Below are 55,129 nucleotides of genomic sequence, written 5' to 3'. Positions count from 1 at the left end.
GCGTCCACCGAGGGCGCCGGGATGACGTTCATCGACAGCGAGCAGTGGCTCGCGCGACCCGGCTCGGTGGGCCGCGCGGTGGTCGGCGTCGCGCACATCTGCGACGACGCGGGCAAGCTGCTGCCGGCCGGGGACATCGGCACCGTCTACTTCGAACGCGACGAGGTCCCGTTCACCTACCACGGTGATCCGGACAAGACCCGCGAGGCGCAGCACCCCGAGCACGAGACCTGGACGACCACCGGCGACGTCGGCTACCTCGACGAGGACGGATTCCTCTACCTGACCGACCGCAAGGCGTTCATGATCATCTCCGGCGGGGTGAACATCTACCCGCAGGAGGTCGAGGACGCGCTCGCGCTGCACCCCGCGGTGTTCGACGTCGGGGTGATCGGCGTGCCGGACGAGGAGATGGGCGAGGCGGTCAAGGCGTTCGTCCAGCCCGCGCCCGGTGTCACGCCCGGCCCGGAGCTGGAGGCCGAGCTGCTGGCCTACGTCCGCGAGCGGATCGCCCACTACAAGGCGCCACGCAGCGTGGATTTCGTCGACGAACTGCCCCGCACGCCGACCGGGAAGCTGGTCAAGCGGCGGCTCAAGGAGAAGTACGTGGCTGCGGCCACGGCGAACCAGAAGGAGGAGCCGTGCGAGACGCGGTGATCGTGGAAGCGGTGCGCACCCCCGTGGGCAAGCGTGAGGGCGGCCTGTCCGGCGTGCACCCGGTGGACCTGTCGGCGCACGTGCTGCGCGGCCTGGCCGAGCGGGCCGGGATCGACCCGGCCGAGATCGACGACGTCGTGTGGGGGTGCGTGAGCCAGGCCGGTGAGCAGACCGGCGACATCGGCCGCAACGCCGTGCTCGCCGCGGGCTGGCCGGAGAGCGTGACCGGCGTGACCGTCGACCGGCAGTGCGGCTCGTCGCAGCAGAGCGTGCACTTCGCCGCCGCTGGGCTGATCGCCGGGCACTACGACGTGGTGGTGGCCGGCGGGGTCGAGTCGATGAGCCGGGTGCCGATGGGCTTTCCCGCCCAGGGCAGGAACCCGCTGGGCGAGCAGGTGCTGGCCCGCTACGGCGGCGTGCGGCCCAACCAGGGCATCGGCGCGGAGATGATCGTCGACCGGTGGGGTTTCAGCCGAACCCAGGTCGACGAGTTCTCCCTGGCCTCGCACGAGAAGGCGGCCGCCGCACAGGACGCGGGCGCGTTCGACGACCAGCTGCTGCCCATCGCCGGGGTTACCGCCGACGAGGGCGTGCGCCGCGGCGGGTCGCTGGAGAAGCTGGCCGGGCTCAAGCCCGCGTTCCGCGAGGACGGCGTCATCACCGCCGGCAACAGCTCGCAGATCAGCGACGGCGCGGCCGCCCTGTTGATGACGACCAGCGAGAAGGCCGCCCAGCTGGGCCTGCGGCCGATCGCGCGGGTGCACACCGCGGTGCTCGCGGGCGACGATCCGGTGATCATGCTGACCGCGCCCATCCCGGCCACGCGGAAAGCGTTGCAGCGCAGCGGCCTGTCGATTTCCGACATCGGCGTGTTCGAGGTCAACGAGGCGTTCGCGCCGGTGCCGATGGCGTGGCTGGCCGAGACCGGCGCCGACGCCAAGTCCCTCAACCCGCACGGCGGTGCGATCGCGCTCGGCCACCCGCTCGGCGCGAGCGGCGCCCGGATCATGACCACGCTCGTGCACCACATGCGCGCCGCCGGGATCCGCTACGGCCTGCAGACCATGTGCGAGGGCGGCGGCCAGGCCAACGCGACCATCCTGGAGCTCGTCGCATGAGCGAGTTCCGCGAGAAGGTCCGGGCGTGGCTCGCCGAGCACGTCCCGGGTGACGAGGAGCTGGAGACCGCCAAGCGGTTCCAGGCCGCGTTGTACGACGCCGGGCTGGCCGGCATCACCTGGCCGAAGGAGTTCGGCGGCCAGGGCCTCACCGCGGCCGAGCAGCAGATCTTCGACCAGGAGTCGGCCAACTACGACCTGCCCAACTCGGTGTTCCGGATCGGGATGGGCATGTGCGGGCCGACGATCCTCGACCTGGGCACACCGGAGCAGAAGGCCCGCTACATCCCGCCGCTGCTGCGTGGCGAGGAGATCTGGTGCCAGCTGTTCTCCGAGCCGGGCGCGGGATCGGACGTGGCGAGCCTGCAGACGCGCGCCGTCCGGGACGGCGACGGATGGGTGGTCAACGGGCAGAAGGTGTGGACGACCGTCGCGCACCTGGCCGATTTCGGCGCGCTGCTCGCCCGCACGGACCCGGACGTGCCCAAGCACCAGGGCCTGACGATGTTCCTCATCGACATGCACGACCCGGCGGTGACCGTGCGGCCGCTGAAGGACATGACCGGGCGGGCGCCGTTCAACGAGGTGTACTTCGAGAACCTGCGCCTGCCCGCGGACGCCGTGCTCGGGCAGGTCGGGCAGGGCTGGCTCGCCGCGGTCACCATGCTCGGCCACGAGCGCGTGTCGATCGGCGGGTTCGTGCGCAAGCGGCACGACCCGCTGGCCCACGCGAACCTCGCCGAGACCGCGCGCCGGTACGGGCGCGACTCCGACCCGGTCGTGCGTGCCGAGCTGGCGAAGCTGTACGCGGCGGAGCGGGCGCTGGCTCTGTTCAACACGCGGCTCCGCCAGGAGGCCGAAGCCGGGTCGCCGCCGGGCGCGCGCGGGTCGGTGGCGAAGCTCGCCGGTGCGCAGCTGCAGCAGCAGGCCGTCGCGGTCGCCGGGCTGATCGCCGGGCCGCGGGCCACGGCGTGGGAACCGGGCGACGCGGCCGGGGACGAGCTGGCGCTGGCGATCAACCAGACGCCGTCGTCGAGCATCGCCGGTGGCACCGACCAGATCCAGCGCACCATCATCGGCGACCGGATCCTCGGCCTGCCCCGCGAACCCGTCGTCGACCGCGACGTGCCCTTCCGCGAGCTGCGGGTGGGCACGCAGCGGCCCGCCTGAGAGGAGAGGGATCGTGCAGCTGGTGCTCGACACCGAACAGCAGCAACTGCGGTCGACGGTGCGCAAACTGCTCGCCGACCACAACAACGTCCGGTCCGTGGTGGACGGTGACGACACCTACGACGCCGCGCTGTGGCGGCACCTGGCCGAACTCGGCCTGACCGGTCTGGTCGTGCCCGAGGAGCAGGGCGGCGCGGGCGCGGGTCACGTCGAACGGTGCATCGTGCTCGAGGAACTGGGCCGTGCGCTGGCGCCGGTGCCGTTCTTCGCCTCCGCGGTGCTGGCGGTCGACGCGCTGGCGGCGCTGGGGGACACCGAGGTGCTGCCCGCGCTGGCGGCGGGGGAGAAGATCGGCGCGCTGGCGGTTTCGCCGGAGTGGGGCCCGGCGCCGGTGAGCGCGACCGAGCGGGACGGCGGCTGGGTGCTCGACGGGCACGTGCCCTTTGTGATCTCCGGTGACGTCGCCGACGTCTTCGTGGTGTGCACGGAGTCCGGGTGGTTCGTGGCCGAGGACGCGCGGCGCACCGCGTTGACCACTTTGGACCCCACGCGCGGGCAGGCGAGGCTTGACTTCGCGGGCACCCCGGCGCGGCGGCTGGACACCGCCGATCCGGCCGCGGTGCTGGAGAAGGTGCGGGACCTCGCATCGGTGGCGCTGGCCGCGGAGCAGGTCGGCGGGATCGCGAAAGTGCTGGAGACCACCGTGGAGTACGCGAAGGTGCGGGTGCAGTTCGGCCGCGCCATCGGCTCCTACCAGGCGGTCAAACACGCCTGCGCGGACCTCTACAGCACCAGCGAGCGCGCGGAATCCCTGCTGCGGCACGCCGCGTGGGCCGCCGACCACGACCCGGACGCGCTGCCGCTGGCCGCGGCCACCACGCAGGTGTTCACCGGGCCCGCCTACTTCGCGGCGGCGGCGTCCGGTCTGCAGTTGCACGGCGGCATCGGCTACACGTGGGAGCACGACGCGCACCTGTACTACAAGCGCGCCAAGAGCAGCGAGCTGCTGTTCGGCGGCCACGACGAGCAACTGGCCCGGCTCGCCGGGCGACTGGACGGTGCTTCGTGACGGACCAGCCGGTGCTGCTCGACCGGGCGGGCGCGGTGCTGACCGTGACCCTGAACCGGCCGCACCGCAAGAACGCGATCGACCTGCCCATGTGGGACGGGCTGTACCAGGCCTTCCACGACGCCGAGCGGGACGACGACGTGCGGGTCGTGGTGGTCACCGGTGCCGGCGGCGACTTCTGCGGGGGCGCCGACCTCTCCACCGACGTCGAGGACCACCCGCTGACGCGGATGCACCGGGTGAACGACGTCGCGCTCGCCCTGAACGAGATCTCGAAACCGACGATCGCGAAGGTCGACGGCGTGGCGGTCGGGGCGGGCTGGAACCTCGCGCTCGGCTGCGACCTCGTGGTGGCCACCGAGCGGGCGCGGTTCAGCCAGATCTTCGCCCGCCGCGGGCTGTCGCTCGACTTCGGCGGCTCGTGGCTGCTGCCCCGGCTCGTCGGGCTGCAGCAGGCGAAACGGCTCGCGTTGCGGGCCGAAATGATCGGCGCGGCCGAGGCGCACGACCTCGGCCTGGTCACCTGGACCACACCGGCGGACGAGCTGGACTCCTTTGTGGACTCGCTGGCCGCGGAACTGGCCGAGGCGCCGCCGATCGCCCTGGCGCTGAGCAAGAGGCTGCTCGAAGAAGGCGCCAGCCGGACGCTGCGCGAAGCCCTGGAGGGCGAGGCGCGGGCACAGACGATCAACTTCGCGACCGAGGACGCGCCGGCCGCGTTCGAGGCGTTCCTCGACAAGACCGAAGCGAAATACACGGGACGATGGGCGGTGCGGTGAGTTACGACGAGATCATCTACGAGGTCTCCGACGGGATCGCCACGATCACGCTGAACCGGCCGGCGCGGCTCAACGCGTTCACGCTGGAGATGGCGCACGAGCTGGTCGCGGCGTTCGACGAGGCCGACGCGGACGACTCGGTGCGCGTGGTGGTGGTGACCGGCGCGGGGCGCGGGTTCTGCGCGGGCGCGGACCTGGAGCGGGGCGCGGGCACGTTCAACAAGGACGTGATCGGCGAGGTCGAGGGGTTCGGCGAGATCGACGGTGTGCCACGCGACGCCGGTGGCGCGGTGGCGCTGCGGATCGCGGCGTGCAAGAAGGTGGTCATCGGCGCGTTCAACGGGCCCGCGGTGGGGATCGGCGTGACGATGTCGCTGCCGATGGACATCCGGATCGCCAGCGAGAACGCCAAGTTCGGGTTCGTGTTCGCGCGGCGCGGGATCCTGCTGGAGGCCGCGTCGTCGTGGTTCCTGCCGCGGGTCGTCGGCATCTCGCAGGCCATGGAGTGGGTCGCGACCGGCCGGGTGTTCGACGCCGCCGAGGCTCGCGCCGGAGGACTGGTGTCGCGCGTGGTCGCGCCGGACGAGCTGATCCCGACCGCGTTGTCGATCGCCCGGGAGGTCGCCGACAACACGTCGGCGGTGTCGGTCGCGGTGTCCCGGCAGCTGCTGTGGGGCATGCTGGGTTCGCCGACGCCGTGGGACGCCCACCGCGCGGACTCCCGCGCGCTCCTGCAGCTCGGTGCGGGCAAGGACGCGATGGAGGGCGTGATGGCCTTCCTGGAGAAGCGATCACCGAACTTCCCGGGCCGGGTCAGCGCCGACTACCCCGACGGGGTCCCGCCCTTCCCCGGGACCCCGTGAACCGGTGGCCCGGTCAGAAGCTGAGGTAGCCGCCGTCCACGGTGATCGTGTCGGCGGTGTGGAAGGCGCTGGCCGGGCTCGCCAGGTACACGGCGAGCGCGCCGAAGTCGTCCGGCCTGCCCCAGCGGCCGACCGGCATCCGCGGCAGCACCCGGCGCTGGAACCCCTCGGAGTCCAGCGCCGGGGCCGCCAGCGGCGTGTGCACCCAGCCGGGCAGGACCGCGTTGGCGCGGATGCCGTGCCGGGCCAGCTCGACCGCGATCGACTTGATCATCGCGGTCAGCCCGGCCTTGCTCGCCGCGTACGCCTGCCCGCGCGGCTGACCCTGCACGGCCGCCACGCTCGACGTGCCGACCAGGCTGCCGCCGGTGCCCTGCGCCAGCATCACCCGCGCCGCCGCGCGCAGGGTCAGGAACGCGCCGTCCAGGTCCACCCGGGTGACGCGGCGGAACTCCTCCAGCGACGTCTCGGTGAAGCGGCTGCCCGCGCCGCCGACCCCGGCGTTGACGAAGCAGGAATCCAGGCGCCCCAACGCTTCCACGCTGCGGGCCATCGCGGACTCGACTTCGTCCTCGTCGCCCACATCGCAGCGGACGGCGAGGACCTTGGTGCCGTGCCGGGACAGCTCGGCGACGGCCGCGTCGTTGCGTTCGGTGTTGGTGCCCCAGATGGCGACGTCCGCGCCGGCGGCGGCGAGCGCGCCGGCCATCGCGAGGCCGATCCCGGAATTGCCGCCGGTGACGACGGACGCGTGCCCGGTGAGGTCGAACGGGTTGGTCATCCGCGGATAGTGCCCCACGTTTCTCCCGCCACGCAAGGAGTCGCCTGATGGACTTCGAGTTGCCCGCGGCGCTGCGGCAGCTGCTCACCGACCTCGACCAGTTCCTCGAAGACGAGATCTGGCCCCTGCAACGCCAGGACGACAACGAACGCTTCTTCGACCACCGCCGCGAGTACGCGCGCACCGACTTCGAGGCCGGCGGCACCCCTCGGCGCGAGTGGGAGGAGCTGCTGAAGGAGATGTTCCGGCGCGCCGACCGCGCGGGCTGGCTGCGCTACGGCCTGCCGAAGTCGGTCGGCGGTGGCGGCGGCAGCAACCTCGACATGGCCGTGATCCGCGAGCACCTCGCCGCGAAGGGCCTGGGCCTGCACAACGACCTCCAGAACGAGTCGTCGGTGGTGGGCAACTTCCCGTTCGTGCACATGTTCCTCGCCGCCGGCACGCCCGAGCAGCAGAGCGAGTTCGTCGAGGACATGATCACCGGCCGCAAACGGGTCGCGTTCGGACTGACCGAACCGGACCACGGCAGCGACGCGACCTGGCTGGAGACCACCGCGGTGCGCGACGGCGACGACTGGATCCTCAACGGCGCCAAGCGGTTCAACTCCGGCCTGCACTCGGCGACCCACGACGTCATCTTCGCGCGCACCTCGGGCGAGGGCGGCGATCCCCGCGGCATCACCGCGTTCATCGTGCCCACTGACACGCCCGGGTTCTCGGTCGACTTCCACTGGTGGACGTTCAACATGCCCACCGACCACGCCGAGGTCACGCTCACCGACGTCCGCGTGCCCGGGGCGGCGGTGTTCGGCGAGGTCGGCGGCGGGCTGGCGCTGGCGCAGCACTTCGTGCACGAGAACCGCATCCGGCAGGCCGCCTCCGGGGTCGGCGCGGCGCAGTACTGCATCGACCGCAGCGTGGACTACGCCCGGGCGCGCCGCACGTTCGGCCGCCCGCTGGCCGAGCGGCAGGCGATCCAGTGGCCGCTGGTCGAGCTGCAGACCGAGGCCGAGCTGGTGCGCACGCTGGTGCGCAAGACGGCGTGGGAGCTCGACCACACCGACCACATGCTGATCAGCGACAAGGTGTCGATGTGCAACTACCGCGCCAACCGGCTGGTGTGCGACGCCGCCGACCGCGCGATGCAGGTGCACGGCGGGCTCGGCTACACCCGGCACACGCCGTTCGAGCACATCTACCGGCACCACCGCCGCTACCGGATCACCGAGGGCGCCGAGGAGATCCAGATGCGCAAGATCGCCGGGTACCTGTTCGGGTTCGCGGGGCCGGACAAGCGATGACCGGGCTGGCGGAGGCGCTGGGGCGGCGGCTGGGCGCGAAGATCACCGGGCTGCGGCGGCTCAGCGGTGGCGCGAGCCGGGAGACCTGGGCGTTCACCGCCGAGCCGGGCGGGCGGCTGGTGCTGCGGCGGGATCCGCCGGGGGAGTGCCGACCGGAGGAGATGGCGCGGGAGGCCGCGTTGATCCGGGCCGCGCACGAGGCCGGTGTGCCCGTGCCGCGGCTGGTGGACCACGGCGCGGACCTGCTGGGTTCGCCGTACCTGATCACCGAGCACGTCGACGGCGAGACGATTCCCCGTCGCTTGCTGCGGGAACCGGAGTTCGCGGACGTGCGGCCGAAACTCGCCGCCGAGTTGGGGCGGGTGGCGGCGCGCATCCACGCGATGACCGCCGTGCCTGGACTGTCCTCTGTGGATCCGCTGCATTCGCTGGTGGAGCTGTACGACTCGCTCGGCCAGCCGTTGCCGTCGCTGGAGATCGGGTTGCGGTGGCTGCGGGCGCACCGGCCGGAGCCGGCGGGTGACACGGTCGTGCACGGGGACTTCCGCAACGGCAACCTGATCGTCGGCCCGGACGGGCTCGCCGCCGTCCTGGACTGGGAGCTGGCGCACCGCGGCGACCCGCTGGAGGACCTGGGCTGGTTGTGCGTCAAGGCGTGGCGGTTCGGCTCGCCGCTGCCGGTGGGCGGGTTCGGGAGCCGGGAGGAGCTGCTGGACGGCTACGCCGAGGTGGCCGGGTTCCGGCCCGATCCGGCCGCGGTGCACTGGTGGGAGGTGTTCGGGACGGTCCGGTGGGCCGTGCTGTGCCTGCGGCAGGCGGACCGGCACCTGAGCGGGCGGATCCGGTCGGTCGAGCTGGCGGCGGTCGGGCGGCGGGTGTGCGAGCAGGAGCACGACCTGCTGACCGCGCTCGGCGTGCCCGCTGTCCCGGTCGATGCGGCGGCGGATCCGGTGCCCGACCTGCACGGCCGGCCGAGCGCGGCCGAGCTGGTCGAGGCGGTGGGGGAGTTCCTGCGCGCCGAGGTCGTGCCGGGCACCGAGGGGCGGTTGTCGTTCCAGGCGCGGGTGGCGGCGAACGTGCTGGCGATGGTCTCGCGGGAGTTGCGTTACGGTGCCTCCCAGGAGGCGCGGCACGGGGAACGGCTGGCGGCGCTGGGGTTCTCGTCGCACGCGGAGCTGGCGCGGGCGGTGCGGTCCCGGGCCGTGGTGGTGGCGGACGTGGTCGGGGTGGTGCGGGCCGACGTGACCGACCGGTTGCTGGTGGCGAACCCGAAGTACCTGGAGTCGGTATGAGGGAGATCGCGAGCGGGCTGCGGTTCCCGGAGGGGCCGGTCGCGCTGGACGACGGTTCGGTGCTGGTCGTGGAGGTCGAGCGCGGCACGTTGTCGCGGGTGTGGCCGGACGGGTCCGTCACGGTGGTCGCGGACTGCGGCGGCGGGCCGAACGGCGCGGCGATCGGGCCGGGCGGGGCGATCTACGTGTGCAACAGCGGCGGGTTCACCTGGCACCGGCGCGGCGGGGTGACGATGCCCGGCGAGCAGCCGCCGGACTACCGCGGCGGGTGCATCCAGCGGGTGTCGTGGGACGGCGTGGTGACGCAGCTGTACACGTCGGTGGACGGGCGGCCGTTGCGCGGGCCGAACGACCTGGTGTTCGACGCGCACGGCGGGTTCTACTTCACGGACCTGGGCAAGGACCGGCCGCGGGACAGCGATCGCGGCGGTTTGTACTACGCGCGGGCGGACGGTTCGGGGATCGAGGAGATCGCCTACGGGTTCACCGGGCTGAACGGGGTGGGCCTGTCCCCGGACGGTTCGCGGGTGTACGCGGCGGAGACGGTGACCGGGCGGGTGTGGTTCTGGAACGTCGACGGGCCGGGCCGGATTTCGCGTCCGGCCGGCGCGGTGGGCCCGGCGGGGGCGAAGCTGCTGCACGGTTTCGGCGGCTACCAGCTGCTCGACTCACTCGCGGTGGATTCGGCGGGCAACATCTGCGTGGCGACGATCATCACCGGCGGGATCAGCGTGCTCAGCCCCGCGGGGGAGCTGCTGGAGGTCGTGCGGCCGCCGTCGCCGGACCGCTTCGTGACGAACATCTGCTTCGGCGGCCCCGACCTGCGGACGGCGTACATCACGTCGTCAGGGGTGGGCAAACTCTGGGCGGCGGAGTGGCCGCGACCGGGGCTGCGACTGAACCACGCGGACGCGGCTCCGGCGGACCGCTGACGGGCAAGAATTCACCCGGACGAGCCACCCGCGGACGGCCTCAGCTGCCCTTCGTCAGCTTGTCCAGCTGCGTCTGCAGTTCATCCAGCCGGGCGTGCAGCAGAGCGACCTCCGCGGACAGCAGCGGCACCAGCTCCGGCCCGGCGGCCGTCGCGCCGGTGGTGAACGCCACCGCGCGGTCGTCGCGGTGCACGGGCACCCCGGCCAGGCGGCTGAAGTGCTCCAGCGTCAGCGGCGGCCGGTTGCCCGCGCACGTCGAGCACACCGGCAGCAGCTTGCGCCACCCCACGACCCCGGTGCCGGTCGCCACGAACACCTGCGCCGGCCACCCGCACGCGCACAACCCGGCGTGCACGGCCGTCACCGTCTGCTTCGAGTACCGCACGCCCCGCTCGTACAGGAAGTACCGCCCCGCGGCGTCCACCTCCAGCAGCACGCTCTGCTGGTACTGCGGATCGCACGCCAGGGCGCGGGCGTCGGCGAGTTCGTGGAAGCAGTAGAACCCGCAGTCGCACAGGCGGGACGGGCTCTGGTGGCGGCTGCTCTGCGCGCACTTCGCCTCGGCGATCACCCGGTAGGCGTGCGTGCGTCCGAGCGACACCCCGGTGAACCCGGCTTCGGTGCCGTCCGCGGAGAGCATCGGGTACGCCAGCTTGTAACCGCGGAACGGGACGTCGCGCCGTTCCTGCGGGGTGCGGCGCAACATGGCTCAGCGGTCGGCGGTGACGGGGGCGGGACGCTCCGGTTGGGGGGTTTCGACGGTCTCGCGGGGTTCCTCGACCGGGGTGACCTCTTCGGCCTTGGATTCTTCGACGACGCCCACGGCAAGTTTCCGGCCCAGTCTCATCGCAGCCTCCTCGCGGATCACGGTGCGTTTTTCCAGCGTGACCCGTGAGCGCGGCGATGTCCAGAGCTATTCGAAACGCGCGGTGTCCCCGGCACCCTTTCGGACGATCTCCGGCTCCCCGCCGGAGAAGTCGATCACCGTCGTGGGCTCGGTGCCGCAGTCACCGGAGTCGACCACCGCGTCGACCACGTGGTCCAGCTCGTCCTTGATCTCCCAGCCCTGGGTGAGCGGCTCCTCGTGGTTGGGCAGCAGCAGCGTGCTCGACACCAGCGGCTCGCCCAGCTCGTCGAGCAGCGCCTGCGCGACGACGTGGTCCGGGATCCGCACGCCGACGGTCTTCTTCTTCGGGTGCAGCAGCCGCCGCGGCACCTCTTTGGTGGCCGGCAGGATGAACGTGTAGCTGCCCGGGGTGGCGGCCTTGATCGCGCGGAAGATGGTGTTGTCGACGTGCACGAACTGGCCGAGCTGGGCGAAGTCGCGGCAGACCAGGGTGAAGTGGTGCCGGTCGTCGAGGTGCCGGATCGTGCGGATGCGGTCCAGGCCGTCCCGGTTGCCGAGCTGGCAGCCCAGGGCGTAGGCGGAGTCGGTGGGGTAGACGATGAGGCCGTCGCGCCGCAGCAGGTCGACGATCTGACCGATCGACCGGCGCTGGGGGTTGTCCGGGTGCACGTCGAAGTACTTCGCCATGGGTAGAGCTTAGGATCTTGCGGCCGCCGTGGCCGCCTGGGTGCGTCGCACCCCGGAACGCCGCGGCCTGGTCGCCCGCCGGTCACCCGCTGAAACTCAGGGTGACGGAAGGGAGAACACCATGTCGGTTGTGGTCATCACCGGGGCCAGCAGCGGGATCGGCTGGGCGACCGCGGAAGTGCTCGCCGACGCCGGGCACCGGGTCGTGCTGGGGGCGCGCCGGGTCGAGCGGCTGGCGGAGTTGTCGGAGAAGATCGGTGGTGCGTCGTACCGACGGCTGGACGTCACGGATTCCGCGGACGTCCAGTCCTTCGTGGACTGGGCGGTGGCCGAGCACGGCCGGGTCGACGTGATCGTGAACAACGCCGGGGTGATGCCGTTGTCCGCGCTGGAGCGGCTGAAGCTCGACGAGTGGAACCGGATGATCGACGTGAACATCCGCGGCGTGCTGCACGGGATCGCGGCCGGCCTGCCGGTGATGCGGCGTCAGGGTGGCGGGCATTTCGTGAACGTGGCCTCGATCGGGGCGCACGAGGTGGTGCCGACGGCGGCGGTCTACTGCGCGACGAAGTACGCGGTGTGGGCGCTGTCCGAGGGATTGCGCCAGGAGACCGGCCCGGACATCCGCGTCACGACGATCTCGCCGGGCGTGACGGAGTCGGAGCTGGCGGACACCATCACCGACGCCGACGCCGCGGCGGGAATGCGAACCTACCGCGCGACGACGATCCCGGCCACGGCGATCGCCCGCGCCATCGCCTACGCGATCGAGCAACCGGCGGAGGTCGACGTGAACGAGATCATCGTCCGCCCGGCGGCCTAGGTCACTCGGTGTCAGCGATGCCGGGCCGCTGACGTGTGAACTCTTCATCCGCACGTCACCCACGTATTTCGATGTGTATCGTAAGATACGACAGACATTGAACTTGGGGGTCGCGGATGCAAGTGTCGGAACACGTCCGGCTGCCACAACCGGATCTGGCCCGCATCGACATCGGGACCGTGCTGCACGCTCTGGCCGACCCGGTGCGCCTGCGGATCGTGCGGATGCTGACCGAGGCCGGCGAAGCCGCCTGCGGCGCGCTCGACCTTCCGGTCAAGCCGTCCACGGTCACGCACCACATGCGCACACTGCGGGAAAGCGGCCTGGTCGAGATGGAGCTGCGCGGCAATTCCCGGGTCAGCAAGGTGCGCCGGGAGGAGCTCGACCAGCGCTTCCCGGGGCTGCTCGCCGCCATCCTCGGCGCGCCGCCCGCGGTCACGGACGAAACGGCGGGCACCGAGGGACGGGACGGTAGATGAGCCGCTACGCACACCTGGCCTACACCGAGAGCGTGCGCCGGGAACAGGAGCAGAACGGCAGCGCCTCGGCGGCCGGCCGCGCGCTCGACGGGAGCGAGGCGCCGGATCCGCTGGGCCCCGGCGAGGCGGCGTTCATCGCGGCCCGGGACGGGTTCTACCTCGCGAGCGTCAGCGAGACCGGGTGGCCGTACGTGCAGTACCGCGGCGGCCCGGCGGGCTTCGTGCACGTGCTGGACGAGTACACCCTCGGCTTTGCCGAAGTCCGGGGCAACCGGCAGTACATCACCACCGGCAACGTCCGCGCCGGCGGCCGGGTGGCCCTGTTCTTCATGGACTACCCGCGCCAGGCGCGCCTGAAGCTCTTCGGCCATGCCCGCGTTGTTCCCCTCGACGAGGACCCCGGACTGACGCGGAAGCTGACCGAGACTCGCACGGACGGGCGGGTGGAACGGCTGATGCTCATCCGCGTCGAGGGCGTCAACTGGAACTGCCACCAGCACATCACCCCGCGCTACTCCGAGGCCGAGCTCGCCGAGGCACTCGCGCCCGTCCGGGCCCGCATCGCCGAACTGGAGGAGCAGAACAAGGCACTGCGCGCGTTGCTCGCGGAGAGGTGACCCGCCGCCCACCCTGAACCCACCCCCTGGTCAAGAACGGAACCGATCAGTACCATACCTCAAATGGAACCGATCGGTACCGAAATGGACGCGACCAGCACGCCCGGCGGTGGCGCCGCCACATCGGGGAAGACGTCACACTGGCGGAGCGTCCTGATGCTCGGCTTCGGCACGTTCGCGATCGGGACCGACGAGTTCGTCCTCGCCGGCGTGCTGCCCGAGTTCAGCCGCTCGCTCGACGTCTCCGTCGCCACCGCGGGGCAGGTGGTCACCGTCTTCGCGCTGACCTGCGCGGTGATGTCGCCGATCCTGGCGACCCTGACCGCCGCCTGGCCGCGCCACCGGGTGCTGAAACTGTCCGTCCTGCTCTACCTGCTGGGCGTCGTCGGCACGGGTCTCGCCCCGAACTTTCCCGGGGTCCTCATCGCGCAGGTCGTCGCCGCGGCCGGCGCCGGACTGTACATTCCGGCGGCCAGCGTCACCGCATCCGCGCTGGTTGGTCCCGAGCGCCGCGGCCGGGCCATCGCCGCCGTCACCACCGGGCTGACCGCCGCGACCGCGCTCGGTGCGCCGATCGGCACGGTCGTGGGCAGCGCGCTCGGATGGCGCGCGACGATGTGGTTCATCACCCTGCTCACCGCCCTGAGCCTGGTCGGCGTCCTCGCGCTCGTCCCGCGGGTGTCGGTGGCGGCCCCGGGCGGGCTGCGCCAGCGTCTCGCGCCGCTGGGTGACCGCCGGGTCGTCGTCGTCCTGGCCACCACGCTGGTCGCGTTCACGGCGGCCTACGTGGTCTACACCTACATGGCCGAGGTCTTCGCCCCCGCGACCGGCGGCGACGGCACGCGGCTGGCCGTGCTCATGTTCGCGTTCGGCCTGACCGGCACGGCGGGCAACTTCTACGCGGGGACGCTGGCCGACCGGTTCGGCGCACGCCTGGTGGTCGCCGGTGCGGTCACGCTGCTCGCGGCGAGCCTCGTCGTCCTGCCGTTCGCGACCGGCTCGTTCGCGGCCGCCCTCGTCATCACGGTGGTCTACGGCATCGCCGCGTGGGGCATCACCACACCCCAGCAGTCCCGGCTGATCGCCCTCAATCCCACGTCGGCGCCGCTGCTCATCTCGCTCAACGCGGCGTTCCTGTACCTCGCGATCGCCTTCTCCGGCGTGATCGGGGCGGTGGGGATCGGTGCCGTCGGGGCCCGGTGGATCAGCCTGATCGGTGCCGTGGTGGCGGTGCTGGCCCTGGCACTGTCCGAGCTGGGACACCGCCTGGCCAAGCACGGGTCGACCTCGGCGTCCACCCCGGCCATCTGACCCCACGGACGGGTCGGGGTGCCTCCGCGCCACAACCCAGTGACGTAGTCACCGCAGCAACGAACCCAGTCGCTGGGCCGCGTCCACCACCGTGCGGCCCAGCGATTCCTCGTCCGGCGCCGAAAAGAGCGACAGGCCGATGCTGACCTCCCGCCCGGGCACCACCGCCGAAATCCCGATCACCGACGGCGCGATTTCCCCGTAGGAGACCGCGAATCCGCGCTTGCGGGCCAGCGACACCTCCTCTCGCTCGCCCGGCGCCGGCGGCGCGGCGGCCAGCAGCGCCAGCCCCGCCGAGCCGCGGTCGATCGGGTCCACCTGCCCGGGCTGGAAGCTCACGTGCATCCGCGCCTGCCGCGGCTCCACGATCATCAGCATCCGCACCTCGTCGGCGTTTTCGCGCACCACCAGGTGCGCCGTGGCCTGCGTGAGGTCGGTCAGCTCCTCCAGCACGGGCCGCGCGAGCGTCCGCAAGTCTTGCTCCACCGGCTCGGCCAGCCGCACCAGGCCCGTGCCGAGCGAAATCCGCTTGAACCGGTCCCGCCGGCACAACCGGTGCGCCTCCAGCGTCCGCACCAGCCGGTGCGCCACCGTCCGGTGCACCCCGACCCCCTCGGCGATCTCCGTCAGCGTCATCCCCTGCGGGTGCGCGACGAGCAGCTCCAGGATCTGCAACCCGTTGTGCAGCGTTTTCGACATCCCCGAGTCGACTTCGGACACGCGGGCACCCCCTTGACGACGAACCGGACCGCGACCTACTGTTTCCGTAGTTCGCACGCTGCGTGCGATAATAGCACACTCACCGCAGCGCGCAAGCCCTGGAGGAGGTCATCGTGGACGTGGAGACGCTCGTGCTCGTGCACCAGCTGTACGGCGGGCAGAGCCACCACATCGACGAGGGCCGGGCCCGCGAGTGGGCGGACACGTTCACCCCGGACGGGGAGTTCTGCTCGCCCAGCTACCCGGCGCCCGTCACCGGCACGGCGGCGCTCACGAGGTTCGCCGAGGATTTCGCCGCTCAACCAGGCATCACGCGCCACGTCCTCACCAACCTGCACGTCACCCCCGCGGACGACGGCCTCACGGTGCGGGCCTACCTGCAGATCGTGCGCACGATGCCGGACAGCCCGCCCGAACTCCTCCGCCAGACCACGATCACCGACCACCTCGTCCGCCACGCGGGCGGCTGGCGCATCCGCCGCCGCACCGTGCGCCGCGACGACCTGAAGGAGAACCGATGAGCGACACACGCGCCCAGCACGAGCCGATGACGGCCGTCTACCCGGAATTCGCGGGCAAGGTCGCGGTCGTCACCGGCGCCGCCCGCGGGATGGGCGCGCGCTTCACCGCCGCACTCGCCGCGCGCGGTGTCCACGTCGTCGCCGCCGACATCAACGAAGAGCAGATGCTGGCGACCGCGAAGGAACTCACCGCGGACCTCGCCGGTAGTGACAAGCCGGGCCAGATCGTCGGCGCCCGCATCGACGTCACCCGGCCCGAGGACCACGAAACCGTGGCACAGCTGGCGCTGGAGCGGTTCGGGCGCCTGGATTTCTGGGTCAACAACGCCGGCATCTTCCCGTTCGCGCTCGCCGACGAGATCACGCCGGAGCAGATCAACGCGACCCTGTCGGTCAACGTCGAGGGCGTCCTCTACGGCGCGCAGGCCGCCGCGCGGCACATGGAACCGGGCAGCGCGATCGTGAACATGTCGTCGGTGTCGGCCGTGCGCGTCCGCCGTGGCCGGGCCGCCTACTGCACGTCGAAGGCCGCCGTCGCGCACCTCACCGAATCGCTCGCCGTCGAGTTCGGCGACCGCGGCATCCGGGTCAACGCGATCGCCCCCGGCTACATCGACACCGAGATGACCCGGTGGGTCAAGGAGGACCCGGCCGCGCTTCAGCACGCGCTGGACGTCGTGCCGCTGCACCGCCTCGGCTCGCCGGAGGAGGTCGTCGGACCGCTGCTGTTCCTGCTCTCCGACAGCGCCCGGTACGTGACCGGGCACAGCATCGCCGTCGACGGCGGGTCGCGGCATGTCTGAGTACCCGGACACCGTGCTGGTCACCGGCGCCGCCGCCGGCATGGGCGCCGGTCACGCCCGCGCGCTCGCGGCACACGGCACGCACGTCTGCCTGGCCGACATCGCCGACGCCACGCCGGTGCTCGAGGAGATCGAGGCGGCAGGCGGTTCGGCTTCGGTGCACGAACTGGACGTCACCGACCCGCAGGCGTGGGCCCGGGTCGTCGAGGAGATCCGCGCGACCCGCGGCCGCCTCACCGGTCTGGTCAACAACGCGGGCATCTCCCGTCGCCGGGAATTCCTCGACACCACCGACGAGATCTGGGACCAGGTTCTGCGCATCAACCTGTTCGGCCCGTTCTACGGCATGAAGGCCGTCGCGGAGCTGATGCGCGACTCGGGCGGCGGGTCGATCGTCAACATCTCCTCGATCTCCGGCCAGATCGGCTACTTCTCGCCCGCGTACTCCTCCAGCAAGTGGGGCCTGACCGGACTGTCCAAATCGGCCGCCGGAAACTTCGCGAAGTGGGGGATCCGCGTCAACTCCGTCCACCCCGGACTCGTCGAGACCGCGTTGCTGGCCGGCGCCGACTCGTTCGTCACCTCGGCGGTGGCGAGCATTCCGGCCGGGCGCATGGCGCAGCCCGCGGAGATCACCGAGGCCGTGCTGTTCCTGTTGTCGAGCAGGTCCAGCTACATGACCGGCAGCGAGGTCACGGTGGACGGCGGCCTGGTGTCCAACGGCCTGTACCACCGCATCATCGCCGAAACCGGAGGAGAGCTGGCATGACCGACGAATGGGACGTCGTGGTCGTCGGCGGCGGTGGTGCCGGGCTCGCCGCCGCCATCTCCGCCGCCGAGCGGGGCGCTTCGGTGCTGCTGTTCGAGTCCGAAACCGAACTGGGCGGCTCGACCCAGCTGTCCGCCGGCATGTTCACCGCCGCCGGCACCAGCGTGCAGGCCGCGCTGGGCATCGAGGACTCCGCGGAGCGGTTCTTCCAGCACTACATGGACCTCAACTCCTGGCAGCTCAAACCCGGGCTGATCGAGGCGTTCTGCCGTCAGTCGGGCCCGACGCTGGAGTGGCTGATCGGCCTCGGCGTGGAGATCCCGGCGAAGGTGTCCGGCAACGCGCACACCCCGGGCCTGTGCCAGGCCGGGGTCGAGGACGTGTGGCGCGGGCACGTGCCCAAGGACCAGGGCTACGGCGTGGTGCAGGTGCTCGCCAAGGCCGCCCGCGCGCGCGGCGTCGAGGTCGTGCTCAACACCCGCGTCGAGCGGCTGATCGAGACCGGCGGCCGGGTGGCGGGCGTCGTCGCGGACGGCATCGAGGTGCGCGCGAACGCCGTGGTGGTCGCCAGCGGCGGGTTCGCCCAGGACCCGGACCTGCTGGCCCGCTACTACCCGGCCGCGCTGCGGGCGGGGGAGGACCTGTTCGTCGTCGCCGCCGACGGCAGCCGCGGTGACCACCTGCGCTTCGGCGAGCAGGTCGGCGCGGGCGTCACCGGCCAGGGCTGGGGCCTGCTGCTGCCCACCGCGTACTTCCAGCGGCTGCACCACTGGCAGTCCGGGTTCCCGCCCAAGTCGCGGATCTACGTCAACGCGCAGGGCCGCCGGTTCATGGACGAGGACGCCTCCTACGCGGTGTCCAGCGGCATCATCGAGCGACAGGGTGGCACCGCCTGGGCGATCTTCGACGAGCGCGCCCGCCGGAGCCTGCCGCCCGGGTACGCGCACTGGGACGCCGAACACGTGCTGGCCGAGGCCGAAGCTGGGCGCACACTGCGCGCGGGTAGCCTCGAGGAACTGGCCGGCAAGGCCGGGCTCCCCGCCGACGCGCTGGTCGCGACCGTGCGCCGGTGGAACGAGCAGCTGCCCTCCGGCCACGACCCGGAGTTCCTGCGGCACCGCACGCTCGCCAACAAGGGCGCGACGGGCCACCCGGACCCGATCGGCGAACCCCCGTTCTACGCGGCGCGCCTGCTGCCCGCGGAGCTGGTGTGCACGCACGCCGGACTGGAGATCGACGCGCGCGCCGCGGTGCGCGACGAACGCGGCGAGGTCATCGCGGGCCTGTTCGCCGCGGGCGAGGCCGGGGCCGGTGTGCTCGGGCAGCGCTACGTCGGTGGCGGCAACGCCGTCGCCAACGCCCTGACCATGGGCCGCCTGGCCGGCCTCCACGCCGCGGCCTGACTTCGCCAACTCAACGAGGAGAGACATGAGCGAAACCACCGCTGCCGGGGACCTCGGCAGCCGAACGATCCGCAAGGTCAGCAAGAGAGTCCTGCCGCTGGTCGCGCTGCTGTACGTGTTCAACTACATGGACCGGTCCAACATCAGCTACGCCCAGCTGGGCATGCAGCACGAGCTGCTGATCACCACGGCGGTGTTCGGCACCGCGTCGGCGATCTTCTTCCTCGCCTACGTGGTGTTCGAGATCCCCAGCAACATGATCATGAAGAAGATCGGCGCGCGGATCTGGCTCGCCCGCATCGCGATCAGCTGGGGCATCGTCACCGTTGTCACCGGGTTCGTGCAGAACATCCCGCAGCTCTACATCGCGCGGATCGTGCTCGGCGTCGCCGAGGCCGGACTGTACCCGGGCCTGCTGCTGTACCTGACGCTGTGGTTCCGGCCCAAGGAACGCGGGCGCGCGATCGCGACCCTGGCGATCGCGCAGCCGGTCGCGATGATCCTCGGCAGCCTCACCGGCGGCCTGATCCTCGACCACGTCAACTGGTTCGGGATGTCCGGCTGGCGCTGGGTGTTCATCCTGCAGGGCCTGCCCGCGGTGCTGGTCGGCCTGGTCGTGCTGGCGTACCTGCCGAACAAGCCCGCTCAAGCGAGCTTCCTCTCCCGTGAGGAGAGCGAGTGGCTGGAGACCGAGATCAACAAGGATTACGCGCCGGAGCAGAAGGAGACCTTCTTCGGCCAGCTGCGGGTCATGAAGGACCGCAAGGTGCTCTACATGGCCTTCGCGAACCTGTTCGCCGCGTGCGGCCTGTACGGGTTCACCTTCTTCCTGCCGCAGATCGTCAAGCAGATGGACCCGTCGTACTCGGCGACCAACATCGGGTTCCTCGGTGTGATCCCGTGGATCGTCGGCGCGATCGGCATGCTGCTGGTGGCGCGCAACTCCGACCGCACCGGCGAGCGGCGCGGGCACGTGGTGGCGATGATGCTGCTGGCCGCGATCGGCCTGTTCGGCACGATCCAGTTCCGGCACACCCCGGTCGCGGCGCTGATCTGCCTGTCGCTGGTCGCGATCGGCGTGCTCGGCTACCTCGCGCCGTACTGGGCGCTGGCCTCGCGCGTGCTGTCCAAGGAGCACACCGCGGTCGGGCTGGCCGCGATCAACTCGATCGCCGCGCTGGGCGGGTTCTTCGGGCCGTACGTGATCGGCAAGAACGCCACGGCCGACGACGTGTCGGTGGGCCTGTACTTCCCGATCGCCTGCCTGGTCCTGTGCGCGGTGATGCTGTCCTTCCTCAAGGTGACCAAGGAACGGCGTGCCGCGCCGGCCGCTCATGAGGTAGTTTAGGTATTAACTACTTCTTCCCGGCGATAGGGTTGCGGTCATGGCTGAGGGCGAGCTCGACTTCTGGTCCTTCGTCGAGCTCGCCAACCGCCGGCTCGCCGAGGAGTTCGGCTTCCGGCACCAGCTCGCCACCGAGGTGCTGCTGACCCTGAACCGGGCCTCCAACATCGTCACCTACGACCTGGAGGCCAGCGTCCACCGGCCGCGCGGCCACTCCTGGTCCGGGTTCCGGCTGCTGTTCGTCACCTGGCTGGCCGGACCGCTGGAGGCCAAGAAGGCCGCCGAGCTGACCGGCATGAGCCGCGCGGCGGTGTCCAACCTGGCGAAGACGCTGGTCGCGGACGGGCTGCTGGAGCGCACGCCCGGCGAGCACGACGGCCGCTCGGTGCTGCTGTCGCTGTCCGAGCGCGGCCGGGCCGAGATGGTCGAGGTGTTCCGCGAGCACAACGAGCGCGAGCACGAGTGGACCAGCGTGCTCACCGAGGCCGAGCAGCGGATCCTGGTGATGCTGCTGGACAAGCTGATCACCAACCGCGACCAGTTCGACGTGCGCGGCCGCAACTGACCCTTGCGCGCCGGAGAAGTAGTACATACATTTACTACATCGGACCGGCAAGGAGGCGAGGTCATGGCGTACTACCGGCAGGTCGGTGCGGTTCCCCCCAAGCGGCACACCCAGCACCGCACGCCCGAGGGCGGCCTGTACTACGAGGAGCTGATGGGGGAGGAGGGCTTCTCCAGCGACTCCTCGCTGCTCTACCACCGCAACATCCCGTCGGCGATCGTCGACTCGACGGTCTGGGAGCTCCCGGACCTGACCACCGAGGCCAACCACCCGCTCAAGCCGCGGCACCTCAAGCTGCACGAGCTGTTCCCGGGCGAGGAGTGGAAGTCCAACGACATCGTCACCGGGCGGCGGCTCGTGCTCGGCAACGGCGACGTGCGCATCTCCTACGTCGCCGCCGGTGAGGCCTCGCCGCTGTACCGCAACTCGATCGGCGACGAGTGCGTCTACATCGAGTCCGGCGAGGGCGTGGTCGAGACGGTGTTCGGCGTGCTGCCGTTCCGCCAGGGCGACTACGTGATCCTGCCGCGCGCCACCACGCACCGCTGGGTGCCGGACGGCCCGGTGCGCGCCTACGCGATCGAGGCGAACTCGCACATCACGCCGCCGAAGCGGTACCTGTCCAAGTACGGCCAGCTGCTGGAGCACTCGCCGTACTGCGAGCGCGACCTGCACGGGCCGGCCGAGCCGCTGCTGGTGGACGGCACCGACGTCGAGGTGCTGGTCAAGCACCGCGGCAGCCGGGGCATCGTCGGCACGCGGTTCGTCTACCCTCAGCACCCGTTCGACGTGGTCGGCTGGGACGGCTGCCTGTACCCGTACACGTTCAACGTCAGCGACTTCGAGCCGATCACCGGCCGCGTGCACCAGCCGCCGCCCGCGCACCAGGTGTTCGAGGGCCACAACTTCGTCATCTGCAACTTCGTGCCGCGCAAGGTGGACTACCACCCGCTGTCCATCCCGGTGCCGTACTACCACTCCAATGTGGACTCCGACGAGGTCATGTTCTACTGCGGCGGCGACTACGAGGCACGCAAGGGGTCGGGCATCGGGCAGGGCTCGATCTCGCTGCACCCGGGCGGCCACTCGCACGGCCCGCAGCCGGGCGCCTACGAGCGCAGCATCGGCGTCGAGTACTTCGACGAGCTGGCCGTCATGGTCGACACGTTCCGCCCGCTGGAGCTGGGCGAGGGCGGCCGCGCGGCCGAAGACCCGGACTACGCGTGGACCTGGGCCGGCCGGGGGCCGAAGTGAACGTCTTCCGCGGATTCCTCGACGACGCGGCGGTGTTCCCGCCCGGGTTGAAACCCCTGGAGCGGGCGGTGCCGGACCACGCCGTGCACCTGGCGTCCGGCTACGGCGAGCTGGTCGGCCCGCTGGTCCTCGCCGCGCCCGCGCTCGCGGAGCTGGGCGCGGTCGTCTCCGAACCGCTGGACCTGGCGGTGACCGCGCCGGGCGGCCCGGCCCAGCTGCCGGACGCTCTGGGCCGGGCCGCCGACCTGCCGGTGCGGCTGGCCGGGTTCGAGGTCGCGATGCCCGCCGAGTCGTCGGTGCCGGAGTTCTTCCGCGCGCTCGAGGTCGCCGGTGACGTGCCGGTGTTCGTCGAGGTGCCGCGGGACGCGCGGCGCGCCGAGGTGATCGCGACCTGCGCGAAGACCGGACACCAGGCGAAGTTCCGCACCGGTGGCGTGAAGGCCGAGCTGTACCCGGACGAGGCGGAGCTGGCCGCGGGGGTGCTCGCCGTGGTCCGCGCGGGTGTGCCGTTCAAGGCCACGGCCGGGTTGCACCACGCGCTGCGCAACACCGACCCGGCGACCGGGTTCGAGCAGCACGGGTTCCTGAACCTGTTGCTGGCGACCGCGGCGGCGCGGTCCGGTGCGTCCGAGGACGAGCTGATCGCGTTGCTGGCCGAGCGGGACGGTGCGCGGGTGGCGGAACTGGTGTCCGAAGTGGACCCGGGCGCGCGGGAGTCGTTCCGCTCGTTCGGGACCTGCAGCATCGACGAACCGGTGGCCGAGCTGGTGGACCTGGGACTGGTCCCGGCCTCGGCACTGGATGGAGGAGTGACGGCGTGACCACGATCGACATCCCCGAGGGGTCGCTGTTCGGGCTGGACAACCTGCCCTACGGCGTGTTCTCCCCGCGCGGCAGTGCACCGCGGGTCGGCGTCCGGGTCGGCGATTCCGTGGTCGACCTGGCGGTGGCCCTGGACGACGACGTGTTCGCCCGGTCGTCGCTGAACGCCTTCATGGCGCAGGGCTACGACCGGTGGGTCGAGGTGCGCGCGCGGATTGCCGAGCTGGTACGGGGAGACGTGCCGGACGCCGCGGTGTTCGGAGTGTCCGAAGTGGATCTGCACCTGCCCGTCGATGTCGCGGACTACGTGGACTTCTACGCGTCCGAGCACCACGCGTCCAACCTGGGCCGGCTGTTCCGGCCGGACGCCGAACCGCTGATGCCGAACTGGAAGCACCTGCCGGTGGGCTACCACGGGCGGGCCGGGACGGTCGTGGTGTCCGGAACGGACATCGTGCGGCCGTGCGGGCAGCGCAAGGCGCCGGACGAGGCAGTGCCGACGTACGGCGAGTGCCGCCGCCTGGACATCGAGGCCGAGCTGGGGTTCATCGTCGGCGTGCCGTCCGAGCTGGGAACCGCGGTGTCCACTGAGGACTTCTCGCGGCACGTGTTCGGCGCGGTGCTGGTGAACGACTGGTCGGCGCGCGACATCCAGGCGTGGGAGTACGTCCCGCTGGGCCCGTTCCTGGGCAAGAGCTTCGCGACGTCGATCTCGCCGTGGGTGGTCCCGCTGCTCGCGCTGGAGTCCGCGCGCGTGCCGACGCCGGAACAGTCGCCGACGCCGTTGCCGTACCTGCGCGAGTCCGAGCCGTGGGGCCTGGACATCGCGTTGTCGGTCGAGTGGAACGGGCAGGAGGTCAGCCGCCCGCCCTATCGCGAGATGTACTGGTCACCGGCGCAGATGCTGGCGCACATGACGGTCAACGGCGCGTCCTCGCGCACGGGCGACCTGTACGCGTCGGGCACGATCTCGGGGCCGGAGAAGGACCAGCGCGGCGCGTTCATCGAGCTGACCTGGGGCGGCAAGGAGCCGGTCACGGTCAACGGCGAGGAGCGCACGTTCCTCCAGGACGGCGACGAGGTGGTCATCTCGGCGACCGCCCCGGGCGCGGAAGGCCGCATCGGCTTCGGCGAGGTGCGGGGAAGGATCCTGCCGGCCACGGAGGCCAAGCGCTGAGGCGAGGGCACCCCAGCGCCGGCCGCGCTGGGGTGCCTCACCGGTAACGGTAGAGCTCCCACGGATCGTGGGCGCTGAAGACGGAAACCTCGTCACCGTGGTCGCGGACGAGCTCGCGCAGCCGGGTCTGGGCGCCGAGGCGCAGGTCGTGGTGGACTTCGGAGCGGGTCTGCACGATGAGCCACCGTTCGGGCGGTGCTCCCAATGCGCCGGGCGGTAGCGGAAGCTGGGCGCCTCGGCCATCGCAGCATCGGGCTCGGCGGCCAGGACGTGGACTTGCGCGCCGGGGAAGTCGGGCAGGCCGCCGCAGTGGTCCACGTCGAGGTGGGTCAGGCTAATGTGCTGCACATCATCGGGGTCATAACCGAGCCGGGAGACCTGGCGCACCGCCGTCTCCTCCTCGGTGAGCGCCGCCGAGCCATCTCGACCCGTGTCGTGCCGAGGGTTTCGCCGGGGTTGCGGACGTTGCCGAGGCCGAGGCCGGGCTCGACGAGGACCAGCCCGTCGCGGTCGGTCTCGATCAGCAGGCAGTGGTTGACGGCGTGCGTCGGCGCCCTCGGTGTTGCGGTTGTACGAAAAGCGTGGCCTGCTCGCCCCGGTGGGCCGCAACGGGTTGCGCGGCACCTACCACCCCGCGGCCCTGGACCGGCTCGCGCGCATCGCCTGCGCGCGGGGCCGGTGGCCGCGCCGGAAGACGCCGAGCTGCGTGCCCGGACTTCAAGCGCGAGTTCGAGCCGTCTCCGGCACCGTGACCTAGCGGCCGGTGAACGTCGCCTTTCCGGGGCCCTCCTCCAGGAACGACCGGACCGCGTGGCGCAGGTCCTCGGTGCGGTAGAGGTCCGCCGCGATCGAGGTAATGTGCTTGTTCGCCTCGGCGACGCCGCCGCTGGCGAAGTGCGACAGCACCCTCTTCGTCGCCGCGTGGGCGCGGGTCGGGCCCTCCGCCAGCGAAGCCGCGAAGGACCGGGCGGCCGCGTCGAAACCGGCGTCCGGCAGCACGCGGTTCACCACGCCCCACCGCTCCAGCACGGCGGCCGGGTACCGGTCGCCCGTCATCACGAACTCCGCGGCCCGCCCGACCCCGGCCCGCGCGGCCAGCCGCTGCGTGCCGCCCATCGTCGGGGTCAGGCCGACGACCTTCTCCACCAGACCGAACGAGGCCCGCTCCGCCGCGAGGATCAGGTCGCACGCCACGGCGACCTCGAACGCCCAGGTCAGGCACAGCCCGTGCGCCGCGAACACCGTCGGGATCTCCAGCGCCGCGATCCGGTCCGTCAGCGCCAGCATCCGGTCGAACAGCTCCTTCGCCTGCTCGGGCGTCTCCTGCGCGGCGAACAGCGACACGTCGACCCCGCCGCTGACGATCTTGCCCTCGGCGCGGATGAGCAGCGCCCGCGCGTCGCCAAGGCGGTCCAGCGCGGCGTCGAAGTCCGCGTGCAACTCCAGCGAGTACAGGTTGAGCGGCCCGGCGTCGATCGTCAGCACGGCCAGTCCGGTGGGTTCGAGGTCCAGGCGCACAGTCACAAGGCCGCACACTAGACGGCGGCGGCCGGGCGCACAGTGATCAGCGCCGCATTCCCGCGCTAGGTCAGGAGCACGGCTGCAGGACCGGCGCGGGCGCCGGGCGGCGCAGCAGTTCCGGCAGCACGGTCAGCAGGCCGAGTGCCGCCAGGCCGGCGCCGAGCCACAGCGGCGCCCGTAGCCCGGAGGTCTCGATCACCAGCCCGCCGAGCGAGGACCCGAGGATCACGCCGAGCGTGATGAACGACGAGTGCACCGTGTTGACCAGCGGGCGGGCGTTGCCGGCGCGCTGCACGCGGGTCACCATCGCCGGGTTCATCGTGACCCCGACCAGGCCGATGCCGAGCATCGCCACCACCGCCGGCGCGGGCAGGTCCGCGAGCAGGGCGAACGCGACGAGGAAGACGAGGTTCAGCGCGAGACCGGTCACCAGCACGGGCACGGTGTGCCGGTCGGCGAGCCGCCCGACGACCAGGTTGCCCACCACGGTGGCCGCCCCGTAGGCGACCAGCAGCAGCGGCACGGTGCCCCCGGCGAACCCGGTGACCTCGGTGAGGATCGGCGTGAAGTAGCTGAACGCGGAGAACGTGGCGCCGATGATGAGCGTGCTCGTCGACAGCGCCAGCCACAGCCGCGGGGTGCGGAACACGCCCAGTTCCTCGCGGAACGTGCCGCCTTCGGCGGGCGGCGCCACCGCGGGCACCCCGGCGAGCGTGGTCAGCGCGGCGACCGCGGCCAGCACGCCGATCGCCCAGAACGCGGCGCGCCAGCCGAAGTGCTCGCCGACGACGGTCGCCAGCGGCAGGCCGAGCAGGGTGCCGAGCATCAGGCCGTTCATCACCACGGCGATCGCGCGGCCGCGGACCTCGGGACGGGTGACCTGCGCGGTCAGCGAGATGGCGACGCCGAAGAACGCCTGCGAGGCGACGCCGGTGACGATGCGGGCGGCCAGCATCGTGCCGTAGCCGCTCGCGGTGGCGGCCAGGACGTTGCCGGCCAGGAAGATCGCGAACAGCAGCATCAGCGCGGTCTTCGGGTTCAGCCGCAGCAGGGCGACGGTGAGCACCGGGCCGCCGGCGGCCATCGCCACCGCGAAGGCGGTGATGAGGTAGCCGACCTGCGGAACCGTGACGCCCAGCCCGTCGGCGAGCTGGGGCATCAGGCCGGCGACGACGAATTCGCTGGTGACCATCGCGAACACGCCGAGGCTCAGCACGTAGATCGCGCGCGGCATGCGCACTCCTTCCATAGACAACTGTTCGTTCCAAAAAACGGGCAAGCCACGAGGGCGGTCAGGAGAGCAGGGACAACGCCTGGTCGACGGCTTCGTCCAGGCGGCGGACGTCGTCGGTCTTGCCCACGACGCGGATGCCCTGCACGAAGGTGACCAGGAACCGGGCCAGCGCGCGCGGATCCTTGTCCGCGGCGAGGCCGCCCTCGTGCTGGGCGCGGGTGAGGGTGCCGGCCAGCGCGGCCTCCAGTTCCCCGAAGGCGATTTCGACGCGGCGCGCCGCCTTCGCGTCGTGGGGGAGGAGCTCGGTCGCGGTGTTGGTGACCAGGCAGCCCTTGCGGTGGGTGTCCGCGTGGCACTCGGCGGCGTAGCCGCGGATGAAGTCGCGGACCGCGTCCACCGCCGGGCCGGGCCGGTTGAGCGCGGTCATCGTCTGGGTGCCGCGCATCTCGCAGTACCGGTCCAGGGCGCGCAGGTAGAGGTCGTGCTTGCTGCCGTAGGTGGCGTACAGGCTGGCCCGGTTGACGCCCAGGTGGTCGACCAGGTCCTGCATCGAGGTGGCCTCGTAACCCTGGCGCCAGAACAGCTCCAGCGCCGCGTGCAACGCCGCGTCGGGGTCGAACTCCTTGGTCCTCGCCATGGTGAGCAGCCTAGCTGATTGCCAACCGATCGTTCCAGTAACCCTGGTTCGAGACTGGTCCGCTGTCCGGTGATCGAGTTGATCGGCAACCGCTCGCGCCCGCGATGTTGCACAATCGAATGATGGATCCGCCGGTGAGGCGGTAACCGGAAGTCGTCGGGAGGCGTGAACTGATGAGCCGCACGGGGCAGGCCGCGCGCGAAGCGGTACCGCCCGAAGCGGTGCTGACCCCCGCCGCGGTGGCGAGCCGGCTCGGTGTCGCGGTGGCGACCCTGCGGAGCTGGGATCGCCGGCACGGGCTGGGGCCGAGCTCCCGCGAACCGGGCCGGCACCGCCGGTACACGGTCGGCGACCTGCGCCGTCTGGAGCGCGTGGTGCACCTGGTGCGTCAGGGCGTGCCGGTGGCCAGCGCCGCCGCGACGGTGAGCGCGGGCGCCACCCTGCCGCTCGTCTCGCCCGGCCAAGTACCCGACCGGGTGGCCAGCCGCCGTCGGCGGTCACTGCGCGGAGCCGCCGAGAAGCTCGACCCGGACGCGTTCCGCCGCATCGTGGTCGGTTTCCTCGACCGGCACGGCACCGTGGACACGTGGCAGAAGCTGCTCGTGCCGTTCCTGCAGGAGCTGGGTGAGCGGTGCGCCGAGCCCGGGGGACCGGTCGAGGTCGAGCACCTGGCGACCGACGGGATCATCGCCGCGCTGCACGCCATCCCACCGGGCCACACCAGCTCCGCGTCGGTGCTTCTGGCGTGCGCGCCGGACGAGCAGCACTCGCTGCCGCTGGAGGTGCTGCGGCACGCTCTCGCCGAACGCGGCCGCGGCGCGATCTCACTGGGTGCGCGGGTGCCGCCCCGATCCCTCCTGACGACGGTCACCGTCCGCAAACCGTCGGCGACCGTGGTGTGGGCGCACTCGGCGGAACTGGCGCGCCAGGTGCCCGCGGAGGAGCTGACCGGCACGCGCCTGTTCGTGGCGGGCCCGGGATGGGACGCGGTGCCGCTGCCGGACGGGACGCGGCAGCTGCGCACGCTGGCCGAAGCGGTCGAGGCGCTGGCCTGAGCGTCAGGGGTTGACGCCGGTCAAGGCGAAGAACTCCTGGCGGGACCGGGCGTCCTCGCGCAGGGTGCCGAGCAGCGTCGAGGTGACGGTGCTCGACCCCACGGCCTGCACGCCCCGCAGCGTCATGCAGGTGTGCTCGGCCTCGATCACCACCCCGACGCCCTTCGGGTGCACGCGGTCGGCCAGCCAGTCCGCCACCTGCTTGGTCAGCCGCTCCTGCACCTGCGGGCGCCGCGCGAAGTGCTCGACGATCCGGGCCAGTTTGGACAGTCCGAGGATGCGTTCGCCGGGCAGGTAGCCGACGTGCGCGACGCCGACGAACGGCAGCAGGTGGTGCTCGCACACCGACCGCACCGGGATCCCCCGCGCCAGGACCAGTTCGTCGTAACCCTCGTCGTTCGGGAACGTGGTCAGGTCGAACGGCCGCGGCGAGAACAACTCGGCGTAGGCGCGCGCCATCCGGCCGGGTGTCCCGCGCAGGCTTTCGGAGTCCAGTGAGACACCGAGGGCCTCGAGGAACCGGGCGGCGTGGAGTTCGGCCGCGGCGAGATCGACCTCCTCGCCGGGATCGTGGACGACGCGCAGGGCGGATTCGGAGTGCACGGGGTGCCTTTCGGTGCGGTGATCAGTGGGCGGGCCGGGTGCGGTGGGCGGGCCGGGGCCGGTACCCCTCGGCCTGGACGTCCTCGTCGGCGACCCGGACGCCGAAGCGGTAGGCGAGCTTGCCGCCCAGGTAGCCGGAGACGCCCAGGGTGGCGAGCGCGGCCGCGGACAGCACGAGCGGGCCGATCCCGACCCGGGCGTCGAGCTCGCCCTGTCGCCAGAAGAAGCCGGCGACGAACGCCCCGGTGACGGTGAGGTTGAGCGTCATGTGCGTCAGCCCGGTCCGGAAGGCCCGGGTGCCGCGCGGCACCGCCAGCAGGTCGAGCGCGCCGGTGGCCGCGGCCAGGACCGCGCCCACGACGCCGATGGCGATGAGCCAGACCGATCCCCGCGCGAGGAACCCCGGCCCGGCGACGATCCGGGACCCGATGTCGAAGACCAGGCTGCTCACCCACGCGCCGATCGGCACGGTGACCAGGATCGGGTGGAACGGGTGACCGTAGGGGCCGGCCAGTACGGCGTTCGCCGGCCGTTTCGCGTCTGCCATGACGACCTCCCTGTTTTCGCCAATGAAGTTTGGTCTTATTGCTCTCTTCCGTCAAGAGTCTGGGATTGTGCCCACGATGTTGGGTGATACCGTGAGGTGATGAGCGAGGGGCCGATCCGGGCGCTGGCCGTGCTCGACGACGAGCTGCGGCGGCGGATGTACGCCTTCATCCGCCAGGCCCGCCGCCCCGTCACGCGGGACGAGGCCGCCGGATCGGTCGGCATCTCGCGCAAGCTCGCCGCGTTCCACCTCGACAAACTGGTCGCGGCCGGCCTGCTCCGCGCGCGCTACGAGTTCGTCGGCGAGCGCCGGGGGGCGGGCCGCACGCCGAAGGTCTACGAGCCCTCCGGCGCCGAGGTGCGGATCAGCATCCCGCCCCGCCACCACGACCTGCTGGCGGACATCCTCCTCGACGCGGTGGTGGACGAAGGCGACACCGAGACCGCTCGCGACGCCGCGGTGCGCGTCGCCCGCGAGCGCGGCCGCGCGATCGGAAGCGGCGAACGCGAGCGGACGCGCCCCGGCCGTCTCGGCGCCGAGCGGGCGCTGACGGTCGCCGCGGAGGTCGCGGGACGGCACGGCTTCGAACCCAGCCGCGAGTCCCCGGCGTGCGTGCGGTTGCGCAACTGCCCGTTCCACCCGCTGGCCGCGCGGGAGCCGGAGGTGGTGTGCGGCATCAACCTCTCCTTCCTCACCGGCCTGCTCGACGGTCTCGAAGCGGCGAGCGTGGAGGCGGTCCTGGAGCCGCGGGCCGGGGAGTGCTGCGTGGAGTTGCGCGGCAAGAGCTGAGTGACAAGGCGGTGCCCTTGTGACAGCGTGACCGCATGATCGAACCTGCCGTCCGGGTCGAGCGCGCCGGCCCGGTGCACACCGTGATCCTGTCGCGTCCGCACGCGCGCAACGCCGTCGACGGGCCGCCCGCTCAGGCCCTGCTGGAGGCCTTCGAGGCGTTCGACGCCGACCCGTCCGCCGCGGTCGCCGTGCTGTGGGGCGAAGGGGGCACGTTCTGCGCGGGCGCGGACCTCAAGGCGATGGGCACCGAGCGCGGCAACCGCCTGGGCGAGGACGGTCCCGGGCCGATGGGGCCGACGCGGCTGAGGCTGGGCAAACCGGTGATCGCCGCGGTCGCCGGGCACGCCGTGGCGGGCGGGCTGGAGCTGGCGCTGTGGTGCGACCTGCGGGTGGCCGCCGAGGACGCGGTGTTCGGGGTGTTCTGCCGCCGCTGGGGCGTGCCGCTGATCGACGGCGGGACGGTGCGGCTGCCCCGGTTGATCGGGGTGAGCCAGGCGATGGACCTGGTGCTGACCGGCCGCCCGGTCCCCGCGGACGAGGCGCTGCGGATGGGTCTGGCGAACCGGGTCGTGCCGGCGGGCACCGAGCGGGCCGCGGCCGAGGAACTGGCGGCGGCGATCGCGAAGTTCCCGCAGACGTGCCTGCGCGAGGACCGGTTGTCGCTGCTCGAGCAGGACGGTCTGGACGAGCGGGCCGCGATGGCGAACGAGTGGCGGCACGGCATGGTCTCCCTGGCCGCCGACGCGGCGAGCGGAGCGCAACGCTTCGCGGCGGGCGAGGGCCGCGGTGGGTCGTTCGGCTAGTCGCCGTCGTTGATCGCGTTGTTCGTGCCGGTGACCAGCCAGCGGGCGACCTCGTGCAGCTTGCGGTTGGTGTTCTGCGAGGCGCGGACCAGCAGGTCGAACGCCTGGTCGTCGGTCACCCGGTGGCGTTCCATCAGGATGCCCTTGGCCATCGAGATGACGTCGCGGGACTCCAGGGCGGTACGCAGCTGCGCCTGGGCGCGCGAGCCGGCCAGGGCGACGGCCGCGTGCGCGGCGAACAGGCCGCCGACGTGCGCGGCGGACTCGTCGAACGCGTCCCGCTCCGAGGAGAACAGGTTGAGCGCGCCGAGCAGCGTCTTCCCGGTGTACAGGCGGATGGCGAGCATCGAGTTGATGCCCAGCTCGGCGGCGGCGTCGCCGAACTTCGGCCAGCGCTGGTCCGCCGCGATGTCCCCGGTGCGGTAGATGACGTCGGCGAACACCGCGTCCACGCACGGCCCCTCGCCGAGCTGGTGCTGAAGCTCGTCGAGGCGCGCCACCCGTTCACTCGACGGGGCGACGGTCTTCAGGCTCCCCGCTTCGAGCAGGGAGATGCCCGCGTCCTCGGTGCCGGGCACGGTCGCCGCCACCGCCTTGACGATGTTCGCGACCGTCTGCTCGACGTCCGGCTCCGGTTCGAGCGTGCGCACGACCGCGCTGAGCGCGTCCGCGAGCTCGAGGTCGGCGGGCCCGATGAGTTCATCCGTCACCTGGACAGTCTTATGCATGGGCGCGGGCGGCGACAGGGGCTGCCCCGTCTTTCACGTCCCGGGACCCCGCGGCGGGCCGACGCGATCCGGCCGGAAGGCGGCGGCGACGCAGGCGGCGCAGGCGAGAACCAGCAGCCCGGCGAGCACCCACGCCCAGGCCGCGCCCATGGTGACGGCGAGGTAGACCTCGACGGCCGCGGTGCCCGCGAACGCGAGAGCGACGGCCAGCCAGAACCACCGGATGGCGGATGAGCGCATGGGAACCACTCCTTGCCGGGATGCCACGCCTATCGCGCCCCGGCGGCGCGGGGTTACCAGGGGCGATCCGAACGCGCCCGCGTGCCTACTCGCAGTACTTCAGCAGCGGCAGGATCGCTCGCTCGGTCAGCGCCGCGGGATCCGGCTCAGCGCACGCCGCCAGCCGGGCCAGCAGGTCGTCCTCGTCAAGGCCGGTTCCGATCAGCACCAGCCGCGTCCCGGGCGCCTGCGCACCCCACGGCGACCGGTGGAACCGCAGGTACGGGCCGACGGTCTGCAGCAGGAACCGGCCCTCGTACCCGGGCACGCCGAAGTGCACCGGACCCTTCATCCGGTACAGCCCGGCCGGCCGCTCGGTCAGGAACGCCAGCAGCCGCCGCGGGTGGATCGGCGTCTCGCACGAAAATTCCACGCTGCGGTAGGCGTCGTGCAGGTGCACGTGGTCCTCGCGCTCGGAGTGCCGCAGGTCGTCGAACGACAACTGCCGCGCCACCGGCTCCCGCACCCGCGCGTCGAACAACAGGCCCGGATCGATCGCACCGAACGACGCCCGCACCACCGGCCGCCCGTCGCTCACCTTGCGCACCAGCTCGTGCAGGCCGGGATCGTCGCACCGGTCGATCTTGTTCAGCACCACCAGATCGGCGAACCGCAGGTGCTCGTCCAGCTCCGGGTGGCGCACCCGGTTGGCCTCGAACTCGACCGCGTCCACGACCTCGACCAGCCCGCCGTAGGCGATCCGCGGGTTCTCACTGGCCAGCAGCATCCGCACCAGGTCGCGTGGTTCGGCCAGACCGCTGGCCTCGATGACGATCGCGTCGATGCCCAGTTCCGGCTCGGCCAGCCGCGCCATCATCCGGTCCAGGCCCGCCGTGTCGACCGCGCAGCACAGGCAGCCGTTGCCCATCGGCAGCATCGCGTCGACCTGCCCGGCCACCGCCAGCGCGTCGACGTTGATCCGTCCGAAGACGTTGACGATCACGCCGATGCGGTGGTCGCGCGCGTGCGTCAGCAGGTGGTTGACCAGTGTCGTCTTGCCCGAGCCCAGGTAACCGGCGACCAGGACCACGGGAATCGGCTCGGAAGTGCTCACCGCGCCACACCCTAGCGCGCGGTGAGCCACGCCGGTGGGATCGCCGCCCCGGCCCGTCGCGGGGTTGCGGCGTGGTCGAGCAGGCGGGGTGCGCACCCGGCCTCAGCCACGCCAGTGGTACTGCCGCTCCGGACGGCCCGTCCCGCCGTAACGCAGCCGCACCTCGGCCCGTCCGGCGGCCACGAAGTGCTCCAGGTACCGCCGCGCGCTGGGCCGCGACAGGTCCGTCACGCCCGCGCACTCACTGGCCGACAGCCCGTCCGGGTGCGCCTGCAGCGCCTGCCGCACCAGCTCGGCCGTCTGCTCGGTCAGCCCCTTCGGCAGCGCTTTCGGCGTGCGGGCGCCGAAGACGGCGTCCACGTCCTCCTGCCCGGCCGTGCTGCGCTGCGCCAGCCGGTGCAATTTCCGCCGCAGCGTGGCGAACTCCTCCAGCTGCGCCTGCAACGCCGACGAGGAGAACGGCTTGATCAGGTAGTGCAGCGCGCCGCCGCGCAGCGCGCCCCGCACGGTCTCCACGTCCCGCGCGGCCGTGATGATCAGGACGTCGATGTCCTGCGTCCGCGGATCGGCCCGCAGCTGCCGCAGCACCGACAGTCCGTCCACATCGGGCAGGTAGATGTCCAGCAGCACCAGGTCCGGGTGCAGCTCACGCGCCGCGCGCAGCGCCTCGGCGCCGGTGTGCGCGACCCCGGCCACGGTGAACCCGGGCGCGCGCGCGACATATCCACTGTGGACCTTCGCGACCATGAAGTCGTCGTCCACCACCAGGACCCGCATCACCGCGGCACCTCCGCTCGCGTCGGCAGCACGGCGGTGAACACCGCGCCGTCGGCGTTGTGGACCGCGACCGAACCGCCGCGGCGCAGGCAGGTCTGCCGGGTCAGCGCCAGCCCGAGCCCGCGCTGCCCGCCGTGCTCGGCGGCCTTGGTGGTGAACCCGTGCGTGAACACCTCGGTCGCGATCTCCGGCGCCACCCCGGGCCCGGAATCCCGCACCACCACCGACACCGCCCCGGCGTCCTGCCGGATCTCGACCTCGATCCAGTCGCCGTCCCGCCCGGCCAGCGCGTCCAGGGCGTTGTCGACGAGGTTGCCGACCACCGTCACCAGGTCCGCCGAGAGCTGGTCGTCCACATCGCCCAGCCGGGTGCCGGGCGCCAGCCGCAGGCCCACGCCCCGCTCGGCGGCCAGACTGGCCTTCGCGATCAGCAGCGCCGCGACCGCCGAGTCGGCGATGTGCGCGGTGACCTCCTCGTGCCACTTCGTCTGGGCCTCGCTGACCAGGTCCACGTAGTGCCGCACCTCGTCGTACTCGCCCAGCTCGATGAGCCCGGCGATGGTGTGCAGGCGGTTGCTGAACTCGTGGGCCTGCGCGCGCAGCGTGTCCGTGGCCCGCGAGGTCGCCGCCAGCTCCTCGCGCAGCGCGGCGAGCTCGGTGCGGTCCCGCAGCGTCACCACGGCGCCGCGCGCGATCGGCATCCGGTTGAGCGCCAGCACCCGCCCGGCCCGCAGACCGATCTGGTCGACGCCGTGCGCCCGGCCGGTGAGCACGTCGGTGAGCCGCTCGTTGAGCCCCAGCTCCGCGACCGGCCGTCCGACGCAGTCCGCGGGCAGTGCCAGCAGGTCGCGGGCCTGGTCGTTGACGAGCGTGACGCGGTGCTGCTCGTCCAGCCCGAGCACGCCCTCCTTGATGCCGTGCAGCAGCGCTTCCCGGTGCTCGGCCAGCGCGGTGATCTCGCGCGGCTCCAAGCCCAGGGTCTGCCGTTTGACCCGCCAGGTGAGCAGCAGCGACCCGGCGACCCCGACGACCGTGGCGATGCCCATCATCGTCAGCGCGGCACCGGGCGAGTTGGCGACCCCCTCGAAGAAGCCGGGTGTCTCGGTGCCGGCCGCGACGATCCCGACGATCTGCCCGGCGTCGCCGATCACCGGCACGTGCGCGACGAGCTGCCCGGAGATCTCGCCGACCCAGGCGCGGCCCTGCAGCACGGTGCTCGCGCCCAGCGGCAGTTGCGTCCGGAGCTGGTTCGGGTCGGGGGAGGTGAGCACGGTCCGGTCGGGCGCGGCGATGATCACCGAATCCGCGCCGGACAGGGTGCGCGCGCTCTCCGCGAACGCCGGCAGCGCGTCCCGCCGGATCGGGTCGGCCAGGCTGGCCCGGACCCCGGCGGTCGCGGCGACCTGTTCGGCGACCGCGAGCAGCTTGCGGCCCTGCGTGTCGGTGAACGTGCGGTCGGACTGCACGGCGGAGTAGCCGAACACGCACGCGAGCAGGGCGAACACGATGATCAGCTGCCAGCCCAGCAGCTGGCGGGCCAGCGATCCTTGCGCACCCACGCCCCTCACTATCGCATCCGCACCGCCCGATCGTGCCGTGACCACAATGACCACAACGATCGATAGGTGCCTAACGGGTGACAGCGGCGCGGCCCCGGTGCACGATGCCGGGCAACGAAGCTCCACAACGAGGTGCGCTGATGAAGAATCGCAAGGCCTGGCTCGCCGTTCTCGGCGCGGCCGTGGCGCTCCTCCTCGTCCCCCCGCTGGTGTCGGCGGGCGGCGAGGAGACCGGGCCCCAGATCCGGGGCCTGCGGATGATGGTCCCCAACTCACCCGGCGGTGGCTACGACATCACGGCCCGCACGGCCGTGAAGGCGATCGAGGACGCCGGGCTCAACGGCAACATCGAAGTGTTCAACCTGCCCGGTGCGGGCGGCACGGTCGGCCTCGGCCGGCTGGTGAACGAGCGCGGCAACGGCAAGCTCGCCATGTCCATGGGACTCGGCGTGGTCGGTTCGACCTACACGAACAAATCCCCGTCGTCGCTGCAGGACACCACCGCGATCGCGAAGCTGACCGAAGAGGCCGACATCGTCGTGGTCAGCAAGGATTCGCCGTACCAGACGATCCAGGAGCTGGTCGAGGCGTGGAAGGCCGATCCGGGCAGCGTGCCGGTCGGCGGCGGCTCGGCCCCCGGCGGGCCGGACCACCTGGCGCCGATGCTGATGGCGCAGGCGGCCGGCATCCCGCCGTCGCGGGTCAACTACATCCCGTTCGACGGCGGCGGCGAGCTGATGGCGTCCGTGCTGGGCGGCAAGGTCGGGTTCGGCGTCTCCGGCATCGGCGAGACCCGCGACCAGATCGCCTCCGGCGCGCTGCGGGCGCTCGCGGTGACCAGCCCGCAACGGGTGCCCGGCATCGACGCGCCCACGCTGAAGGAGTCCGGTGTGGACGTCTCGTTCACCAACTGGCGCGGGGTCGTCGCGCCGCCGGGGCTGTCCGACAGCGACCGGGACCGGCTCATCGGGTTGTTCACGCGCCTGCAGGACACGCCGCAGTGGCGGGACGCCCTGCAGCGCAACGGGTGGACGCCCGCGTTCCAGCCCGGTGACGACTTCGCCGCGTTCCTGAAGTCGGAGAACGACCGGGTGGCCGCGGTGCTGAAGGAGCTGGGGCTGGCATGAGCGTCATCGAGAAGGAGACGGCGTCCGCGCCGAAGTCGTGGTGGCGCACGCATTCCGAGCTGGGTGTCTGCGTCTTCCTGTTCGCCGTCGGCGTGCTCGTGCTCGTCGACGCGCTGAGCATCCCGACCGACTTCACGCAACGCGGTCCGGTCGGGCCGAAGGCGGTGCCGATCCTGGTCGGCTCACTGCTGCTGCTCGTGTCGCTGCTGCTGGCGCGGGACGTGCTGCGCGGCGGCCGCGGCGAGGCCGAGGCGGGGGAGGACGTCGACCTCGACGCTCCCGCGGACTGGCGCACGGTGCTGCTGCTGTCGGGCGCGTTCCTCGCCAACGCGGCGCTGATCGACACGCTCGGGTTCCCGCTGTCGTCGGCGATCATGTTCTGGGGCGCGGCCTACGCCCTGGGCAGCAGGCACCTGGTGCGGGATCCGCTCATCGCGGCCGGGGTCTCCCTGGTCACCTGGTTCGTCTTCACGGTGCTGCTGGGTGTTCCGCTGCCCGGCGGCCCGCTGATGGGGGTGCTGTAGCTCATGGACCTGTCCAACCTGTGGGCGGGCTTCGGCACCGCGCTGACCCCGTCGCACCTGATGTTCGCCGCGATCGGTGTCCTGCTGGGCACCGCGATCGGCGTGCTGCCGGGCATCGGCCCGGCGATGGCGGTGGCGCTGCTGCTGCCGGTGACCTACGGTCTCGACCCGACCGCGGCGTTCATCATGTTCGCCGGCATCTACTACGGCGGTATGTTCGGCGGCTCGACGACGTCGATCCTGCTGAACACGCCCGGCGAGAGCGCGGCGGTGGTCACCGCGATCGAGGGCAATCCCATGGCGCGCAAGGGCCGCGGCCCGCAGGCGCTGGCCGCGGCGGCGATCGGGCACTTCACCGGCGGCATCATCGGCACGATCGCGCTGGTGCTGCTCGCGCCGCTGATCGCCGGCCTCGCCGTGGACATCGGGGCGCCGGACTACTTCGCGATCATGGTGCTGTCGTTCGTCGCGGTCACCTCGGTGCTGGGCAAGTCCCGGGTCCGCGGGTACGCGTCGCTGCTGATCGGGCTGACCATCGGCCTGGTCGGGCTCGACGAGATGACCGGCCAGTCGCGGCTGACGTTCGGCGCGCTGCACCTGTCGGACGGCATCGACGTGGTGATCGTCGCGGTCGGCCTGTTCGCCGTCGGCGAGTCGCTGTGGGTCGCCGCGCACCTGCGGCACAACCAGTCCGAGGCGATTCCGGTGGGGCGGCCCTGGCTGTCGCGGTCGGACCTGCGGCGGACGTGGAAGCCGTGGCTGCGCGGGCCGGTGATCGGGTTCCCGTTCGGCGCGATCCCGGCCGGTGGCGCGGAAATCCCGACGTTCCTGTCGTACGTGACCGAGAAGCGCCTGTCGCGCAAGCCGGAGGAGTTCGGCAAGGGCGCGATCGAAGGTGTCGCCGGCCCCGAGTCGACGGCGAGCGCGTCGGCGGCGGGCACGCTGGTGTCCATGCTGACGCTGGGCCTGCCCACCACGGCGGTGGCCGCGGTGATGCTGGCGGCGTTCCAGCAGTACGGCATCCAGCCCGGGCCGCTGCTGTTCCAGCGCGAGTCCGCGCTGGTGTGGGCGCTGATCGCGAGCCTGTTCATCGGGCTGGTGCTGTTGCTGCTGATCAACCTGCCGATGGCGCCGGTGTGGGCGAAGCTGCTGCGGATCCCGCGGCCGTACCTGTACGCCGGGATCCTGTTCTTCGCCAGCGTCGGGGCGTACGCGGTCAGCGGTTCGGTGATCGACCTGATCCTGCTGTACGTGATCGGCGTGATCGGGTTCGTCATGCGGCGCTTCGGGTTGCCGGTGCTGCCGGCGATCATCGGGGTCATCCTCGGCCCGGCGGCGGAGCAGCAGATGCGGCGGGCGCTGCAGATCAGCGACGGCGACCTGACCGGGCTGGTGAACTCGCCGCTCGCGATCGCGGTGTACGTGCTCGTGGCGGTGCTGCTGGCGTGGCCACTGGTGCGCAAACTGGTGCGGCGCAAGGAACCGGCTGAGGTGTGAGTCGGGGAGGGCGGCCGCCGGTGGGGCGGCCGCCCTCCTTTTTGTCAGCTGTAGTTCTGCCCCGGCGGCGCACCGGGGATCGGCTTGGCGATGAGCGCGACCGGGATGAAGAAGCAGAGCTGGGCGATCACCAGGGTGAGTGTCCAGAGCTCGCGTTCGTCGTAGTGCGCGGCGACCCTGGCGAACAGGTCGTCGGGGACGCGCTCGCCGGAGGGGTTCGGGCTCAAGACGGCTTCGGCCAGCTCCAGCGCGACCCGCTCGGCGTCGGTGAAGCACGGCGCGTCCCGCCACGACGCCACGGCGGTGATGCGCTCCTCGGTCTCCCCGGCTTCGCGCAGCTCACCGGTCTGCCGGAGGGTGTGGTAGGTGCTGCCGGCGAGCTGCCCGAGGCGCAGCTGCACCAGGCCGATGGTGGTGTCCGGGAGCACGCCGGTGCGGATGGCCTGCTGCGTCGCGGCGCCGATCGCGCCCACCTCCGGGATGAAGCGGGCGGGGTCGGGCAGGCGCGAGCGGTGGGTGGTCGTGGTCATCGGTTTCCTTTCCCGAGGGTTGTGGAAAGTCCGACGACGTGGCGGGCGGAAATGTGAGGTGCTAGGGCAGCAGGCGGGCGACCTTGCCGATTTCGAGAGCCACGTGCACGGTCCCGTCCAGGACGGCCAGCCCGTGCGGTTCCGAGCCCGGGGTGGGCAGCGGGTGGTGCTCGAACTCGCCGTCGGCGGTGATGTGCCCGATCCGGTTCGCGCCCCACTCGGTGAACCAGCAACCGCTTTCCCCGTCCGGGAGGATCGCGTGCGGGCGGGCTTCGCGGTCCGGCAGCGGGAACTCGGTGATCCTGCCGTCCGGGGTGAGGCGGCCGATCTGGCCGGCGCCGATCTCGACGAACCAGATCGCCTGATCGTCGGCGGTGATGCCGACCGGCGCGGCTTTCTCGGTGGGCAGCGCGAAGCGGGTGACCTCGCCGTCGGTGGTGATGCGCGCGATCGCGTCCGCCTGGTTGAGCGTCACCCACAGGGCGCCGTCCGGGCCGGTGACGATCGCCGACGGGTAGGACTTCTCGGCGCCCACGGGGAATTCGGTGAGTTCGCCGTTGTGCAGGCGGCCGACGCGGTCGGTGTTCATCTCGGTGAACCACATCGCGTCGTCCCGGCCGGCGGTGATCCCGTATGGGCCGCAGTCCGGCGGGAGCGCGAAGGAGGTCGCCGTGCCGTCGGTGGTGATCCGGCCGATGCGGTGGTCGCGGATGCGGCTGAACCACAGTGCGCCGTCCGGGCCGGGCGTGATGACGGCCGGCCCGCAGCCGGGGTCGAGCTCGAAGAGTGTGGTGTCGTCGGCGATCCGCGCGATGTGACCACTGTGGACCAGCGTGGCCCACAGTGCGCCGTCCGGTCCGGCCGTGATCCCGTAGGGGCCCTCGCCCGGGACGGTCTGTTCGTCGATCTGCACGTTGGCTCCTTAATGCGACTGTTGTCGCGCTAAGATGCTGGCATGACCGACTCGGCATCCGCAACCGGTTTGCGCCGGCCCGGTGGCCGCACCGCCCGCACTCGGGCGCGCGTGCTCGACGCCGTCACGTCCCTGCTGGTCGAGGCGGGGTTCGACGGGCTGAGCATCGACGCGGTGGCGGAGCGGTCGGGGGTGCACCGGGCCACGGTCTACCGGCGGTGGCGGGACGTGGGCGGGCTGCTGGCGGACGTGTTCGACGCGGCCGCGGGGGACGACTGGGCGCCGGCCGACACGGGTTCGCTGGTCGGGGACCTGGTGGCGCTGAACCGGGAGGTCTTCACGTCGTTGCGGGACGAGTCGTCGGTGACGCGGGCGTTGATCGCGGCGTCGTTCCGGTCCGCGCCCGCCGCGGCGGCGTTGCGGGAGTTCTGGCGGGACCGGTACCGGCGGTGCGAAGTGGTTGTTTCGCGCGCGCGGGCGCGTGGCGAGATCGTGGGCGCGGTGGACGCCCATCGGTTGCTGGTGACCGCGACGGCGCCGCTTTACCACCGGCTCGTCCTGATGGCTGAACAGCCGCGGGAGGAAATGGCCGAACAGGCCGCGCGGGACGCGGCCTGTTCGGTTTTGCCGACCGGTTGTTAGCGGGCTCGGTTACCAGGCCCGTCCGACGGTGTAGGAGCTGGTCCAGATGTTCTGGAGGCGGACCACGTCGCCGGATTCGGGGGCGGCCCAGATCTTGTTGTTCCCGGCGTAGATCCCCACGTGGTAGACGCGTCCACCGCTGGTGAAGAACACCAGGTCACCGGGCCGCATGTCCGATTTGGACACGCTGCGCACGGCGGCCCGCTGGTCGCGGGCGGTGCGGGGAAGATCGATCCCGACCTGCTTGTGCGCGTACTGGGTCAGGCCCGAGCAGTCGAACCCGCCCGGGGTCTCGCCGCCCGAGCGGTAGGGACTCCCGGCCTGCGCGGCGGCAGCCTCGACGATGCGATCACCGGTCGAGAGCTGGGTGGCGCCGGCGGGGGCGGTGAGCCCCAAAAGGGCAGCGGTCGCGACGGCGCAGGCGATCGGGAAAGTGATCATCCTGCGTATTCGAGTGGGCACGGTATGAACCCCTCCTTCAGACCTTGAAGGCATTTCGGTTCTTCTTTCCGGAACTGACTCACCGGCCGGAGTCAGAACCAGCAGCCGATTTCCCAGGGGCCCGATCACGAAACGATATACGCCCGAAGTGGTGAATTAAAACACGATCCGCTTGCGGGGGTTGGCGGTTCCGCTTTATCGGGCTAGTCATGTTGCTTGACGTAGTGGCCTTGTCACGGAGGGTTCACATGGGGGATCGGCCCGCTCGCGGCCGCGCGAGTGGGCTGTTTCGTGCCTGCGCGAGTGGGCTCTTCGTGTCCGCGTGAGCGGACAGTTGGTGGCCGCGCGAGTGGTCCGCTCGTGCCCGCGCGAGTGGAGTGTCGATGGTGGCGCGAGTGGGCCGTTCGTGTGCGCGCGAGCGTGTCCTTTCGTGCCCGCGCGAGCGGGCATGTCGTGGGCCAGTCACGAGCCCGGTCGTGGGTAGGTGTGGCTGCCCGCTCGCAGCCGCGCGAGTGGGCTGTTTCGTGCCTGCGCGAGTGGGTCGTTCGTGTGCGCGTGAGCGGACGGTTGGTGCGCCGCGCGAGTGGTCCGCTCGTGATGGCGCGAGTGGGCCCCTTCATGCCCGCGCGAATGGATTGGTCGTGCCTGCGCGAGTGGGCGCTTGGTGTCCGGGCGAGTGGACCGTTCATGCCCGCGCGAGTGGGCCATTCGTGCCCGCGTGAGTGGGGCAGCGGTCGCCGCGCGAGTGGACCCTTCGCGCGCACGCGAGTGGCCACCTCGTGCGGAATCACGAGCCTCTCGTAGAGCACTCGCGCATCCGGCGCCGGCCGTGGCGGCGCCGCTGGACCACTCGCGCACCGGGCCACCGCCGGCTCACCGCGGCAGCGAGAACCTCAAACCCGCGCCGGCTCGGCTAGATCGAAGCGCACCAGCAACCCGGGCCGCGCCTGGGCTGCCTTGTCGACATCCTCCGTCACCACCACCGCGATCACCGGGTACCCGCCGGTCACCGGATGGTCGGCGAGGAACAGCGTCGGCTTCCCGGACGGCGGCACCTGCACCGCCCCGGTCACCATCCCCTCGCTCACCAGCTCGCCGTGCCGTGCGCGCGGCAGCACCGGCCCCTCCAGGCGAATCCCGATGCGGTTGCTCTCCGACGTCACCGCGTACGGCTGCGCCATCAGCGTCCGCAACGCCGACTCTGTGAACCAGTCATCCCGCGGGCCCGGCAGTATCCGCAGCGCCAGCTCGTCCGACGGGGGCGCCGCCACCGGCGTGAAGCGCGGCGCCGCCACCGGTGCGACAGCCGCACCCACCGGCAACACCATCCCCCGCCGCAACGGGTCGGGGCCCAGTCCGGACAACAAATCAGTCGCCCGAGAACCCAGCACCGGCTCGACCGCGATGCCGCCGCGCACCGCCACGTAACTGCGCAACCCGGTCGCCGGCCAGCCCAGCCGGAACTCCGCCCCGGCCGGCACCCGCAGCGCCGCGTTCATCGGCGCGCCCATCCGGTCGATCGTGATCGGGCACGGCGCGCCGGTCACCGCGATCGTCACCTCGGCCGTGGCCCGCGCCGCGAACCCGCCGAATGTCACCTCGATCGCGGCCGCGCCTTCACCGTTGCCCGCCAAGCGGTTCGCCAACCGCAGCGAGGCCCGGTCGGCGGCGCCGGACTCCGTCACGCCGATGTCGGCGTACCCGGGCCGGCCCAGGTCCTGCACGGTCGACAACGGACCGCTGTCGACGACCTCGAGCACGGCGGCCATGACAACTCCGATTCGTTTCGGGTGCCGTGACCGTACTGATTGTTGAACGATCCTGCAAGAGGAATCTGTGACAGATCGGCCCGAACTGTCAAAAACCGAAGAGGTCGTCCTGCCTCCGCGAAGCCGGACGGCACCGGGGGCACGGCACCTCCCGCGAGGTGATCAGACCGGTCGCCGGATCGACGTCGGTCTCCAGGATCCAGCCGCCCGAGTCCCCGCACGTCCGGCAGAGGGTGCTCGTCTCAGCCATGGTCAGCCTGCCCATCTTCCCCCTCGATGGTCCTTGCCACACCGAGTGTGCGCGGCCCCGCTGGCGGATCGACGGCACCGGCCTGACCCGCCGCCGAGATCGAATCCGCAGGTCAGCGGGCGTGGTACGGCGGAACCACTGCGGTGCTGCGGAAGTCCACAACGGACTCACGAGACGTAGGCCTGCAACCGCGCGGTGCGGGATTCCTCGCGCAGCTTGCCCAGCGTGCGCCGCTCGATCTGGCGGATCCGCTCCCGCGTCACGCCCAGCTCGCGGCCGACCTCCTCGAGCGTGCGCTGGCGGCCGTCGTCCAGACCGCAGCGCAGCCGGATCACCTGCTGCTCCCGCGGCTTCAGCGTGGACAGCAGCTCGTCGATCTCCCGCCGCAGCACGTGGTACGACGCGGGCACGCCGGGCCGCCCCGGGTGGCACAGCAGGTCCGCGAGCACGCTGCTGCCGTCCGTGCCCACGGTCTGGTCCAGGCTGATCGGCTCCTCGTTGTAGGAGAGCAGCTCGATCACCTGGAACGGCGTCAAGCTCAGCTCCGCGGCGATGTCGTCGTGCCCCGGCTCCCGGCCCAGCCGCGTGGCCAGCTCGCGGCGCGCGGCCAGCACCCGGTTGACCTGCTCGGCCAGGTGCACCGGGATGCGGATGGTGCGGGACTGGTCGGCCAGCGCGCGGCTGATCGCCTGCCGGATCCACCACGTGGCGTAGGTGGAGAACTTGAACCCGGGCGTGTAGTCGTACTTCTCCACGGCCCGGATCAGCCCGAGGTTGCCCTCCTGGATCAGGTCCAGCAGCGACATACCACGCCCGGTGTAGCGCTTGGCGATGCTCACCACCAGCCGCAGGTTGGCCTCCAGCAGGCGGTTCTTCGCCTCCCGGCCCTCCTCGGCGATCGTGCGCAGGTCGTCGCGCCGTTGCGGATCGAGCACCCGCGTGGTCGCGAGCAGGTGCTGGGCGTAGAGCCCGGCCTCGATCCGCTTGGCGAGCGTGACCTCCTCCTCGATGGTCAGGAGGTCGGCCCGGCTGATGCCGTTGAGGTACGCCCGGACCGGATCGGCCGGCTCGAAGAGCGGTGGGGTCACCTGCCGTTGCCTCCGACGAGCCAGGGGAGTCTGGTACGCCTAACAGAGTGGCCGACGGCCCTGGCACGGAACCGACAGTGCGGCGGCGTGCGTCGAAGGGAAAAAGGCCAGGTCATGGGAAACCCGGCCGCACGCGGGTGCGGTACGGTGCGGGTCGGCTACGGGTCCGCCGTGAGCGCCGCGGATTTTCGTGCGGTGATCATGGCCGGGTCCGGCGATATCGTTGGCTGGTGGAAGGGGCTCCGCAGGTGATCACGACTGGCCAGCAGCCGCAGGCCGCCGCGCAGTTCGACGCGCGCGGCGGCGGCTCCGCCGAGCTGCGCGCCCAGGCCAGGGGGCAGGCGTGGTTCCGGCCCGTGCGCGGCCGCGGACGGCTCGGCGTGGTGAGCCTGGCCCGGCTGCTGGCGTTCGAGATCGTGCTCGTGGTCGTCGCCGCGGTCGGCGTGCAGGAACTGTGGGCGCTGATCGCCGCGGGCGTGATCGGGCTCGCGGTGATCGTGCTGATGTTCGGCCGCTCGAAGGGCCGCTGGTGGACCGAGAGCCTGATGCTGTGGATGGGCTTCCGGTCGCGCCGCGGCACCTCGGGCGAGAAGCGGGACGACCCGCGGCTGACCGCGCTGTGCGAGCTGGCGCCGGACCTGGTCGTCGAGGACATCGACGGTCCGGGCGAGGGCAAGCTCGGCATGGGCAGCGACGAGGCGGGCTGGTTCGCCGTGCTGGAGGTGACCGGGGGTGCGGACGTGGCGACCCCGCCGGTGCCGCTGGCCGCGCTGGCCCGCACCGCTGCCGAGGCCGAGCAGGCCGGTGTGGTGATGCAGGTCGTGACGCACTCGGTGCCCGGCCGCGAGCCCGGGACCCGCGACCGCGCCCTGTGGGTCGCGGTGCGGCTGGACGCCCGGGCCGTGGCCGAATCGATGATCGACTCGCCCGGCGGGCGCCTGGACGTGCCCGCCGTGCTGGCCGAGATCACCCGCCGCGCCGAGCGGGTGCTGCGGCGGCGCGGGCTGAACGCGCGGATGCTGACCGCGGACGAGGTCGTCGACGCGCTCGCCCGATCCTGCGACCTGCTCCCCGGCGGCGGCCCGGCGCGCGTGCACGAGGCCTGGGAGTCGTGGCACTCCACGCGCCTGACGCACGGATGCTTCTGGATCCAGTCGTGGCCCGACCCCGACCGCGGCACCGGCCTGCTCGCCGCGCTGGCCGAGCTGCCCGCGGACCTGGTCAGCATCGCGCTGCTGCTCGAGCCGTCCTTCGACGGGACCACGCTGCGCTGCCTGGTCCGGGTCGCCGCGACGGCGCAGCGGTACCAGCAGGTGTGCGACCTGGTGAAGACGCTGGCCGAGCGCAACGGCGCCCGGATGTCCCGTTTGGACGGTCAGCACGGCCCGGCCGTGTATGCTTCGGCACCGAGCGGGGGAGGTGCACGATGAACGCCGGACAGTACCCGCCGTCGCGGCCCCAGCCGCCCGCGCAGGCGATGCCGCGGCCGGTGCCGCCGGCGCAGGCCCAGCCCGGACCGCCGCCGGTGCAGCAGCAGCACGCGCCGATGCCGCCCGGGCAGGCCGTGCTCGGCGCCCCGGCTGTGCCGCAGGCGCCCGCCGTGGTCAACGTGCCCGCCCCGGCGCAGGCGCAACAGCAGGGTGCCGCCGAAGCCGCGGCCGCCGCGACGACCGTCGAGGTCGCGCGGCCCGCGCTGGCGATCGGCGTGCCGACGCCGATGCCGCCCCAGCCACCCGGGCCCGGCCCCGCCGGTCCGGCGGTCGGCGCACCGCGCGAGCACCGCGACTGGCGGACGCGACGGCACCGCTCGATCCCGCGCCTGCGGATCGGCGCGCACCACGCCTCCGACGCGGCGCTGGAGCTGCTGCAGGTGTCCGCGTCGTCGGTCGGGCTGCCGCTGGGGCGGGACCAGAACGGGTTCCCGGTGGCGCTGACGTTGTTCCGGCCGGAGCCGGTGTCGGTGAGCCTGATCGGCGGCGCCTGGGCGGCGCGGCTGATGGCCTTCCGCGCGTTGCGGGCCGGGGCGCGGTTGCTGGTGTTCTCGCAGCACCCGGCGGACTGGGTCCAGCTGGGACAGTCGGCGACCGGGCGGACCGACCGGGTCGCCGTGCTGGCGCCGGGTTCGCCGCCCGCGGTGACCGCCAGCGCCGACGCACCGGTGCTGTGCCTGCACGACGCGCCCCAGTCCCAGAGCGAGCCGGAGGCGTGGCAGACGAGGGTGCTGCTGCACCGGCGGCTGACGCCCGAGCGGGTGGGCGCCGTGCCGGGCTCGGACCTGGTGCTGATGCAGCGGCTCACGCCCAACGAGGCCTCGCTGCTCGCCCCGGCGCTCCGGTTGACCCAGCGGACGTCGCAGCAGTTGCAGATGCTGCGGGACGACATGCTGGCCGTGCTCGCGGGGGAGACCAACCACTACGTGTGGGTGGACCCGGCGCCGGCCGAGCGGGCGCGCCTCGGGCGGCCCGGGAGGTACTGACTCCGGGCGCGGGAAGGCCGAACCGCCTGCCGGTCTTCCCGCGCCCGGTCCTCTTGGCGCCTACGGCGCCTAACGGTCACCTTGGGTCCGACCTCCCCCGCCCCCGATGCCTGATTGTGTTTCGGTCGTCGAGCAGGCGTGTCAAGGCGGGAAAGAGTACCTTGACACGCCTGGTCGGCGACCAAAGATCGGCTGTGGATCGGGGGCGGGGGAGGTCTGGGGCGTAGTCGGTCCACTTCCGTCGCCGGCCGCCGGTTGGTGGGGTGAGGTGCTCCGGTGCGTCAGTCCACTGGGGACGTGACGCACCGGAACGCGGTTCAGTTCCGCCCGTCCAGAGCCGACGGTTCCGCCGGCCGGTACCGCTTCTCCCGCTCCCCGGCCGCGACGACCGGACCACCCGGAGTCTCGACCTCGAACGCGGCCTGGTCGGCGACGGGCGCCTTCTCGTCCTTCCGCACGACGCGCTGGGCACGATCGGCGTGCACGACCGGTTTGGCGTGCCGGTCCGGAGCCGTCACCACGGGCACCGGCGCCTGCAGGACGTTCGGGATCTCGCCGGCGGAACCGGCGACGTACTCCTGCGCGGAGTACCGTCCGTCGAACACCGCCGTCGTGCTCATCGGCAGGTTCGCGGCGAACTCCGACTGCTTCCGGTTGCCCTGCTGCGTCTTCCGGCGCTTGCGTTCGGCCATCCACTCGCTGAACGTCTTGCCCGGCGCCTTGCGGTGCGGGTTGGACAGCACCGGCGGTGCGCCCACACCGGGAGGCAGGCCCTCGCGCGTCCCCGTGGGCGCTTCCTTCGCGCTGCCGCCTCGGTTGTTGCGCTTGCTGTCGTTGTTGAGCACCGGAGCGGTCGACGGCGGCGGCTGGAACGCCGGCGGCCGCTCGGACAGGTCGCTCATCAGGGGCGCGCCGGACCGCCGCCCCGCCTGGACGTCCCGGCCGTTCGGCGACTGGCCACCCGGTGGCATCGGCGGGGCCGAGCTCCCGTTGGGGCCCATCGCCGACTCCGCGGTGGGCGGCGCTGGCGGCGCCGACTGCATGGCCTGCCGGTACGCCGAGCTGGCTTCGAGGCTCAGGTGCTCGTCGAAGGGCAGCGCGTTGTCGAACGTCGGTGCGCCGGGCCGCTCACCGCCCGGCTCCTTGGCCTGCGGCTGCTGCGGCACCTGACCGCCCGGCGGCGGGGTGATCGTGCCCGGCGGGTAGAGGTTGCCGTTCTGGCTGAACGACGGCGGAGTGCCGGGAGCGGTCCCCGGAACCGAGGTCGGCGTGGTGTTCAGGCCCAGCGTCGGCGGGACGTTGGCCGGGGCCTTGCCGGAGAACAGGTTGGGAGTGGCGCCCTTGTTGCCGAACGAGGGGGCGCCCGGCGCCTTGCCACCGGTGAACCCGTTCGCCAGCATCGGCGCCGCCCCGCCCGCGAGGCCGAGCAGCGCCGGGTCGATGCCCGGTGCGTTCCCGGGTGGCGGCGGCGTGGTCGTGATCCCGTTCGGCGCGGTCGGTGCCGGGCCGGGCGCCGTGGGTGCGACCGGAGCCGGCCCGGGGGGCGCTGTCGGCGCCTCCTTCCCGTTGAACGCCGGGTTCTCCGTCGGTGCGTTGTTCGCGTTGAAGGCCGGCGAGTCGCCCGGGGCCTTCGGCGCGTGGCCGGGCGCGTTGGGGGCGTTCCCGGGCGCACCGGGGGCGCTACCCGGAGGGGCGCCTGGTGACCCGCCGGGCGGCGTGCCGGGAGCGCCGGGCGCGTTGAGTGTCGGCGGACGCGGGCCGCCGGTCGCCTCCGGGTGCAGGATCGCGTTGAGGACCTCGAGCTTCGGCCCGTGCGCGGCCTCCAGCTTGTAGATGTAGGGCGCGTACTGGTTCGCGATCGTCTGGGCGAGTTTGCGCGCCTGCTGGTCGTACTTCTCGGTGACCTTGTTGCCCGCCTCCAGTTTGTCCTTGGCGTCGCCGGGCTTGGTGCCGACCTTCGCCGCGTAGAACGCGCCCATGTCGTGGGTCGCGTTGTCCATCGCGTCTTTCTTCTCGGCCTTGTAGTCGTCGTACAGGGCCTGCATCTTGGCCTGTGCCTCGTACATCGTGTTGGACAGGCCGTACAGCGCCGTGCTGTTGTGCAGGGCGGCGTCCTGCCACTGGCGCAGGTAGGCCAGCGTCATGCCGACCTTGCCGAGGAAGACCTCCTTCGCGCCGGGCGACTTCCAGTGGTCGGCCAGCGTCTGGGTCTGCTCGCGCAGGTTGTCCGCGACCGTCTGGATCATCAGCTCGACGTTGCCCCACTGCCGGGCGCGGTCGGCGGTGGTGCCGGGCTGCTCGCCCTTCACGACGGCGAGGTAGAGCGATTCGATGCCCTCGCCCTCGAAGTCGTAGGTCTTGCACATCGCGGGGGGCGTCTTCTGCCCGGTGTTGTAGTAGCCCCCGCCGACCCCGGTGCCGATCTTGCTGAGGTCGTAGCCGAAGTAGTCGTCGCCCATGGCCGTCCTACCCCCCTGTCGCCGCGCGTCGGGCCTGCTCGAGCTCGTCGTAGTTCTGCCGGTAGTCGGCGCCGGTCGGCAGGTCGTGCTGGGTGCCGACCGACCGCTCGTCGGTCTTGACGGGCACCTTCTCGTTCTTGTCGCCGTCCCCGTCGACGTCGTTCACGTCCTTCTGCATCGTCTCGGTGTAGTAGTCGCGGGCGTGCGAGCCGTCCTGGAAGTTGTACGTGACCACGTGCTGGCTCGGCGCCGGACCGTCGGACTTGACCGGCTTCCCGTCCTTGTCGTAGGTCTGCGACGTCGTGACCTGGTGGACGACGTTGGGGTCGGAGTCCGTGTCGTGCTTCGTCGTGCGGCGCGTCTCACCGGCCGGAGCGCCGTTGTGGTAGAACGTCGTCACCGTCGTGTTCTCGTGCTCACCCTTGGTCGAGGTGATCATGTACTGACGGGTGCCGTTCTTGTCGTCCAGGTACTCGGTGGTCACCCCGCCGTTCGTCTGCACCGTGCGGGTGCCGCCGTCCGGGGTCCGGTAGGTCGTGATCGTCATGTTGCCGACCACGATCTGGTTGATCATCTTGTCGTTCCCGGTCTGCGTCACGCCGGTGCCGACCGGTGGCGTCAGGTCCTTGGCGATGGTGTGCTTGTCGTTGAGCCAGGACGGGATGTCACCCGGCTTCTTGGCGCCGTCCATCTGGAACGCCCACTCGACGGCGTCGACCATCGCGGCGTTGGCGCCGTCCATGTTCTCGAAGACCTCGCCCATGATCAGGGCGACGGAGGCGATGGCCGTCACGTTCTTGTACAGGTCGGGGATGAACATCCCCATCTCCTGCGCGTTGCGGTCGGCGTAGGCCTGCATGTCCAGGCCCGGCTCGAACATCGTGGACATCATCATGTCCTTGCCGCCGGGACCCTGCAGCGCCGACTGGGCCGACATGGTGTCGCCGCTCAGGTCCTTGCCGACCTGGGCGATGTTCTTGCCGTAGTTGCGGAAGTTCGTCGGGTCCAGCTCGAGCTCGGCGCCCTTGGCGGCCCAATCCGGGGTGGGGACGCTGCCCGGTTCGTCCGGTGTCGGTGCCACGATGTCCCTCCCAAACGTCGTGAAGCCCAGCTCAGATGGCGGGGGCCCACCGGGGGTAGGGGTCGGCGGACCCCCGCTTCCCTAGCCAACCACCTCGAGTCAACCCCGGTGAATCACTTTCCTCAAGCCTGCGGTGGCAGCTCGGCGAGCTGCACCAGCCGGGCGCCCCCGCTGCGGGTGATCAGCCAGCCCCGGCCCGGGGGCAGCTTCTGCGGCCGGATGTTGCCCAGCAGCGGCCCCTCCTCGCGGTTGCCCGACATCAGGATCCCCGGCGAGGCCAGGTCCCGGATCCGGGCGATGACCGGGTCGAACATCGCCCGCGCGGCACCACCGCTGCGGCGCGTCACCACCAGGTGCAGGCCGATGTCGCGGCCCTGCGTCATGTACTCCAGCAGCGGCGCGAGCGGGTTGTCGTGCGGGTTCGGTGCGACCAGGTCGTAGTCGTCGACCAGGATGAACAGTTCCGGGCCGCTCCACCAGCTGCGGGAACGGAGCTGCTCCGGCGTGATGTCACCTCCCGGGAGTCGCTTCTGCATCGCGTCGATGGTCAGACGCACCATTTCCTGAACGGTTCCGCTCGAGGTCGCATAACCGATCAAGTACTCGTCCGGGATCAGCCCGAGCAGGCTGCGCCGGAAGTCGATGAGGGCGATCTGCGCCTGGTCGGGCGTGTACCGGGCCATCAGGCCGGTGGCCAGCGCGCGCAGGAAGGTGCTCTTGCCGGACTCGACGTCGCCGAACAGCACCAGGTGCGGTTCGGTGGTGAAGTCCAGGCTCACCGGCTGCAGGTCGGCCTCGGAGATGCCGATGGGGATGCCGTGCTCGTCCGGGGCGGGCAGGGCCGTGTACGGCAGCATCGGCGGGAGCAGCCGGACCCGCGGCGCGGGTTCGCCGGGCCAGGCGCTGTTGACCGACGACACCAGGTGGGCGATGCCCTCGGCCAGCTCGTCCGCGGTCTCCTTGCCGTCCACCCGCGGGACCGCCGACAGGAAGTGCATGCCGTCCGGCGCGAGGCCGCGGCCGGGGGTCTGCTCCGGGACACCGGCGGCCTGGCGCCGGCCGATCACCGAGTCCACCGGATCGCCCAGGCGCAGTTCGAGCTTGCTGCCGAACATGTCGCGCAGGTTCATCCGCATGTCCATCCACCGGTTGGCCGCGGCCACGACGTGCACGCCGAAGGCCAGGCCGCGGTTGACCACCTCGGCGATGTCGGCCTCCAGGTCCTCGAACTCGGCGCGCAACGTGCCCCAGCCGTCCACGACCAGGAACAGGTCACCGAACCGGTCCTCCGGGAACCGGCCCTCGCGCAGCAGCTTTCGGTAGGTCGTCATGCTGTCGATGCCGTGCTCGGCGAAGCGCTGCTCGCGCTCGGCGATCAGCGTGCGCGCCTCCGCGACACTGCGGCGGACCCGGTCGATCTCCCGCCGGGTCGCGACCCCGCCCACGTGCGCGAGGTCCCGCAGCGCCGCGAGACCGCCGCCGCCGAAGTCGAGGCAGAAGAACTGCACCTCGGCCGGGGTGTGGGTGAGGGCGAGGCTCGCGATCACCGCACGGACGGCGGTGCTCTTGCCGCTGTGCGGACCGCCCACGATCGCCACGTTGCCGCCCGCGCCCGACAGGTCCAGCCAGCACACGTCGCGTCGCTGGTCGGCGGGCCGGTCGATGATGCCCGCGGCGGCGCGCAGCGCACCGCGGTGTTCTCGGAGCCCCGTGGTCAGGCCGCGCTCCGGGTCGTGCACGAGCGGTTCCAGCAGCTTGTCCAGCGACGGCGGCTCCTCCAGCGGCGGCAGCCACACCTGGTGCGCCGGCACACCCCGCCCCTCCAGCCGCTCGACCAGCACGTCCATCAGCGTCTCGCCCATGTCGTCGGACTCGGCGGGCTTCGGCTGCTCCACCGGCTTCTCCGCCAGGCGCGGGCGCAGGTAGGCCGTCGAGTAGTCCTGCACCGGGTCGATCTGGCGGCCCTCGTCGTCGGTGCGCTGGATCGTGCCGCGCCGGTGCACGCCCGACACGTACGCCGCCTTGAAGCGGGTCAGCTCGTCCACGCCGGTCTTGAGGAAGCCGTTGCCGGGGGAGCGGGGCAGCTGGAACGCGTCCGGCGTGCCGAGCACGACCCGGCTCTCCATCGCCGAGAACGTCCTCAGCGCGATGCGGTAGGACAGGTGCGAGTCCAGCCCGCGCAGCCGCCCCTCCTCCAGCCGCTGCGAGGCGAGCAGCAGGTGAACACCGAGCGAACGGCCGACGCGTCCAATCTGGACGAACATGTCGATGAAGTCCGGCCGCGCGGTGAGCAGCTCGGAGAACTCGTCCACCACGATCAGCAGCGCGGGCAGCGGGTCGAGCGGCGCGCCGGCGATGCGGGCCTTCTCGTAGTCGCGCTGCGAACCGTAGTTGCCCGCCTTGCGCAGCAGTTCCTGCCGCCGCACCAGCTCGCCGCCGATCGCGTCCAGCATGCGGTCCACCAGGTGCAGCTCGTCGGCCAGGTTCGTGATCACCGCGCTGGTGTGCGGCAGCCGGTCGAGCTTGGTGAAGGTGGCGCCACCTTTGAAGTCCACCAGCACGAAGTTGAGGATCTCCGAATCGTGCGTGACGGCCAGCGCCAGCACCAGCGTCCGCAGCAGCTCGGACTTGCCGGAGCCGGTGGCGCCGACCAGCAGGCCGTGCGGGCCCATGCCGTCCTGCGCCGACTCCTTGAGGTCCAGCTCCATCGGGCGGCCGTCGGCGGTGATGCCGATCGGCACGCGCAGCCGGTCCCGGTTGGACCGGGTCTCCCAGCTCTTGGCGAGGTCGAACTCGTACGGGTCGCCCAGCCCGAGCAGGTCGGTCAGCTCCAGCGACCCGGACAGCGGCTGCTCGCTCGCGGTCAGCGCGGACAGCCGCAGCGGCGCGAGCGTGCGCACCAGGCCGCGCATCTCCTCGATGCCCAGCGCGTCGGCGGTGCCGATGTTGCCCGCGCCGTCCATCGTGCGGCTGGTCAGGTTGCCGTCCGGGGAGATGTCCAGCACCAGCGTGGCCGCGTCGAGCAGGCGCGGCGGCTCGCCGGAGAGGTCGATGACGGTGACGCCCTCGACGCCGCCCTCGATCATCAGGTGCTCGGAGCCGCCGGTGTCGCCGCCGTCGACGAACACGACCACGTGCGTCGAGCCCTCGATCGGCTGCGTGCCCGGGTTGAACCGCGGCCGGTTGGCCACCACGTCGTCGAGCATCGCCTCCAGCGCCGTCACGCTCGGCGCCACCAGCCGGATCTGGCCGACCGCGTCGGTCTTGGTCGGGTGCAGCGCGTGCGGCAGCCACTTGGCCCAGTCCCACAGCTCGCGCTCGCGCACGCAGAACGCGGTCAGCACGTCGCCCGGCGCGTGGAACGTGCCCAGCTGCGCGACCAGCGCCCGGGCCATCGCGCGCTTGCGGTCGTCGTTGCCGGTCAGGTAGATCCGCGAGAACCCGCGCAGCGCCACCGCGACCGGCAGGTCCGGCACGGTCGAATAGGTGGTCACGAACTTCCGCAGCGCCATCGCGCACAGCGGTTCCAGCTCGTCGATCGGCTTGGTCTCCGGCGGCACGAGCGGCGTCGCGAGTTCCTGTGAGCCCAGCCCGATCCGGATGACGGTGAAGTCCCAGTCGCCGGGACGGCGCTCCCACAGCCGCGCGCTCTGCGCGGTCGACCACAGGCGCGCCGGGTCCGGGTGGCGGTAGAACATCGCCTTGCGCTGCTGGTCGATCGTGTCCCGCACCTGCGCGCGCAGCTGCGACAGCCGGCGCATGTACCGGCGGCGGTTCGCGATCATCTCCTGCTTGCTCGCGCCCTGCCCGCCCTGGCTGATGATCTGGAACAGGATCATGCCGAGCACCGCGACGCCGTACAGACCGCCGGCGACGTACATCAGCGGACCGGACCGGCCCGCGCCGATCAGCAGCGCCATGCCGCCGGTGCCGGCGAGCATCGGCAGGATCATCAGCACCCGCGACCAGCTCTTGCCCGCGGGCGGCGGGTTCTCCGGTGGGGGATCGAGCACCACGTCGCCCGATGGCAGGTCAGGCGCGGGCCGCCGGAGTGGCCGCTTGACTATGATCGTTCCCAAGACCGAAAACCTCCCGAGCGCCCGGGTGCGCCAGCATAGAGCTTTCCGCCAGCCTAGTGTCGCGCTTTAATGGATACTCTCCCAGCCGGTCTCGGGGTCCAATTTGGAGGTAGGGGCAGCATGACGTCGGCGATGGGCACGACCCTCGCGAAGGTGAGCATCACCACGCCCAAGCGCGGGATCGACGTCGCGCTCCCGGAGAACGTGCCGGTCGCGGAACTGCTCCCCTACATCCTGCGGCACGCGGGCGAGGACGCGCCGGACACCGGCGAGCAGCACGGCGGCTGGTCGCTGCGGCGGCCCACCGGCGAACGCCTCGACGGGCAGCAGACGCTCGCCGCGCAGCAGGTGCGCGACGGCGAGATCCTGCACCTGGTCCCCGGTCCGGTGGACTGGCCCGAGATCGAGTACGACGACCTGGTCGAGGCCATCGCCAGCGGCGCCCGGCGCTACGGCCGCAGCTGGGGCCGCGCCGCCACCCGGCGCGCGGGGCTGGTCGTCGCGGCGGTGCTGCTGTGCGGGGGCAGCCTGGTCTCCCTGTTGTTCGAACCACCGTGGCT

Annotated in this window: 58 protein-coding genes and 1 pseudogene (2 of these 59 cut by a window edge); 33 read left to right on the top strand and 26 right to left on the bottom strand. The window is 71.9% G+C overall.

From position 1 onward, the window contains the following. The 6 genes in view from IE290_RS12905 to IE290_RS12880 are tightly spaced (at most 13 nt apart) and all read left to right on the top strand, a layout consistent with a single transcriptional unit that may run on beyond the window. Positions 1-657 carry the final stretch of an acyl-CoA synthetase gene (locus IE290_RS12905; RefSeq protein WP_191244772.1) on the top strand. 918 nt of this gene lie to the left of the window's left edge, so the window shows 657 of its 1,575 coding nt (coding positions 919-1,575); its start codon lies off the left edge, out of view; the stop codon is at positions 655-657. Beyond that, positions 642-1,775, top strand: coding sequence for a thiolase family protein (locus IE290_RS12900; RefSeq protein WP_191244771.1), 1,134 nt, complete (start codon positions 642-644; stop codon positions 1,773-1,775). Before IE290_RS12905 ends, IE290_RS12900 begins: the two co-directional genes overlap by 16 nt. Beyond that, complete coding sequence (locus IE290_RS12895; RefSeq protein ID WP_191244770.1) at positions 1,772-2,944, top strand: acyl-CoA dehydrogenase family protein; 1,173 nt, start codon at positions 1,772-1,774, stop codon at positions 2,942-2,944. The genes IE290_RS12900 and IE290_RS12895 overlap by 4 nt, the downstream gene beginning before the upstream one ends. Before the next feature lie 13 nt (positions 2,945-2,957). Then, positions 2,958-4,013, top strand: coding sequence for an acyl-CoA dehydrogenase family protein (locus IE290_RS12890; RefSeq protein WP_191244769.1), 1,056 nt, complete (start codon positions 2,958-2,960; stop codon positions 4,011-4,013). Next, entirely contained in the window at positions 4,010-4,792 is a 783-nt protein-coding gene (locus IE290_RS12885; protein WP_191244768.1) for an enoyl-CoA hydratase/isomerase family protein, read from the top strand. The genes IE290_RS12890 and IE290_RS12885 overlap by 4 nt, the downstream gene beginning before the upstream one ends. Beyond that, positions 4,777-5,655 (top strand): enoyl-CoA hydratase-related protein, encoded by an 879-nt coding sequence (locus IE290_RS12880; RefSeq protein WP_191244767.1) that lies wholly within the window; start codon positions 4,777-4,779, stop codon positions 5,653-5,655. The genes IE290_RS12885 and IE290_RS12880 overlap by 16 nt, the downstream gene beginning before the upstream one ends. 13 nt (positions 5,656-5,668) lie before the next feature. On the opposite strand, the gene IE290_RS12875 is transcribed toward IE290_RS12880, so the two are convergent. Further along, a complete protein-coding gene (locus IE290_RS12875) occupies positions 5,669-6,436 on the bottom strand; it encodes an SDR family NAD(P)-dependent oxidoreductase (RefSeq protein WP_191244766.1) in 768 nt (255 codons plus the stop codon). 47 nt (positions 6,437-6,483) lie between these two features. Here IE290_RS12875 and IE290_RS12870 point away from each other — a divergent pair, with 47 nt between their 5' ends. Genes IE290_RS12870 through IE290_RS12860 form a run of 3 tightly spaced genes read left to right on the top strand, consistent with a single transcriptional unit; the run spans position 6,484 to position 9,961 of the window. Next, positions 6,484-7,737: an acyl-CoA dehydrogenase family protein gene (locus IE290_RS12870; RefSeq protein ID WP_191244765.1), complete on the top strand. Its 1,254-nt coding sequence runs from the start codon at positions 6,484-6,486 to the stop codon at positions 7,735-7,737. Next, positions 7,734-9,029 (top strand): phosphotransferase family protein, encoded by a 1,296-nt coding sequence (locus IE290_RS12865; protein WP_191244764.1) that lies wholly within the window; start codon positions 7,734-7,736, stop codon positions 9,027-9,029. The genes IE290_RS12870 and IE290_RS12865 overlap by 4 nt, the downstream gene beginning before the upstream one ends. Continuing rightward, complete coding sequence (locus IE290_RS12860) at positions 9,026-9,961, top strand: SMP-30/gluconolactonase/LRE family protein (protein WP_191244763.1); 936 nt, start codon at positions 9,026-9,028, stop codon at positions 9,959-9,961. Before IE290_RS12865 ends, IE290_RS12860 begins: the two co-directional genes overlap by 4 nt. A gap of 40 nt (positions 9,962-10,001) precedes the next feature. Here IE290_RS12860 and IE290_RS12855 read toward each other — a convergent pair whose 3' ends face one another. The 3 genes from IE290_RS12855 to IE290_RS12845 all read right to left on the bottom strand — a co-directional run bounded on the left by IE290_RS12855 (position 10,002) and on the right by IE290_RS12845 (position 11,495). Further along, positions 10,002-10,667, bottom strand: a complete 666-nt coding sequence (locus IE290_RS12855) for a hypothetical protein (protein WP_191244762.1) — start codon at positions 10,665-10,667, stop codon at positions 10,002-10,004. A gap of 3 nt (positions 10,668-10,670) precedes the next feature. Then, positions 10,671-10,808, bottom strand: coding sequence for a hypothetical protein (locus IE290_RS12850; RefSeq protein ID WP_191244761.1), 138 nt, complete (start codon positions 10,806-10,808; stop codon positions 10,671-10,673). 66 nt (positions 10,809-10,874) lie between these two features. Continuing rightward, positions 10,875-11,495, bottom strand: a complete 621-nt coding sequence (locus IE290_RS12845) for an L-threonylcarbamoyladenylate synthase (protein WP_191244760.1) — start codon at positions 11,493-11,495, stop codon at positions 10,875-10,877. Between the two features lie 121 nt (positions 11,496-11,616). On the opposite strand from IE290_RS12845, the gene IE290_RS12840 reads away from it, so the two are divergent. The 4 genes from IE290_RS12840 (at position 11,617) to IE290_RS12825 (ending at position 14,725) form a co-directional block, all read left to right on the top strand. Then, entirely contained in the window at positions 11,617-12,318 is a 702-nt protein-coding gene (locus IE290_RS12840; RefSeq protein WP_191244759.1) for an SDR family oxidoreductase, read from the top strand. A gap of 122 nt (positions 12,319-12,440) precedes the next feature. Then, on the top strand, positions 12,441-12,797 hold the full coding sequence (locus tag IE290_RS12835; protein WP_229874447.1) for an ArsR/SmtB family transcription factor: 357 nt from the start codon (positions 12,441-12,443) through the stop codon (positions 12,795-12,797). Continuing rightward, on the top strand, positions 12,794-13,414 hold the full coding sequence (locus IE290_RS12830; RefSeq protein ID WP_191244757.1) for a pyridoxamine 5'-phosphate oxidase family protein: 621 nt from the start codon (positions 12,794-12,796) through the stop codon (positions 13,412-13,414). Before IE290_RS12835 ends, IE290_RS12830 begins: the two co-directional genes overlap by 4 nt. 63 nt (positions 13,415-13,477) lie before the next feature. After that, entirely contained in the window at positions 13,478-14,725 is a 1,248-nt protein-coding gene (locus IE290_RS12825) for an MFS transporter (RefSeq protein WP_229874446.1), read from the top strand. Between the two features lie 48 nt (positions 14,726-14,773). Here the strand turns inward: IE290_RS12825 and IE290_RS12820 are convergent, their stop codons facing one another. Next, entirely contained in the window at positions 14,774-15,445 is a 672-nt protein-coding gene (locus IE290_RS12820) for an IclR family transcriptional regulator (protein ID WP_229874445.1), read from the bottom strand. 113 nt (positions 15,446-15,558) lie between these two features. Between IE290_RS12820 and IE290_RS12815 the strand changes: the two genes are divergently transcribed. From IE290_RS12815 to fahA, 9 genes are all read left to right on the top strand, one after another. Beyond that, a complete protein-coding gene (locus IE290_RS12815) occupies positions 15,559-15,966 on the top strand; it encodes a nuclear transport factor 2 family protein (RefSeq protein WP_191244756.1) in 408 nt (135 codons plus the stop codon). After that, positions 15,963-16,769, top strand: a complete 807-nt coding sequence (locus tag IE290_RS12810) for an SDR family NAD(P)-dependent oxidoreductase (protein ID WP_229874444.1) — start codon at positions 15,963-15,965, stop codon at positions 16,767-16,769. Before IE290_RS12815 ends, IE290_RS12810 begins: the two co-directional genes overlap by 4 nt. Then, entirely contained in the window at positions 16,762-17,538 is a 777-nt protein-coding gene (locus IE290_RS12805; protein WP_191244755.1) for an SDR family NAD(P)-dependent oxidoreductase, read from the top strand. Before IE290_RS12810 ends, IE290_RS12805 begins: the two co-directional genes overlap by 8 nt. After that, the gene (locus tag IE290_RS12800) at positions 17,535-18,941 is read left to right on the top strand and encodes an FAD-dependent oxidoreductase (RefSeq protein ID WP_191244754.1); all 1,407 of its coding nucleotides are present in this window, start codon (positions 17,535-17,537) and stop codon (positions 18,939-18,941) included. Before IE290_RS12805 ends, IE290_RS12800 begins: the two co-directional genes overlap by 4 nt. Before the next feature lie 25 nt (positions 18,942-18,966). Further along, complete coding sequence (locus IE290_RS12795; protein WP_191244753.1) at positions 18,967-20,289, top strand: MFS transporter; 1,323 nt, start codon at positions 18,967-18,969, stop codon at positions 20,287-20,289. 37 nt (positions 20,290-20,326) lie between these two features. Next, positions 20,327-20,851: a MarR family winged helix-turn-helix transcriptional regulator gene (locus IE290_RS12790; protein WP_191244752.1), complete on the top strand. Its 525-nt coding sequence runs from the start codon at positions 20,327-20,329 to the stop codon at positions 20,849-20,851. A 63-nt stretch (positions 20,852-20,914) separates the two neighbouring features. Continuing rightward, entirely contained in the window at positions 20,915-22,105 is a 1,191-nt protein-coding gene (locus IE290_RS12785; RefSeq protein ID WP_191244751.1) for a homogentisate 1,2-dioxygenase, read from the top strand. Further along, on the top strand, positions 22,075-22,926 hold the full coding sequence (locus IE290_RS12780) for a hypothetical protein (protein ID WP_191244750.1): 852 nt from the start codon (positions 22,075-22,077) through the stop codon (positions 22,924-22,926). Before IE290_RS12785 ends, IE290_RS12780 begins: the two co-directional genes overlap by 31 nt. After that, on the top strand, positions 22,923-24,104 hold the full coding sequence (fahA, locus tag IE290_RS12775; RefSeq protein ID WP_191244749.1) for a fumarylacetoacetase: 1,182 nt from the start codon (positions 22,923-22,925) through the stop codon (positions 24,102-24,104). Before IE290_RS12780 ends, fahA begins: the two co-directional genes overlap by 4 nt. A 37-nt stretch (positions 24,105-24,141) precedes the next feature. On the opposite strand, the gene IE290_RS37840 is transcribed toward fahA, so the two are convergent. Next, positions 24,142-24,279: a hypothetical protein gene (locus tag IE290_RS37840; RefSeq protein WP_229874506.1), complete on the bottom strand. Its 138-nt coding sequence runs from the start codon at positions 24,277-24,279 to the stop codon at positions 24,142-24,144. Between the two features lie 98 nt (positions 24,280-24,377). After that, positions 24,378-24,491: pseudogene (locus IE290_RS37835) on the bottom strand (MBL fold metallo-hydrolase); the annotation flags it as partial. Positions 24,492-24,663: 172 nt separating this feature from the next. Here IE290_RS37835 and IE290_RS38535 point away from each other — a divergent pair. After that, entirely contained in the window at positions 24,664-24,861 is a 198-nt protein-coding gene (locus tag IE290_RS38535; RefSeq protein WP_191244748.1) for a MerR family transcriptional regulator, read from the top strand. On the opposite strand, the gene IE290_RS12760 is transcribed toward IE290_RS38535, so the two are convergent. The 3 genes from IE290_RS12760 to IE290_RS12750 form a co-directional block, all read right to left on the bottom strand. After that, positions 24,858-25,622, bottom strand: coding sequence for an enoyl-CoA hydratase/isomerase family protein (locus IE290_RS12760; protein ID WP_191245153.1), 765 nt, complete (start codon positions 25,620-25,622; stop codon positions 24,858-24,860). The two genes, IE290_RS38535 and IE290_RS12760, sit on opposite strands and share 4 nt — an antisense overlap. 70 nt (positions 25,623-25,692) lie before the next feature. Then, on the bottom strand, positions 25,693-26,859 hold the full coding sequence (locus tag IE290_RS12755; protein ID WP_191244747.1) for an MFS transporter: 1,167 nt from the start codon (positions 26,857-26,859) through the stop codon (positions 25,693-25,695). Between the two features lie 58 nt (positions 26,860-26,917). After that, positions 26,918-27,496 carry a TetR/AcrR family transcriptional regulator gene (locus IE290_RS12750; RefSeq protein WP_191244746.1) on the bottom strand — a complete coding sequence of 193 codons (579 nt, stop codon included), beginning with the start codon at positions 27,494-27,496 and terminating at the stop codon, positions 26,918-26,920. 173 nt (positions 27,497-27,669) lie between these two features. Here IE290_RS12750 and IE290_RS12745 point away from each other — a divergent pair, with 173 nt between their 5' ends. Then, complete coding sequence (locus tag IE290_RS12745; protein ID WP_191244745.1) at positions 27,670-28,551, top strand: MerR family transcriptional regulator; 882 nt, start codon at positions 27,670-27,672, stop codon at positions 28,549-28,551. A 3-nt stretch (positions 28,552-28,554) separates the two neighbouring features. Here the strand turns inward: IE290_RS12745 and folE are convergent, their stop codons facing one another. Both folE and IE290_RS12735 read right to left on the bottom strand, forming a co-directional pair. Further along, complete coding sequence (gene folE / locus IE290_RS12740; protein WP_191244744.1) at positions 28,555-29,154, bottom strand: GTP cyclohydrolase I FolE; 600 nt, start codon at positions 29,152-29,154, stop codon at positions 28,555-28,557. A gap of 22 nt (positions 29,155-29,176) precedes the next feature. After that, entirely contained in the window at positions 29,177-29,701 is a 525-nt protein-coding gene (locus tag IE290_RS12735) for a DUF2231 domain-containing protein (RefSeq protein WP_191244743.1), read from the bottom strand. 99 nt (positions 29,702-29,800) lie between these two features. Between IE290_RS12735 and IE290_RS12730 the strand changes: the two genes are divergently transcribed. Both IE290_RS12730 and IE290_RS12725 read left to right on the top strand, forming a co-directional pair. Continuing rightward, positions 29,801-30,490, top strand: a complete 690-nt coding sequence (locus IE290_RS12730; protein ID WP_191244742.1) for a helix-turn-helix transcriptional regulator — start codon at positions 29,801-29,803, stop codon at positions 30,488-30,490. 35 nt (positions 30,491-30,525) lie between these two features. Beyond that, positions 30,526-31,296, top strand: coding sequence for a crotonase/enoyl-CoA hydratase family protein (locus IE290_RS12725; protein ID WP_191244741.1), 771 nt, complete (start codon positions 30,526-30,528; stop codon positions 31,294-31,296). On the opposite strand, the gene IE290_RS12720 is transcribed toward IE290_RS12725, so the two are convergent. The 5 genes from IE290_RS12720 to IE290_RS12700 form a co-directional block, all read right to left on the bottom strand. Continuing rightward, positions 31,293-32,006: a GAF and ANTAR domain-containing protein gene (locus tag IE290_RS12720; protein ID WP_191244740.1), complete on the bottom strand. Its 714-nt coding sequence runs from the start codon at positions 32,004-32,006 to the stop codon at positions 31,293-31,295. The genes IE290_RS12725 and IE290_RS12720 overlap by 4 nt on opposite strands. A gap of 51 nt (positions 32,007-32,057) precedes the next feature. Next, a complete protein-coding gene (locus IE290_RS12715; protein ID WP_191244739.1) occupies positions 32,058-32,264 on the bottom strand; it encodes a hypothetical protein in 207 nt (68 codons plus the stop codon). 85 nt (positions 32,265-32,349) lie between these two features. Then, entirely contained in the window at positions 32,350-33,357 is a 1,008-nt protein-coding gene (locus IE290_RS12710) for a CobW family GTP-binding protein (protein ID WP_505606744.1), read from the bottom strand. 102 nt (positions 33,358-33,459) lie between these two features. Then, positions 33,460-34,137, bottom strand: a complete 678-nt coding sequence (locus IE290_RS12705) for a response regulator (RefSeq protein WP_191244738.1) — start codon at positions 34,135-34,137, stop codon at positions 33,460-33,462. Next, the gene (locus IE290_RS12700; RefSeq protein WP_191244737.1) at positions 34,134-35,693 is read right to left on the bottom strand and encodes a sensor histidine kinase; all 1,560 of its coding nucleotides are present in this window, start codon (positions 35,691-35,693) and stop codon (positions 34,134-34,136) included. Before IE290_RS12700 ends, IE290_RS12705 begins: the two co-directional genes overlap by 4 nt. Positions 35,694-35,833: 140 nt before the next feature. Between IE290_RS12700 and IE290_RS12695 the strand changes: the two genes are divergently transcribed. Genes IE290_RS12695 through IE290_RS12685 form a run of 3 tightly spaced genes read left to right on the top strand, consistent with a single transcriptional unit; the run spans position 35,834 to position 38,841 of the window. Further along, a complete protein-coding gene (locus IE290_RS12695; protein WP_191244736.1) occupies positions 35,834-36,820 on the top strand; it encodes a Bug family tripartite tricarboxylate transporter substrate binding protein in 987 nt (328 codons plus the stop codon). Then, positions 36,817-37,344 (top strand): tripartite tricarboxylate transporter TctB family protein, encoded by a 528-nt coding sequence (locus IE290_RS12690; RefSeq protein ID WP_191244735.1) that lies wholly within the window; start codon positions 36,817-36,819, stop codon positions 37,342-37,344. Before IE290_RS12695 ends, IE290_RS12690 begins: the two co-directional genes overlap by 4 nt. A gap of 3 nt (positions 37,345-37,347) precedes the next feature. Further along, a complete protein-coding gene (locus IE290_RS12685) occupies positions 37,348-38,841 on the top strand; it encodes a tripartite tricarboxylate transporter permease (protein ID WP_191244734.1) in 1,494 nt (497 codons plus the stop codon). Positions 38,842-38,885: 44 nt separating this feature from the next. On the opposite strand, the gene IE290_RS12680 is transcribed toward IE290_RS12685, so the two are convergent. After that, positions 38,886-39,371: a carboxymuconolactone decarboxylase family protein gene (locus IE290_RS12680; protein WP_191244733.1), complete on the bottom strand. Its 486-nt coding sequence runs from the start codon at positions 39,369-39,371 to the stop codon at positions 38,886-38,888. 61 nt (positions 39,372-39,432) lie between these two features. Then, the gene (locus IE290_RS12675) at positions 39,433-40,284 is read right to left on the bottom strand and encodes a Vgb family protein (protein ID WP_191244732.1); all 852 of its coding nucleotides are present in this window, start codon (positions 40,282-40,284) and stop codon (positions 39,433-39,435) included. 42 nt (positions 40,285-40,326) lie between these two features. On the opposite strand from IE290_RS12675, the gene IE290_RS12670 reads away from it, so the two are divergent. Then, entirely contained in the window at positions 40,327-40,926 is a 600-nt protein-coding gene (locus tag IE290_RS12670; RefSeq protein WP_191244731.1) for a TetR/AcrR family transcriptional regulator, read from the top strand. A gap of 9 nt (positions 40,927-40,935) precedes the next feature. On the opposite strand, the gene IE290_RS12665 is transcribed toward IE290_RS12670, so the two are convergent. The 4 genes from IE290_RS12665 to IE290_RS12650 all read right to left on the bottom strand — a co-directional run bounded on the left by IE290_RS12665 (position 40,936) and on the right by IE290_RS12650 (position 44,474). Next, positions 40,936-41,367 carry a C40 family peptidase gene (locus IE290_RS12665; RefSeq protein ID WP_229874443.1) on the bottom strand — a complete coding sequence of 144 codons (432 nt, stop codon included), beginning with the start codon at positions 41,365-41,367 and terminating at the stop codon, positions 40,936-40,938. Between the two features lie 893 nt (positions 41,368-42,260). Continuing rightward, positions 42,261-43,136 (bottom strand): 5-oxoprolinase subunit C family protein, encoded by an 876-nt coding sequence (locus tag IE290_RS12660; protein WP_191244729.1) that lies wholly within the window; start codon positions 43,134-43,136, stop codon positions 42,261-42,263. 88 nt (positions 43,137-43,224) lie between these two features. After that, positions 43,225-43,386, bottom strand: a complete 162-nt coding sequence (locus IE290_RS12655) for a hypothetical protein (protein WP_191245189.1) — start codon at positions 43,384-43,386, stop codon at positions 43,225-43,227. A gap of 167 nt (positions 43,387-43,553) precedes the next feature. After that, positions 43,554-44,474 (bottom strand): sigma-70 family RNA polymerase sigma factor, encoded by a 921-nt coding sequence (locus tag IE290_RS12650; RefSeq protein WP_191244728.1) that lies wholly within the window; start codon positions 44,472-44,474, stop codon positions 43,554-43,556. Between the two features lie 230 nt (positions 44,475-44,704). Between IE290_RS12650 and IE290_RS12645 the strand changes: the two genes are divergently transcribed. Both IE290_RS12645 and IE290_RS12640 read left to right on the top strand, forming a co-directional pair. After that, on the top strand, positions 44,705-45,904 hold the full coding sequence (locus IE290_RS12645) for a type VII secretion protein EccE (protein WP_229874442.1): 1,200 nt from the start codon (positions 44,705-44,707) through the stop codon (positions 45,902-45,904). Further along, positions 45,901-46,950 carry a hypothetical protein gene (locus tag IE290_RS12640; protein WP_191244727.1) on the top strand — a complete coding sequence of 350 codons (1,050 nt, stop codon included), beginning with the start codon at positions 45,901-45,903 and terminating at the stop codon, positions 46,948-46,950. The genes IE290_RS12645 and IE290_RS12640 overlap by 4 nt, the downstream gene beginning before the upstream one ends. A 317-nt stretch (positions 46,951-47,267) precedes the next feature. On the opposite strand, the gene IE290_RS12635 is transcribed toward IE290_RS12640, so the two are convergent. From IE290_RS12635 to eccCa, 3 genes are all read right to left on the bottom strand, one after another. Further along, positions 47,268-49,409 (bottom strand): hypothetical protein, encoded by a 2,142-nt coding sequence (locus tag IE290_RS12635; RefSeq protein ID WP_191244726.1) that lies wholly within the window; start codon positions 49,407-49,409, stop codon positions 47,268-47,270. Between the two features lie 7 nt (positions 49,410-49,416). Then, a complete protein-coding gene (locus IE290_RS12630) occupies positions 49,417-50,490 on the bottom strand; it encodes a hypothetical protein (RefSeq protein WP_191244725.1) in 1,074 nt (357 codons plus the stop codon). Positions 50,491-50,612: 122 nt separating this feature from the next. Continuing rightward, on the bottom strand, positions 50,613-54,506 hold the full coding sequence (gene eccCa, locus IE290_RS12625) for a type VII secretion protein EccCa (RefSeq protein ID WP_308431344.1): 3,894 nt from the start codon (positions 54,504-54,506) through the stop codon (positions 50,613-50,615). Between the two features lie 183 nt (positions 54,507-54,689). Between eccCa and eccD the strand changes: the two genes are divergently transcribed. Then, positions 54,690-55,129: the 5' end (the start) of a type VII secretion integral membrane protein EccD gene (eccD, locus tag IE290_RS12620; protein WP_191244723.1), read on the top strand. Its footprint extends 961 nt past the window's final position; 440 of the gene's 1,401 nt are visible here — the first part of the coding sequence; its start codon is at positions 54,690-54,692; its stop codon lies off the right edge, out of view.

The sequence above is a fragment of the Amycolatopsis deserti genome, assembly GCF_014653945.1.
GTDB classification, from domain to species: Bacteria; Actinomycetota; Actinomycetes; order Mycobacteriales; family Pseudonocardiaceae; genus Amycolatopsis_E; species Amycolatopsis_E deserti.
This window is presented reverse-complemented; position numbering and strand designations above follow the sequence as displayed.

Excerpts from the sequence above, each read along its gene's own strand:
- IE290_RS12845 (WP_191244760.1), bottom strand. The coding sequence starts at position 11,495 with ATGGCGAAGTACTTCGACGTGCACCCGGACAACCCCCAGCGCCGGTCG.
- IE290_RS12860 (WP_191244763.1), top strand. The coding sequence starts at position 9,026 with ATGAGGGAGATCGCGAGCGGGCTGCGGTTCCCGGAGGGGCCGGTCGCG.
- IE290_RS12810 (WP_229874444.1), top strand. The coding sequence starts at position 15,963 with ATGAGCGACACACGCGCCCAGCACGAGCCGATGACGGCCGTCTACCCG.
- IE290_RS12830 (WP_191244757.1), top strand. The coding sequence starts at position 12,794 with ATGAGCCGCTACGCACACCTGGCCTACACCGAGAGCGTGCGCCGGGAA.
- IE290_RS12635 (WP_191244726.1), bottom strand. The coding sequence starts at position 49,409 with ATGGGCGACGACTACTTCGGCTACGACCTCAGCAAGATCGGCACCGGG.
- IE290_RS12805 (WP_191244755.1), top strand. The coding sequence starts at position 16,762 with ATGTCTGAGTACCCGGACACCGTGCTGGTCACCGGCGCCGCCGCCGGC.
- IE290_RS12895 (WP_191244770.1), top strand. The coding sequence starts at position 1,772 with ATGAGCGAGTTCCGCGAGAAGGTCCGGGCGTGGCTCGCCGAGCACGTC.
- IE290_RS12685 (WP_191244734.1), top strand. The coding sequence starts at position 37,348 with ATGGACCTGTCCAACCTGTGGGCGGGCTTCGGCACCGCGCTGACCCCG.
- IE290_RS12695 (WP_191244736.1), top strand. The coding sequence starts at position 35,834 with ATGAAGAATCGCAAGGCCTGGCTCGCCGTTCTCGGCGCGGCCGTGGCG.
- IE290_RS12785 (WP_191244751.1), top strand. The coding sequence starts at position 20,915 with ATGGCGTACTACCGGCAGGTCGGTGCGGTTCCCCCCAAGCGGCACACC.
- IE290_RS12800 (WP_191244754.1), top strand. The coding sequence starts at position 17,535 with ATGACCGACGAATGGGACGTCGTGGTCGTCGGCGGCGGTGGTGCCGGG.
- IE290_RS12670 (WP_191244731.1), top strand. The coding sequence starts at position 40,327 with ATGACCGACTCGGCATCCGCAACCGGTTTGCGCCGGCCCGGTGGCCGC.
- IE290_RS12690 (WP_191244735.1), top strand. The coding sequence starts at position 36,817 with ATGAGCGTCATCGAGAAGGAGACGGCGTCCGCGCCGAAGTCGTGGTGG.
- IE290_RS12840 (WP_191244759.1), top strand. The coding sequence starts at position 11,617 with ATGTCGGTTGTGGTCATCACCGGGGCCAGCAGCGGGATCGGCTGGGCG.
- IE290_RS12745 (WP_191244745.1), top strand. The coding sequence starts at position 27,670 with ATGAGCCGCACGGGGCAGGCCGCGCGCGAAGCGGTACCGCCCGAAGCG.
- IE290_RS12655 (WP_191245189.1), bottom strand. The coding sequence starts at position 43,386 with ATGGCTGAGACGAGCACCCTCTGCCGGACGTGCGGGGACTCGGGCGGC.
- IE290_RS12735 (WP_191244743.1), bottom strand. The coding sequence starts at position 29,701 with ATGGCAGACGCGAAACGGCCGGCGAACGCCGTACTGGCCGGCCCCTAC.
- IE290_RS12665 (WP_229874443.1), bottom strand. The coding sequence starts at position 41,367 with ATGATCACTTTCCCGATCGCCTGCGCCGTCGCGACCGCTGCCCTTTTG.
- IE290_RS12825 (WP_229874446.1), top strand. The coding sequence starts at position 13,478 with ATGGAACCGATCGGTACCGAAATGGACGCGACCAGCACGCCCGGCGGT.
- IE290_RS12680 (WP_191244733.1), bottom strand. The coding sequence starts at position 39,371 with ATGACCACGACCACCCACCGCTCGCGCCTGCCCGACCCCGCCCGCTTC.
- IE290_RS12730 (WP_191244742.1), top strand. The coding sequence starts at position 29,801 with ATGAGCGAGGGGCCGATCCGGGCGCTGGCCGTGCTCGACGACGAGCTG.
- IE290_RS12750 (WP_191244746.1), bottom strand. The coding sequence starts at position 27,496 with ATGGCGAGGACCAAGGAGTTCGACCCCGACGCGGCGTTGCACGCGGCG.
- IE290_RS12865 (WP_191244764.1), top strand. The coding sequence starts at position 7,734 with ATGACCGGGCTGGCGGAGGCGCTGGGGCGGCGGCTGGGCGCGAAGATC.
- IE290_RS12870 (WP_191244765.1), top strand. The coding sequence starts at position 6,484 with ATGGACTTCGAGTTGCCCGCGGCGCTGCGGCAGCTGCTCACCGACCTC.
- IE290_RS12660 (WP_191244729.1), bottom strand. The coding sequence starts at position 43,136 with ATGGCCGCCGTGCTCGAGGTCGTCGACAGCGGTCCGTTGTCGACCGTG.
- IE290_RS12875 (WP_191244766.1), bottom strand. The coding sequence starts at position 6,436 with ATGACCAACCCGTTCGACCTCACCGGGCACGCGTCCGTCGTCACCGGC.
- IE290_RS12790 (WP_191244752.1), top strand. The coding sequence starts at position 20,327 with ATGGCTGAGGGCGAGCTCGACTTCTGGTCCTTCGTCGAGCTCGCCAAC.
- IE290_RS12715 (WP_191244739.1), bottom strand. The coding sequence starts at position 32,264 with ATGCGCTCATCCGCCATCCGGTGGTTCTGGCTGGCCGTCGCTCTCGCG.
- IE290_RS12855 (WP_191244762.1), bottom strand. The coding sequence starts at position 10,667 with ATGTTGCGCCGCACCCCGCAGGAACGGCGCGACGTCCCGTTCCGCGGT.
- IE290_RS12755 (WP_191244747.1), bottom strand. The coding sequence starts at position 26,859 with ATGCCGCGCGCGATCTACGTGCTGAGCCTCGGCGTGTTCGCGATGGTC.
- IE290_RS12640 (WP_191244727.1), top strand. The coding sequence starts at position 45,901 with ATGAACGCCGGACAGTACCCGCCGTCGCGGCCCCAGCCGCCCGCGCAG.
- IE290_RS12850 (WP_191244761.1), bottom strand. The coding sequence starts at position 10,808 with ATGAGACTGGGCCGGAAACTTGCCGTGGGCGTCGTCGAAGAATCCAAG.
- IE290_RS12795 (WP_191244753.1), top strand. The coding sequence starts at position 18,967 with ATGAGCGAAACCACCGCTGCCGGGGACCTCGGCAGCCGAACGATCCGC.
- IE290_RS12725 (WP_191244741.1), top strand. The coding sequence starts at position 30,526 with ATGATCGAACCTGCCGTCCGGGTCGAGCGCGCCGGCCCGGTGCACACC.
- IE290_RS12880 (WP_191244767.1), top strand. The coding sequence starts at position 4,777 with ATGGGCGGTGCGGTGAGTTACGACGAGATCATCTACGAGGTCTCCGAC.